We start from the raw sequence: 56,138 nt of genomic DNA on the forward strand, positions 1-56,138 counted from the left end.
AACGCCGCCGGCGACGGCCCCGCCTTGGCGACGACCTGACGCACGCGACGACTATGACCGTGCTCGCGCAGCCAGCGGCCGACCTGGTTGGCATTGACCCCGCAATCGCGCGCCAGGCGCGACACCGAAGCGCCTGGCTGCAGGCACAGCGCCACCAACTCGGACTTCGCCGTCTCGTCGTACACACTGCGCCCGTCGCGCTTGTGCCCGACCACCAGCCGGCGCTTGAGCTCTTCCAGATCTTCCGTCACTACGTTCCCACGTTCGTCTACGTGGGAACGTACGTTGTCAGCTCACGGCCCGCAGCTCAAGGACGCGGTTCATTGACCGCTTACGGTCAAGCGAAGGACCACCTCCGCAGCCCCCGCCTGCAACCTGACTGACCCCACGATTGGCTGGCCGCTATAGAGGGAGAACGTCCCGTGCTGCAGGAACTGTCGATTGAAGATGTCCTCACACAGCGCCACATGTAGGTCGCGCCGAAGCGCATAGTGCAAGGCGAGCCGCCGATAGGCAGCCTCCCCAAACTCCCCTCGAACGTACTTGATGGTCTTCACCAGGAACTGGCCGGTAAGCCACAAGTTCACCAAGAACCAAAGACCGTTGCTCGCTGCTGCGAATAAGAAGAAGCGGGTGTCGTGAATCAACCCGGGTTTCGCGGAGGCTCAACACTCTGAGAGGATTGAGCCATGAGCAAATCGAACAAGTTCTCACCCGAGGTGCGTGAGCGCGCGGTGAGGATAGTGCAGGAGCACCGAGGGGAGTACCCGTCGCTGTGGGCGGCCATCGAGTCCATCGCGCCCAAGATCGGCTGCGTGCCGCAGACGCTGAACGAATGGGTCAAGCGCGCAGAGGTCGACGCTGGCGGGACGGCGGTCTGGTTTGTCACTCCGATAGGGGTTCGCAATACGTCAGCATCCGCTACACAGAGAGACTGGCAGAAGCCGGCATCGAGCCGTCCGTGGGGAGCAAGGGTGACTCTTACGACAACGCCCTGGCCGAGACCATCAACGGGCTCTACAAGGCCGAGCTGATCCGTCGCCGGGCTCCGTGGAAGACCAAGGAGTCTGTGGATCAAGTGCGGGGCCTTGGTTGTCCGCTGACCGAAGGTTCTTTTGATCCGCTTGTAAAAGATATTGATGCATTCAACGAAAACGTCGATGCTGAATATCATCAGTTCATTGCCGAGGCGGCGAAGAATTCGCTAAGAAGGTATCGAGAGTTTCCTTCGCGACTGGTTTTCGAAGGTGGGGTTCAGGGCGAGATGAGCTCAAGTGGGGCAAAGTTCTCTCGGCTTTCGAAACTCTGTGTTGAACTATTGTGTGCCTCCGATGCTAATTTGAAAGAAGAATTTGAGTTAATTCTGGATATGGAGTAAAAATCGCGATCACTCGTAAATAACGGCGTGGACCATGATTAATGGAAACAAAGATGCCTGATGCCATCTTCAGTGTTGGAAACGAACAGCACTTCTCCATCGATTACGCCGGCTGCCTCAGAGAAAACTTGGTTCCGGTCCGCGTCTGGTTCAAGGGTCTGCCCATTGGCACATTGGAAGAGCCGACCTATATGCCCAGCTTCATCGCCAATCTCCGCCTCCTAATTCACCCACCTGCGGAGTCCAGAATTGGAGCGGCAAGGCTTGTCGCCTTCGGGGATACCTTCGACGATTTTCTGGTGGAAATCATCCGCGAAACGGATCATGTGCTGAACCTCAGAGTCGAACTACTGGACGCCCCTTTTCGCGCCCATCCAGCCTGGCGAAGTAGGCGGCATGTACGGGTCACCCTGGCCAAGCCGGTGTTGGTGTCGGTAGTCAACGAGATGACGGCCCGGGTGAACGCAGCGGTGGTCTGAGCGGTTCGTTAGTTGAAGCCCTCCGTAGGGGGAATGGTTTATTCATGAGGCATGAAATGCCCACTCGCGGCAAGGTTCCTCGGTCAGTTGACGCTCCAGCCTGATCATCGCCGTGCCAGTGAGTTCGTTCGGAGCACGCTCCGCCGCGGCGTAGCCGCAGCGCTCATACAGGCCGATAAGGGGCGTGTTCGTCGCGGATGTCCAGGTAGCGGAGCGCCTCAGCCCCAAGTCGCGAAACCAATCCTCGGCGCAGGAAAGCAGCAGTCTGGCGACGCCGTGCCGGCGCACCTCGGGAACCACGTAGGTGGTAGAGATCAAGCCCAGCTCGGCGTCGGCTGGGTCCGCCTCCACACGGAAGATGGTATGGCCCACCACCGCGCCACGATCGTTCTCCGCCACCACCACCCGGGCCCGGGTGGCTGCGGGATCCAGGTGCCACCGCACTCGATCGCGCAGCCAGTCCAGCGAGTACATGGCGGTCCCTTCCTTTTCGCCTTCCACCTCCACCAGCGTGGCCCTCATCCGTTGAGCAATCAGATCGATGGCGTGAGTGTCCACAGTGGCGATGTCCCGGAGGTGGAAGTGCGTTTCTGTCATGGGTGGTCTCGATTCGATGCTCAGCGTTCAATCATGCCCCTACAGCGGTTTCCTACGCTCAGCGCGATGCGAAGAACGAGTGAATGTCGAAGTTGACTTTCACCGACGGCGCGCGCTCAAGCTCCGCCACCTTGGCCAGCAGCTCGTCCGCGTAGTCCGGGCCGCCCTGCTGATCCATGTACTTGGTGACGTAGCTCGTCGACAGGAAGAACAGCGCGACTTCGCTCGGCTTGAGGTCGATGATGTTGGAGATCACGACACGTTCGGCACGGCGGAACACCTTGCTGGCCTCGATGCGTTCGAGCGTGTCGTCGTAGCGTGTGAGACGGGGGTCGCGATGCTCGGCCCACTTCAGCGCCAGTTCGCGTTCAAACAGGTCGCGCAGCGGGCCATAGGCGATCGGAAAGTCGTACTTGAAGGCGCAGAACACGCCGTCCGGCTTCAGCAGGGTTTCCATCTTGCGCAGCACCACGTCGCGGTCCATCCAGTAGAAGGCGGTCGCGCAGGTCACGAGGTCGAATTGCCGCGTCGAGGTGTACGCCTCGGCGGGGGACACCCCGAAAGTGATGCCGGGGTAGGTGGCCCGCGCCTTCTCGATCAGCGCGCCGCCGAAGTCTGAGCCTTCCACGTAGTCGAAGAAGGGCTGCAGGCGATAGGTGGAGACACCGTTGCCGCAACCGATGTCGAGGGCGGCCTCGTGGCCCGGAGCGCTTGCGACCAGGCGCTCGTACAAAGCATCCGGGTAGACGATCTTGCCGCGGACGGCTTGGTAGGCATCGGCGTGCTTGTCGAATTGCTTCATGTCAGATCTCCAGGAGTGACTGACTGTATTCGCCCTTGTGGACGAAGTTGGTCAATGCGTCGTTGTCCGGCGACGAATTGGCCAGAACCAGTCGCCTTTGGAATGGTCACCCTCGTTGCAGATCATCGCCCTGCTGATACTGGCTGCACCGCGCGGCTCTGGTTGGCTCTAAGCCGGCACGTGCGGCTCGATCCCGGCCGCGGCAGGCCTTGGATGCCCAGGAGAGACAAGGACCACTCGATGCCCTCAGCAGCGTTTTGCAGACACCGCGCCCGCAGCTGTGCACGCTACGTTGCTCGACGAGGGCCGCTACCTGGGCTTGGTGCGCACCATGTGGAAGCCGGTCCTTTGGCTGGCCCCTTCTACTTGATGACGTCCCCAGACCAAACCTGATCGGTGCGATGGCGACGGCAGAAGATGTCGAGGATAACGTACAGGTGGCGCAATGAACTATTCCGGCCAGAAGGAACAATCGACGAAGTTGCTCTGCGGAACAAAAAAAATCGATGAACCAATGTCCATCGACGTAGAAGCCCCTCGCATTAGGGGGTGACTCCGCTTAGCGGTTAGCGCCGCGAGCCTTGAGTAGGGGCAGGCCAAGGCTCGACTCCAAGGAGCTTCACCCCAAGGGGGCCGAGTTTGGCTCGCTTGTAATTCCTCCGTTCGAACTCGCGTGGGTCGCCAGGGAACGGGTCGCCCACAGGGTGTGCCTGGTCGCGCCAAATACGGAGGCGCTCCTGCCGCAGCCCTTCGTTCTCGAAATCGGCCGGGAACATCGAGATGTATTGCGCCATTCGCACCGAGTCCTTGGACCGGTTGGGGCGCACACCATGCGCCAAGAGGCTGTTGAAAATCAGAAGGTCGCCCGCATCGAGCTCGACGTTGATGATGTCGTGACCGGATACGTCCGGCTTGAAGGGATTGGAGTTGGCCGGCTGCTTGCTCCACCACTCGTCAATCTCGGCGAACACGCTCGGCACGCATTGGAACCCGCCAATCTCACCGCCCTGCTTCTTCAACGATAAGACCCCCTGCACCGAGACCGGCAGTGGGCGAACCGACGGGTCGACGTCAAAATGTATGAAGCCGTTGACCTTCCCTGAGTCACGTGCTGCCGCGTTCGGAGGGTTGAGGTTGGCACGGTCCAATGCTACCCACAGGTCTTCGCGGTCCCAGATGTCAACGAAGGCGTCGTACACCCGCTGCTCCTGCCGGGTATCCCACAGGCTCTGATGGTTGTAGACCTCCACCATGCCGGTGCCGTTCAGCTCCTTCATCGCAATCTCGCGGCGCTGTGGCTGGTACCAGGTCGACGGATTGTTAGGGTCCATCTCCTGGAACTCCCACAGCATGTTCACGACCGCCTCGAGCTTGGTCTGCGGCACTGAGTTTCGAACAACAACGTAGCCTTGAGTCACCCACTGGAGCCAGTCCGCGTCGCTCAGCACTCGCAAAGGCAACCGCTTCTGGATGTCTCGAAGTTGCGTGGTGCTGCCGCGCAGACCGGGATGGTCTCCGTGGCCGCCATAAACCGACGTGGGCGTCTTTTCGACGGGGCTGTCCATATGTCTCCTCTGGGGTTGCGCTTGTGAATGCCCCGCCAGCTTATGAAGACACCAACTGCAGCGTCTGGCCTTCACTGATACTATTGCCGCGCCAAGCAATTTCGACGACGCCACAATGCAACCGTTCTTCGAGACCGTCACTCCCGAGCCTGGTGCATCGTGGTCGTTTCTAGACCGCCGGCTTCCAAACCGGATTCCGTTCGAGTGGCACCACCACCCGGAGTTCGAGCTCACGCTCACGCTCAACAGTCGCGGCTTTCGACATGTCGGCGATGACATCTCGCCCTACGGGGAGAACGACCTGGTCCTGATGGGCCCTGGCATGGCTCATAGTTGGTGTTCGGAGGAGGCTATTGACCCGACGGAGCCGCATGTCGCTTTGGTTTGCTGGTTCACCCAGCGATGGGTTGAGTCTCTCGTCGCCGCATTTCCCGAGATGGAGTGCATCAAGGCTCTTCTCAGCAAGTCCATGCAGGGTGTGCAGTTCAGTGAACATGTCCGCAACCAGGTTGCCCCGGTCATCATCTCGATGCGCCAGGCCAGTCCACCACAACGGCTGTGCACGCTCATCTGGGTGCTCGACGTTCTTCGACAAGACTCCGAAGCCACGTGCCTTGCAAACGCCCATGAAGCATCCTCGCTCGACATCGTCGGGAGCGAACGCATGCAACGCGTGCTTAACTACTTGCATGCGAACTACACGAAGACGGTCCGCGTAGAGCAGCTTGCTGAAATGGCCTGTGTAAGCACCTCTGCTTTCCATCGAATGTTCCGTCGGCAAGCTCGCATGACCATGGTCAACTACGTCATGCGCCTTCGTGTTGGACGGGCATGCTCCTTGCTAATTAACTCGGCCGCACCGGTCTCTGTTATCGCAAGCGAGGTCGGCTACGGCAACCTGTCGCTGTTCAATCGTCAGTTCATCAGACTGAAGGGCATGTCGCCATCTGCCTTCAGGAAGTCCCACACGTCTTTGATGAGCGCCTGACCGGACGCTATGCGCCCTTGCGGACGAAGTTGATCAATGCGCCGTGTGCGGCGACGAAACGGTAGGTATGCGGTGCCCCTGCGGGCGACGAAGACGGTCGCCGGGCTTGCGAGCTGTCTCGTCTGGCCGAAGAAGAGAAGCACGGAATCGCACTTGTACCGTGCGAGCCGGCGTGACCATGGCAGACTGAGCCAGACCCGAGCAGATCGCAGCCCTCTGCGGCTGATTCCGTTGGACATCTGATGGTGGAGACCATGAACAACCTATTCATTTGTGGGGCCCTCGCCGCCGCCTTGCTCGGCTTGCCGAGCAGCAGTCGGTGCGCGGAGATCGTCCTTGAGCAATCGGCGGTTCAGTCGCTGCTGATCGAAGGACTGTTCAAGGAGGAGGGGCGGCTCTATCTGCAGAAGGGCGCTTGCTACGCCTACGTCGAGGACCCCAAGGTGTCGCTCCAGCGTGGCCGCGTGGTCATCCGCGTCCACTTGAGCAGTCGTCTGGGCGTGGTTTCGGGGCGAGACTGTCTAGGCGTGGGCTTGGCGAGTTGGGCCACAGTCTCAGCGGCTCCGGTCGCCCAAGGACACGTCGTGCGCTTGACTGAGATCCGAGTGGACGAGGTGGATGACGCCAACACACGGAGCCTCTTGAACCTGGGCCTTGCGCCGGCGTTGCCTGGTGCCGTGGAATTCGACGTCAAGAAGGCGGTCGAAGAGATGCTCAAGGGCTCAGGCCGACTTCAAGGGGAAGTGCAGGCGTTGAAGATTGACGCGGTGAGGGCCGGCGACAACAAGTTGTCTATCAACTTCGATTTCAAACTGGTGGGCAGATGATCAGGTGCCCGGAGGCGCGTGGTGCCAGTACCAGGATCCGTGCGCGGCATCATGTCCACCTGACCGCGAGCTGCGACACGGCGATCGCCGTGGGCAAGCGCTACGGAGTTCCGGTGCTGCTTCGCATCGACGCCGCGCGCATGCTCGCGGACGGCAACGTCTTCCGCTGCTCGGCGAACGGTGTGTGGCTGACTGAGGCCGCGCCGCCCCGCTATCTGGAGTTCGTGCGGTGAAGACTGTTCAACAGACGCCGTCACGCCGCGATCGGCTCGCTGGTGGTCTCGTCGGCCTGCTGATCGGGGATGCCCTCGGCGTGCCCTACGAATTTACGCCGCCCGCGGAGGTCCCGGACGCCCATGACATCGAGTTGGAGCCGCCCGCTGCATTCCAGCGCGCCCACACCGGGACACCCCCGGGTACTTGGTCGGACGACGGCGCGCAGGCGCTTTGCCTGCTCGCGAGCGTCCTCCGTCAAGATCGTCTGGACGTGGAGGATTTTGGGCGCCGCCTTGTCAACTGGAACGACCATGGGTACATGACGCCCGATGGGCGCGTCTTCGACGTCGGCATCCAGACCAGCCGGGCGCTGCAAGTCATCCGCAGGGGCGGGCTTGCCGTGACCGCAGGAGGGGCGTCAGAGAGAGACAACGGCAACGGCTCGCTCATGCGTGTCCTGCCGCTGGCGCTGTGGCACGCAGGCAGCGACGAGGAGTTGGTGAGGGACGCCTTCCTGCAGTCGCTACCCACCCACGGTCACGTGCGCTCGCAGGTCTGCTGCGCTATCTACGTGCTCTGGGCCCGTCGTCTGCTCGACGGCCAAGAGGTCGAGGCCGCGTGGCTGGATGCTGTGCGATCTACACGTGCGCTTGTGGCCGATTCGCCTGAGGCCGTCGCGCAGTTGGAGTTCCACATCCGGCCCGAAGGTGACGCGACCGGGCGCGGAACGGGCTATGTCGTCGACTCGTTGCGATCGGCACGCCAGGTGCAGTCGGCCGGCGATTACGAGGCCATCGTCCGCGCCGCCATCCAGCTTGGGAACGACACCGACACCACGGCGTGCATTGCCGGAGGCATTGCGGGAATCCGCTTTGGACTGGCCGGCATTCCGGCACGCTGGCGCGATGGTCTGCGAGGCCGCGATGTGGTGGAGCCTCTGCTGGACCAGTTGCTGTCGAGGCGCGAGCCCGGAGACCAATGACATGGAACGAACGAACTATTCCACGCCGCTGGCCTACGCTCGTTGGGGTGCCAGCAAAGCTCTGGCCGGAACGCGGCGGCACATCCTGGCGCTCATACCGCCAGTCCGGACAATGCCCGGGAAGTAATCACAGACCGCTACCACCTAAACGACACATTCACCATCCCCGCCCATCCCGAGCTTGAACTGGTGATCTTCTGATGCCCCGCCTCAAAACTGACCGCCAGCGCCTTGCGATTCCCCACCCCGATGGAGGCGCCCAGCACCTCCTCGTGGCCGCTGTGCTGGCCAATGACCGCCTGGGTGCCAATGACCGTGCCGTCCTTGCTCGCATTGACGGCAGGATTCGTTCCGAATCCTTTCAGTGCTGACGCGCGTACATACACCTGATGGGTCAGTGAGTCGCTCGTCCCCAGGTGCCGCAGTGTCAACCCCGCCTTCATCTGGCCGAACGTCGTGCGCTGCGTTTGCATCAGCACGCCCGCCGTGGTGACATTGTTATCCTTGAACATCACCGCACCGACCACCGAGGCGGACGGCTCCAGTGACAAGCCGCGGCTCAATTCAAACGGCACACCGCCTTCCAGGCTGGCGGTGGCGGCACTGGTGCGGAACCGGCCGCTACTGACACTCGGCTCCAGGCTGGTGGCGTCGTAGACCGCCCGCACCGTGGCCGCGCCGACACTGGCCGCGACATAAGCGCCGCCCCTGGTCCTGACGCTGACATGGCCGTTCACCGATGTCATGTTCGCGATGCCGTTCCCGCGAGCATAGGCATCATCCACATGCCCCTGCGTCACGCTGACGCCCGCGCGGGCCGCTCCGTTGCCAACCTGGCCGACATACCAGTCCCCGCCCAGGTTGAGCGCGGTGACGTTCTGCCGATATTGGCGGCCATTGCTCGTGTCGGTCTTGTCGTGGCTGGCCATGGGCGTCGCCCAGACATGCCGCGACGATTCGTCCGCCCGGCTCGCTGAGTTCGAGACGTTACCTGCGGTCCAATTGGAGGTTCGCAACAGCAGATTGCGCATGGCGTCCAGCGCCTCGCCAGCGGTCAGAACGGCTTCGGCAGGCAATACGGCTGCAGCGGTGGTCGGTGTGCTCGATAGATTCAGCGCCGCCGTTGACGGGCCCTCCGAAGCGCCCAGTTCCGAGGGCGACATCCCGTTGGTGTCCGTCACGGCCCAGTGATCCGCTCTGTTGGATCCAGTCTCGCCTGGCGTCACCAGGCCGCTCGCGCCCTGCAGCGTGACACGCGGTAGGTCGGTGAGAGCGATCGGCTCGATGGCTTCCGGGGTGATGCGTTCTGCCAGGGCGGGGTGGGCGGATGGCATGGTCAATACGCCGGACTTGCCACCCGTCTGCGGAACCACAGGTGTGGTCATGCCGTTGAGGTTGACGCCGCGAACATGGGCCCCTGGGCCGGTTGAGGTAAAGAGGCTGTTGCCCTGCTGCAGAGTGAAGACTGGCCGGCCTTCGGCATCCAGGCTCGGCGCAAAGACCCGGTCCGTCAGCCCGGCACGCGTGAGCGTGCTGGTGTAGGAGGCAGCGGAGGCATAGTGAACCGGCGCCGCCGTCGCCATCGCGGCGCAGACCGACAGTGAAATCGCCGACCGTCGCAGCTCGTGCGTCCGCAGGGCGCGCCGGGCCCGTGGGGCAGCGGGGCGCACTGGCATGGGCCGGGTTTTGCGCCCGGCGGGGGAGCGGCGGCTGCTCGTGGGTGTGGATTCGCGCGCCAACGGCATTGCGCGCCGCGCCGTCTCCTGCAGGAAGCGCGCATGCAGTTCGGCAGGGGCGCGTCCGTAGAAGAGCGTCTCGTTGAGGACTTGCTCGTAAGGGCCCGCCGATAGACAGCCGGGACGTGTCATGGCCTTGAAGCGGTCCTCGGGAATGGGGAGGGAGCGATAGAGCTGATGGCCGCCACGAACGGACAGCGCCGTCACGGTCAGCAGGCCGCCGTTCAGGCGCCGGATGACCCAGCGCACGCGGCGGGTCAGGGTGCCGCTCACCTGCTTGACGGCAGAGCGCAGGGCTACGTCGCGCGCGTCGCCTTCCAGTGCGCCGGTCAGTACCAGGCAGCGGGCCAGCGAAAACCGGATCAGCACCCAGCCGGACACGAGCTGGTCGCCTTGGCCCCGCCCCGTCACTTCCACCACCAGGCTGGCCGCCAGCACAGGCTGCGCGCCGTTCGGTGCCGCGAGCCGCGCCCGGCCTGGCGTGGTCGAATCTGCCTTTCTCGGGGAGCGCTTGCGGCTTCGTCGAGAGCTGGGCGCCGAATCGGTGTGGAGAGGGGCGGTTTCCATGGCTGCGCCGCGGGCGGTCGGGGGAGGTCGGGTCCGCGCGACGTCAGTCGTTCCCGGGAACTGCCCGGCTACGGATATCGGGCGCGATGATGCCTGAGGAGCAGGTGTTGCGGGCGGTTTTGGGCCGTTTCGATACAAGGAACACAATCTGTTTACGATTTAACCGCGTGCACGCCGTTCTCTTGCTCGTCCGTCGCGCGGGACGATGCTCATCGTCCTGACTTCATCCAGCAGACCGCTCGTTCCATGCCGATGTCGCCGCGTGGTCAGCGCCCGGCCGCTGCGCCGGTGAAGAAGTACGTTCGCAGCGACCTTGCGAAAAGTCAGTTCCGCGAAGGCATTGATCTCTATATTTATGGCAGTGCAGCGTTTCTTAGCCAAGGGCGCCGCATGCCGCACAGGGATGCACGAGGCGCGCAGACGCCGTTGCCCAAATGGGTCGATGGAACGTCTGAAACCGCATCCCGCCGCGCCGTTGCGTCGATTCGCCGCTTGGCTTCTAGTGGCCAATATCGTGGTTGATGGCGCCCTGCTCGGCGCCGTTTGGCAGAACCTTGTCCTGGCGCGAGCGTCCAATCAGCGTTTGGCCGAACAGGCCGCGCAAAACCTCGCCCATAGTCTCAGCCTCGACATCGACTCGGATCTCCAGATCGTGGATCGGGTGCTCCTGGCGGTCACAAGGGCGACGACAGAGGGATCAAATGACCCGCTTGGCCGCGCCCGCCTTGAGGCGGCAAGGCTGGAGCCGCTGCTCGGCGGGAACGCCTCACTTCACGTCTCTTTCACCACAGCGCGGGACGCCCCTGTCAGCGATGGCGACGATGTGAGGCCGTGTACGCTGGCGCATCGCGCCGTCGCTACGGGTGATGGTCTCACAGTGTCGGCGCCCGTTCAGTGTGGTGTCTCTGGCGACTGGTCGATTTCCATGGCGCGTCGCCTGACAGACGGTCAAGGCCGCCCGCTCGGCACCGTTATCGCCGTATTGCCGACCCTGCAGTTCCGAGCCGCGTTCAAGGCGCTTGACCTCGGCGCGCAAGGCGCCGTCTCCCTAAGAAGCGACGACATGCGCTTGATCGCCCGATATACGCCCGGTGAGCCGCCATCGCCGAAAGGCGTCGGATCGAATGCAGTATCGGAAACGCTGCGCCGCCAGTTGGCGCTGGCGCCAGGCCAGGGCAGCTATCGATCCACCACGGCGCTGGATGGCATCGAGCGCATCAATGCCTATCGACGTGTCAGCGCCTACCCACTGACGGTGATCGTCGGCGTCGGCGCGGAGGAAGTGCTGCTGACGTCGTCCGCCGAATTTCGTCGTGATCTGGCGGTGGCGGCACTGGTCATGTGGGCCATGGCCGGTCTATCCATCCACCTGTACCGCCGGCATCGCGCCGAGCGCCAGGCACGCGATGCCACGTTGCGAGTGGCGCGTGAGCAGGAGCTCCTGTTGCGCAACGAGTTGGTGGGTATGGCCAGGCTCCAGCACTGCCAAACCACATGGACCAACGAAGCGCTGGCGCTCATGTTTGGCTATGAATCGCAAGAGCTTTGGGACACGCCCATTCGGTTGCTGTATCTGGACGATTCATCCTATCGAGAAGTCTGCGACGCCGGTTACGCCGCGTTCCGCGCGGGCAAGTTGTTTCGCACTCAGTTGCAGATGCGGCGCAAGGACGGGCGCCCGGTCTGGGTAGACCTCAGCGGTACTTCCGTGGGTGAAGACGAGAGCCTGTGGATGCTGGCCGACATCGACGCACTCAAACAAAGCGAAGAAGAGGCGCTTCAGCTGTCTCGCCTGGACATGCTCACTGGCTTGCCAAACCGACGAGGGCTGGAAGCCTGGATCGCGGAATTCATGCCGCGACGCTCACCGTCGGACGTTATGGCCGTGGCCTACATGGATCTGGACGGATTCAAGCCCATCAACGATGCGCTTGGCCATGATGCTGGCGATGAGGTGCTTCGGATTGTGGGAGCGCGGCTATCCAGTGCCTTGCGCGAGGGGGACCTGGCGGTACGTCTGGGCGGGGACGAGTTTTCATTGACGCTGACGAGCGTTTCCGGCGAGCAAGAGGCGACGGCGGTCTTGCATCGACTGCGAGAGGTGATCAGCCGGCCGATGCGCCTGAGCGGAGGACAGTCTATACATGTCGACGTCAGTGTCGGACTGGCGATGGGGAGAATCGGCGATGCAATTTCGCAGCTGATGCATGCTGCGGACGAGGCGCTTTACGCCGCAAAGCGCGCAGGCAAAGGGCGAGTGGTGATAGGGGTGGCAGAGCCCGATAAGCTTCAGTAAGCTCCAACGAATCGGTGCCAACTGCAAGGTGTTGAATTGGGTCTTAGAGCGATTGGCGCCCGCCGGCCAGGATAGGCATTCCCCCAACCGGAGATCCTGCGTATGGCTACCCCACCCCCCGTCAAAGGTCCTGCGTCGTACTTTCCCTCCATCGAAAAAACATACGGCCACCCCATTGCCTACTGGATGCAACTGTTGCAGCAAGCTGGCTCCCTCAAGCACATGGAACTGGTGAACCTGCTCAAGACGGAGCATGGTTTGGGTCACGGCCACGCCAATGCGTTGGTGGCTTGGCACATAAGCCAGAAGCAGCCGTAAGCTCGTCCTACACGCGGGCGCGGCCGGGGCTGACGTTGGCAACAGGCTGCCAGCGCTAGCCTTGCTCCATGGGACTGCACCAACTCATCGGGCGCCTGGCTATGGCGCCGTTCGCCAAAGCCTTGCCCGCCATGGGCGATACGGAACGCGCTGCGCTCGAAGCCGGTACCGTTGGCTTTGAAGGGCAACTCTTTGCGGGCCAGCCGGATTTCGATGTATTGGCGGGACAAGGTCCCAACCGCCTGACCGAAGACGAGCGTCGCTTCCTCGACCAGGAGGTGAACACACTCGTCGGCATGCTGGACGACCACGCCATCGACGAAGCCGGCGACCTGCCGCCCGAGGTGTGGCAATACCTGCGCGAGAACCGCTTTTTCGGGATGATCATTCCCAAGGAATACGGCGGCCTGGGTTTCGGCCATTACGCGCATGCCGAGGTAGTGACCCGCATCGCCACCGTCAACACCGCTTGTGCAGTGACGGTCATGGTGCCCAACTCACTGGGCCCGGCCGAACTGCTCCTGCGTTATGGCACGCCGGCACAGCAGCAACATTACCTGCCTCGCCTGGCCGACGGCCGCGAGCTGCCCTGTTTCGGCCTGACTTCGCCCTACGCGGGGTCGGACGCAGCCTCCATCCCCGACCGAGGTGTTCTCACCGAACGCATCATCGATGGCCGGCCGGTGCGCGGCTTCAATGTGCGCTTCGACAAGCGCTACATCACGCTCGCCCCCGTGGCCAGCGTCGTGGGCCTGGCCTTCCAGGCAGTGGACCCCACACGGCCCGACGGCCAGCAGGAGCTCGGCATCACCTGCGCATTGCTGCCGGTGCCGACGCCCGGCATGGAAATCGGTCACCGTCACCGCCCCATGGACTCGGCCTTCATGAACGGGCCGATTCGCGGCAAGGACGTATTTGTGCCGATGGATTGGGTGATCGGCGGCGAGGAGCGGGTGGGTCAGGGCTGGCGCATGCTGATGGAGTGCCTGGCCGCTGGCCGCGCCATCTCGCTGCCGGCCCTGGGTGCCGCCATGCAGCAGACGGCGCTGTTCGTGGTCAACGGCTACGGGCAGGTACGTGAACAGTTTGGCTTGCCCATCGGGCGTTTCCACGCCATTGCAGGCATCACCGCGCAGATGGCCGCCAGGCTCTATGCCACCGATGCCGCCCGGCGCTACACCGCTGCGGTGCTTGATGAAGGCGAGCGTCCCAGCGTGGCCAGCGCCATCCTCAAGGTGCAGTTGACCGAAGCGGGTCGCCGAGCCGTCAACGATGGCATGGATGTCCTGGGGGGCAAGGGCATCATTGCCGGCCCGCGCAACCTGCTGGGTGTGGCTTATCGCCATGCTCCCATCGCCATCACGGTGGAAGGCGCAAATCTGCTGTCACGGGCGCTGATCATCTTCGGCCAGGGGGCGACACGTTGCCATCCTTTTGTGCTGGAAGAAATGGCGGCTGTACAGGCGCAGGATCCTGAGCGGCTGGGCCGCGCGCTCGTGGGGCACGTCGGCCACGTGATGCGCAACCTCTGGCGAAGCCTGGCGCACACGCCTTTGTTGGGGGAGCCACCTGCCGATCTGCGCGCCGAGGCCAAGCTGATCGCCTCGCTTTCCGCACGCTACGCGCTCACCGCTGATCTCGCCATGGGTTTACTGGGGGGGAAGCTCAAGCGCATGGAGTTGTTGTCGGCACGCTTGGGCGATGTGCTTGCCTGCCTGTACCTCGCTTCCGCCAGCGTGTGGCGCTATCAGGTGGAGAACGACCCGGCGGTGCTGCCGGTTGCACGCGCGGCCATCCGCCAGCAATTGCATGAGGCCGCCACGCTGCTGGGCGAGCTTTACGCCAATCTGCCATCGCGCCTCCTGCGCGGGATGGCATCGATGTTTCTGCACGGCACCCGGCATCTCGCCCCGCTGCGGGACCGGGAGGCCATTGCGTTGGCTGATGCCTTGCGCACACAGCCGGCCCTGATTCGCAAGCTATGCCCGGACGTCTCTCAGCCCAAGCGCGGCGGCTTGCTCGACCTGATGCGCGCCCTCGACGCAGCCCAAGCGCTGGGTGACGAAGTGGCTGAACTCAATAAGGCGCTGCGCCGCTCGGGCTCACTGGAGGCGGTGGCGCGTGGGTCTCGCCATCCTGACTTGGCCCTGGCCTACCTGCGCGCCGCCGAGCAGGTGATTCGAGTGGACGAGGACCAAGGCGGATCGCCCGCCAATAGCAGCCGAGTGGAGACAGGCCGCGCCTCGGAAGCTCGCAGGGCTGGTGCCCTTGCGGACGAAGCTCCCGAAATGGCGCTGATGAGCCGTTCCGTTTGAGTCGGTTCGGATTGTGTCTCAACGGCCAGTCGCTGGTCGATGAAAGCGAGCGGAACATCGACGCGCAGGTCTGTGCGTTGCCCTGACGTCTCAGCGCGCTGCGGTCGCAGCATTCGGCTCTGGACCGCAGGCACGCCTACAGGAGAACGCGGCAATGTTCGAAATGCAGATCAGCCCCTGGGAGCTGCTGGCGCGAGCGGCCCTCATTTATGGCGCTCTACTGGTGATGGTGCGCGTGTCCGGAAAACGGACGGTCGGCCAGTTCACCCCGTTTGACCTGCTGGTGGTGATGCTGCTGAGTGAGTCCGTGAGTAATGGACTGAGCGGCGGCGAGAACTCGGTCGTTGGTGCCTGGATCCTTGCGGCGGCCTTGATCGCGATGAACAGCACCCTTGCGTTTCTCGGTTCTCGAAGCAAGCGTTTCGAGCATTGGATCGAAGGATCGCCCGTACTCGTGGGACGAGATGGCCGCTGGTTCAACGATGTCTTGCGACGTCACCGGCTCAGCGGCGCGGATGTGGAGAAAGCGCTGCGGGAGTGCGATTGCTCGCTGGCGGACATGAAGATGGCGGTGTTGGAGAGTGATGGGAGCATCAGCATCGTCAAGAAAACTTGAGGCTTGTGGCCTCATGGGTCACCACGTCCACCGGAGGCGCCATACACCTGCCCGGTGGCGTAGCTGGATTCTGCAGACGCCAGCAGGACATACACCGCAGCCAGCTCCGCAGGTTGACCTGCTCTCCCCATGGGCGTCTCGGTACCAAATTTCTGCAACTTCTCCTGCGTCTGGCCGCCACACACCTGCAACGGCGTCCAGAACGGGCCGGGGGCAACCGCGTTGACGCGGATGCCTTGCTTGGCCAACTGTTTGGCCAGGCCCTTGGTGAAGATCAGGATCGCGCCTTTGGTAGAGGCATAGTCCAGCAGGTTTTCGCCGGGGTCATAGGCGTTGACGGACGCCGTGTTGATGATGGAGCTGCCCGCCGCAAGATGAGGAACGGCCGCCTTGCAGAGCCAGAACGGGGCATAGATATTGGTCTTGAATGTCCAGTCGAACTGCTCGGTGCTGATGTCCAGAATCGATTCATGGCTCTGTTGGCGGGCCGCGTTGTTCACCAGAATGTCCAGGCCGCCCAATTCCGTCACGGCGTTCGCCACCAGTTGCTCGCAGAAGGCTTCATCGCGCAAGTCACCCGGTAGGGCGACCGCCTTGCGTCCCGCAGAGCGGATCAGTTCGATCACTTCCTTCGCGTCCGGCTCCTCCGCCGGCAGGTAGTTGATGGCCACATCGGCGCCCTCTCGGGCAAACGCGATCGCGGCGGCGCGGCCAATCCCGCTGTCGCCCCCGGTAATCAATGCGCGGCGGCCAGTGAGGCGGCCGTGCCCCACATAACTGCTTTCCCCGTGATCGGGCCGCGGTGTCATCTCGCTGGCGAGGCCCGGCCAGGGCTGTGATTGCTTGGGAAAAGCGATCTTGCTCGTGGACGTCATCGAAATACTCCTGATGTTTGGGCCGAAAGCCTCGCCGCTGATCAGTGCTTGGCCTGCTCCTGCGCCAGCAATTCTTCCTTGCGCTGCGCGATGCGTTCGCCCAGTTCGGCCATATCCAAGCCTGACTTCTTCGCCTTGGGGAACATCTCGTTTTGCTCCTCCTTGACGTGGTGCTTGACCCACTCGCTCATGACCTTGACCTTGGCGTCATAGTCTTCGCCGCCAGGCTCGACGCCTTCAACGGCAGCGATCAGGTCCTTGATGCTTTGGTGCTCTACCCGCGCTTCGGGGACGAGCTCCTTGTCCTTCAGCGCTGCCTGAACTTCCGGATAGAAGATCTCTTCTTCCACCTGAGCGTGCACGGTCAGTTCCAGGCAGATCTGTGCGACCAGCTGCTTCTTCTTCGCCGTGGAGCGAGATTTCTCGAACTGGTCGAAGAGCTCACTGACCAGCTTGTGATCTGCGCGCAGCAAGGCGACGGCATCCGGCGTCTTGGTACGGGGGGCCGCTGCGCTGCGGGTGGCGGTTTTGCGGCTGGGTTGGGTTCTGGGCGTGGTGGACGGCATGGAAGTTCTCCTGGCGATGATGGCTGGGTTCGGCGAGCCACGTTGGTCCGCCTCAGCAACTGATCTGGCAAGCCCGATGCCCACTAGCGCGCGGTGGGGTCGATGAGGCTGATGCCCGATGCTGCGTCGAAGCGCCGGCGGAGATGCGTGGGCGCGTCGCTGGCGATGACCTCCAGCGTCGGGCGCACGTGCGCCTCCAGCAGATGCCCGCCAACGGTGGACCCATCCCGCCGGCCGAGCACGGCGTGCAGATGGACTTTGGGCGTATCGCCGTCCAGGGCGATGTCGCCGAGCAGCGAAAGCACCTGGACCTGCTCATCCACAGGGATTCGCAGGTACTCCTTGCGCTCCCAGTCGAAGTAGCCCACGACAGCGCTTTCAAATGCGCCGATGGCGCGCAGGCTGCATGCGGTCAGGGCGTTTTCCTGCGCAAAGCGCTGCAGCACCGTCATCACTTCGTCGCCGGTCTCGAACACCAGAACGAAAGTCCGTTCAGGCACGTCGGTCAATTTCCTGGCTTTCATCAGCCGCTCCCGCAGGTCTTGAAATGCACGCTGCAGAGCAAGCGGGACGCCCGAGAGAGATTCCCTAGTCTCGCTGCTTCGACACCCGCCGCACCTCGCCGTCGTACCGGCCCTTGCTTACGCTGTTCCGGTCCACACACCGTTGATATTCGGCCTGGTTGGGCTGCGAAAGACACTGGGTGCGAGACGCCGCCTGGAGGGGCTCGTAGAGCCCATCCGGCGTCACGCCACAGCCGGCCAAGCCAAGCACCAGACCGAAGGCGGCGATGCGCCGCATGGCGAAGTGATGATCGTACATGGGCGAACTGTAGCCTTGGAGGCCGTAGGCGCGAAGGCGGTGCCAAAGCATCGGCCAATTGGGGGTGCGCGTTTGCGGCCTCCTCAGCCACGATGGCCGGCTACAACGACCGCATGGAGTCTGCGATGAGTTTCGCCACCAGCCTCGCCCGTGGCGCGGGTGCACTTCTTCTGGGTTTGCTGGCCCACACCCTCACCCTGGCCGCTGCCGATGTCTCGCAGGTCCCGCCGCCGGGCATCTATCGCTTCAGAGTCGGGCAGCTGGATGTGACGGCGCTGTCGGACGGCACGCATCCGTTTCCGGTCGACACGGTCATGGTCGGCGCAAGCGGGCCGGAAATCGGAGACGCCCTGGAGCACGATTTCCTCGACCGACCGCCGGCGGGTTCCATCAATGCCTTCCTCATCAACACAGGGAAGAGGCTGATTCTTGTGGATGCAGGCGCAGGCGCGCTGTACGGCGATTGTTGCGGGCAGGTGGTGCAGCAAATTAGGGCTGCGGGCTACTTGCCGGAGCAGGTGGACCTGGTGCTCCTCACCCATCTGCACAAGGACCACGTAGGCGGTATCACCAGCGGCGGGCGGGCGGTTTTCCCCAACGCGGTGGTGAGGGCCTCAAAGACTGATGTGGACTATTGGACTTCAGCCGCCGCCAAGGCAAAGGCGCCGGAGTTCCTGTCGACGTTCTTCGATGCGGCAGCCGCTTCGCTGGCGCCCTACAAGGCGGCGGGACGGCTGCAACCGATCTCCGGGCCCGGCCCCATCGAAGATGGAGTGGAGGTGCTGGCCTCGCCGGGGCACACCCCCGGCCACCTGAGCTTTGCATTCACCAGCCGGGGGCAGACGCTTGTGGTGGTCGGCGACTTGGTCCACGTGGCGGCTCTGCAGCTCCCGCATCCAGAGGTCACGGTGACGTACGACTCGGACGGTGCCGAAGCGCGCAAGACACGGGTCGGCCTGCTTCAATCGGCCGCAGAGAGGTGCTACCTCGTGGCGGCGGCCCACATCTCCTTCCCGGGCGTGGGCCACGTCCGCAAGGCCGGTAATGCCTTTGAATGGGTGCCGCTGAACTATGAAGCGGCGCCGACACGGGTGAAAGGTGCCACGCTCGAAAAGTCCCCTTGAGTCGAAGGGACCTGCTGCACAACGCCTCGCAGCCGATGGCCTCGCTTTCCCAAGAACTTCTGCATAGCTCCTCGCGGCCGATTTGACCCCGCTTCGGGCGGTCCGCAGCGTTGCAAATCCTCGCCATAGCGCCCGCTATGGCTGTGGTTTGCGCCTTGCGTCCCATCCGAATCAGAGTCACCTCGGCTCGCGGGAGTTATGCAGACGTTCCCTAGCGCTTTCTCACAAACGCTGCATAGTCACCCGTTTCGAACGCGCGCTGGAACTGTTCGGCCACGGCTTGCGCCTTGGCGCGTTGAGGCGAGCCCTCGGGCCAACGCTCCAGCACTTCGGAGGCATAGCTGCCGTCACAGACGCTGCTGTACAGGCAACTGGTCATCAAACGAAGATCCTCCGACTGGTTCTGCTGATCGGTGCTCGCGTTGAAGGCTGCCAGCGTCATTGCACGGGCCAGGAGGTCCCGGTTCTCCGGCGTATTCAGCTCATCGTCCCGAAACCGGTATCGGCTTCGAAGAACCACCGCAGCACTTTGAAGCTGTCCTTGCTCGGCCAGCGCCTTCAAGCTGGTGGCCAGGTCTTTGCTCGGATCCAGAAGCAATTGCATGGCTTCCTGATACGCCTTTGCTGAGCTGTCATCAGACTTCGGTTGATCGCTCTCCAGATCATCGGCAAAGGGGCGGCATCGGGCTTCAATCTTCTGGGCGCTCATCGCCTGAAGCGACTCAGCGTGCCCCTCTCGGCCCACATTCCTGGCCCGTTGGGAGGCCCGCAGCGACGCATAGGCCGGATCGGTGTATCGCTGCAGTGCCTGGAGCGCCTCTCGGCACTGGTACGTGACCTGCTCCGCCATGGCATAGGCGCCCGGGCCGCCCTGCTGCCGCATCTGGGTGACGAAGGCCAGCGGGTTTGGCGAGGTCATGCCTATCGCCAACGGATTCCGTTGCGCCGGCGGCGTCTTTTGCGAATCGTCCTTCGGCGTGAGCTCGGGCCTTCCCAGCTGCACGGTGGGCCCGTCATGGGCTTGGGCGGCGGCGCCGTCTGCCGACCTGCGCGTTCCATCAGCCGCATCGTCAGAGGAGCGCTTGAGAACAAATGCCCCTCCCGCCATCAAGACGAAGGCCGCCAGAATTACCACCGTCCACTTGCTGACGGGAATGGGGAATCTCATTGGAAGGTGTTCTCAGAAGTGTTGTTGATGGACGGGGCTCAAAAGGGCGACGGTACCTTCCTGGCTGAGCCAGGTCGATCCGGGTCGATCCGGGTCGATCCAGGGGACGCCAAATCTTGTAACGCGCCCCGCTGGCGATCTCCCCCTCGACCAGCTAGCATCCTGACCCGTATCTTTTGCGATGAAACATCCTCGCGCCCCATGATTGCTGGTCCGGACGTTCAGGTCTATGTGTTTGACGGCTTCACGCTTGACGTGAGCCGTCGCTCGCTGTCGCTTGGACCCAACGAAGTGACCCTGGGCAGCCGGGCACTGGACCTGCTCATCGCGCTGGTGGAACAGGCGGGGGACGTGCTGAGCCGGGAGCACCTGGTGGCGCGTGTCTGGCCACGCACCATCGTGGAGGACTCCAGCTTGCGTGTGCATGTGGCCGCGCTGCGCAAGGCGCTGGGGGAGAGGGACAGCGGACGCGGCTATATCGCCAATGTGCCGGGCCGCGGCTACAGCTTCGTCGCCCCTGTGGTGCGCCAACGCCGCAGCCAGCCAACCCCGGCTACGGCGTCGCCAGTTGCCACCGTGCCGTCCCGGCCGCTGCTGCCTCGCCTCATCGGCCGTGAACCGACCCTGATCACCCTCTCGACGATGCTGCAGCGCTGCCCCATCGTGAGCCTGGTCGGCCCGGGCGGCATGGGCAAGACCAGCGTGGCCCAGCAGGCGCTGGCCCGTTTTGCTCCGGGCTTCGCCAGCGGTGGCAGCTGGATCGACCTGTCGCAGGTCGCCATCGGCGGGGTTTTCCCCCACGTGGCCGTGGCGCTGGGTCAGCCTGGCGCGAGCCTGCCCACGCTGGCCGCTGCCTTGCGGCAGACCGAGCAACTGATCATCCTGGACAACTGCGAGCATGTGCTGGAAGAGGCCGCCACGCTGGCCGAAGCCATCACCGGCCAGGCGCCCCAGGTGCGCCTGATCTGCACCAGCCGCGAGCCGTTGAACGCGACCGGCGAGCATGTGCTGCGCCTGGAACCGCTCGCCACCGTGCCCGCCCAGGCGCAGACACTGGCGGAGGCATTGCAGTTCTCCGCCCTGGCCCTGTTTGTGGAACGCGCCCGTGCAGCGGCGGATACGGTGGTGTTCGACGATGCCGACCTGCCAGACCTCCGTGAACTGTGCCGCCAGCTCGACGGCGTCCCGCTGGCCCTGGAACTGGCGGCCTGGCGCATACCGGCCGTCGGCCTGAAGGGCCTGCTGGCACGGCCGGAGGATTGGCTGCTGCTGCTGAACCGCGGCCGCCGAGGCGCCCAGCCACGTCACCAATCCCTGCGCGCCACGATGGACTGGAGTTACGGGCTGCTCGACGACGCGGAGCGCCAGGTGCTGTGCGGCCTGGCCGTGTTTGACGCGCGCTTCTCGCTGACCAGCGCGGCCGCCGTGGCGGCACGGCCGCCTGGGCCCGCCAGCGTCGAAGAAATCGTGCTGCGCCTGGTGGACAAATCCCTGCTGCAGCCCTGCTTGCACGGGCTGGGCACCGACGATGGCCCTTGCTACCAACTGCCGCACGCCGTACGTCTGTACGCGCTGGAACGCTTGGCCGAGTCGCCGGAGGCTGGCGCTGTCCACGCCCGCCATGCGCTGGATCTGCAACGCCTGGCCGTCCGCACCGGCGCGGCAACGGCGAACGCAGCCTGAATGCAGGACGCGGCGGCGATGTGAATCGTCGTGAATCCTGGGTGCGCAATGCCTGTGACGCTGACGCCATGGCTTATGGTCCGGCGCTCCAAGGAACAGGAAGCAGATTTTGGCCGCCATTCACGACTCGCCCGGCATCGCATCGCAGTTGGACCGATTGCCACTGACACGGATGCATGTCGGCCTGGTGCTGGTCTGTACCCTGGCAATGGCTGCGGCCATCAGCGAGATGTCGCTCAGCGGGGCCTTGTCGGCCATCTTCTCCAGCGGGGCCAACAAGGCCTCTGCGGGCGAGTTGTCCGCGCTGCTGTCCTCGGTCTACGTGGGGGCGGTCATTGGCGCGCCGCTGTTCGGCTGGCTGGCCGACCGGATCGGCCGCAGGCGGGTGTTGATCGGTGTGCTGCTGTGGACCACCGTCACCTCGTTCGCCGCAAGCTTTGCGCACAACATACTGGAACTCACGGTCTGCCGCGGCCTGTCGGGCCTGGCGTTGGGCGTGCTGCCGCCGCTGGTGATTGCTCTCCTGGCCGACGTACTGCCTCCGAAACACCGCGGCGAGATGACGTTCTGGTGCATTGCGTTGTCCACCGTAGGCCCCTTGTGCACGCTGATGTTCCTGCACGGCATGAGCACCTCCTCCTGGCATGGCGGTGAAGCTTGGCGGCTGACCTTCGGCGTGCTGGGGCTGCTGTGTCTGCTGACGGCCGGGGCCACCGCGCTGCTGCCCGAGTCCCCACGGTTCCTGGAAGTACGAGGGCGTTTGGCGCAAGCCGCGCTTGCCTTGAGCCGCTTCGAGCATTCGAGGGCGGTGTCCTGGCCAGGGGCATCATCAACCGCCGCGTCTACCGCCATCACCGCATCCGACCCCGCACAAGCCGCCGGCCCGCAACGCCAGGTCTACGCCTTGTTCGCGCTCAGCCCCTGGGCGACTGCTTCGTTCCCCATCCTGTCCGGTGCGGTGCTGACGCAGCGCGGCTTTGCGCTCAACGACGCCTTGATGGTGGTGGGTGTCTCCATGGCCGGCCCAATGGCAGGCAACATCATCAGTTCCATGAGCCTGGATCGCATCGACCGGCGGTACGGCCTGGCCGGCTGCTCCGTGGTGATGCTGCTGGCGGGTGCCGTGTTCGTGTCGTCCACCGTGGGCTGGCAGGTCCTGGCCGCCGCCGCCGTGTTTGGCATGGTGACGTCCATCTACCTCGCGACGCTGAACCTCTACGCCGCCGAACTCTTCCCGACCCAAGGCCGAGGCCGCCGGCTGTCCAGTGCCTGGGCGCTGAACCGTGTCGGTGCGGCAGTAGCGCCGCTGTTGCTGGTGCCGTTGCTGCGCAACCAGGGCGCTGAAGCCATGTTCGCTGTGATCGCGTGCACCGTGGTGGCGGCCATTGCCGTGACCTGCCTCTCCCCGCGTGGCCGGCAGCGGCAGGCAGTGGCCTGAGTGCGTGCATTCAACTCGCGTCCAGCAACTGACGGGCCACGCGCAGATCCTGCGTGCCGAAACCTTCGCTGAACCGGTCGTAGACCGCGCTTAGCTGGTGCAGGCCCGGCTTGGGGTCACCCCATTGCCGCGACAGCCGCGCCACGCTGATCGCCGTCCGCAACTCCCATCCCAAAGCCCCCTGCGTGCGAGCCAGGCTCAGCGACTGCGCCAGCAACGCCGTGGCCACGGGCCGGGCTTCCGGACCGTTGTCGGTAGCCACATGCTCGGCCCTCAGGCGAATGACTTCGGGCGCACACCAGCCGACCGCACCCGTCTGTGCGCGCAACAGGGTGTCGTCACAGAGGCTGTCCGGCTGGAAGGTGGCGAGATGGTCGCGGTACTTGGTCTGCTCCTCATTGGGCAGGGTTTTCAGCGCCTCGGTGTGGGCGGGCAGGTCGGCGCCGCCGGCATCCAGCACCACTTCGATGAGACGTGCCCAGGCCATGTAGTACTGGAATTCGTAGCGGGTGGAATGTTCCAGCAGCTGTGCCGCCCACGCGGCGCAGGCATCCTTGCGCCCGGACCACAAGGCCACGGGAATGGCGCCGATGGCCAGCGTCTGGCAGATGGAGGGGGGCGCGTCCTGCTCTGCAAAAGCCAGGCATTCCTCCACGGTGCGCCAGGCCAGGCCAGGGCGCCCTTCCATCCAGTGCAGGCGTGCCAGCAGGATGCGCATCGACACTTCCAGGCTGACCGGCGACGGCGTGTAGGACAGCGGAATGCGCCTGTCCGCCTGCGCCAGCACGCTGGTGGCCAGCTTGCGGGCGGCCGCGTGCTCGCCCAGAAAATGCAATGACTGCGCGCGCGTGCGCCGCGCCGTCACGTCCACCACCCAATCCATGTCGGACAGCTGCCGAATGTCGTTCGACCGTTTCAGAGACTCCCGGTAGTTGCCCAGCTGAAAACTGTTGGCCCACAGCGCGACGCGTGCCCCGAGCAGGGTCGCCGCCGAAGCATCGAAGGTATTGATCGTCAGCGCCTTGGTCAGCGTGGCGATGTGATTGGGGTCATCGCTCAGTGCCTTCAACTGGCCAAAGGCCGGGAAGGTGTGGATGCGCACGGCCAGATCGGGCCGGGGTGGATCCAGCAGCGAGACCTCCCGCAGGGCACGGCGTGCAAAGGCATCGAAGCCGGCGAACAGACCGGTCTGTTCGGCCAGTTGCAGCACGGCCACTGTCAGCTCGGTTCCCAGCAACACATCGCCGCTGTCTGAGAACGCCCAACCCAGCGCGTGGCGCACATCCTCGATCCAGACACCGTAGGTGCGGCGCCACTCGGCCTTGCCCATCGAGTTCCACTGCTGTTCGGCCACCGCCAGCAAGCGGATCAGCACGTCCGCGTGGCGGGTGCGCGCCGCACGGTATTCCGTCGCATCGGCCTGGGCCAACTGTTCGCCCGCATAAGCCCGCGTCAGGTCGGGCATGCGGTAGACCGTCTGGTCGCCGATCTGCAGCGTCATCAGCAGCGATTTGTCGGTCAGGCTCAGGACATCGTCCATCGCCTGGGCGCGAGGCCCGCCGGCCGCCGCCACGGCCGTCTCCAGATCGAAACTGCCGCGCAGGCAGGACAACGCACGGAAAGCGCGCTGCTCATCGCCCTGCAGCAGCCGGTAGCTCCAGTCGAGCACGGCCTCCAGCGAGCTGTGCCGGTTCGACGTGCCGTCAGCCGCCAGGCTCAACAATTCCGGCTCCAGCCGCGCGGCCACCCGCTCCAGGCCCAGCTGGCTGGCATGCGACGCCACCAGCGTGATGCCCAGCGGGCTCCCGTCCAGGCGGGCACAAAGGGCGGTCGCCTGGGCCAGATTCTCCGGTGTGGCCGCGAAGGCCGGGTCTCGCGACTGGGCAACGTTGAAGAACAGCTGCACCGCCGGATAGGTCATCGCCAGCCATGGGGGCAGGGCGGCTGCCGAGGGTGGCGAGGTCAGCGGTGCCAGACGGTGCACCCATTCGTCCCGGGCTCGCAGGGGCTCGCGGCTGGTCGCCAGGATCAGCACTTCGGGGACCGAGGCCAGCAGGTCCTCCACCAGCGTGGCGGCTGCCTCGATGACCGTCTCGCAGCTGTCCAGCACCAGCAGCATCTGCTGGCCCGCCAGCCGCTGGCGCAGCGCCGCGGGCGACACGCCGCGCGAACCGTCCATGCCCAGCACCAGGCCCAGCTCGGCCTCCAGCGTCGCGCCGCTGCCCAGCCGGGCCAGGTCCAGCAGATAGACGCCGCCCGTGAGGGTGTCGGACAAGCGGCGAGCCACCGCCACCGCCAAGGTGGTCTTGCCCAGGCCGCCCGCGCCCACGATGGACAGCAGCCGCTGCTCGGCCAACTGGGCCGCGAGCTTCCTGGCCACTTCGTCGCGACCGACAAAATGGCGCGGCAACTCCGGCAGTGCGGTGTGCGCCAGGGTGCGAGGCTCTCCGCGCATGACGTCGCGCTCCACGTCGCGCCCCAAGTCGTGCCCCAAGTCGTGCCCTACGTCGCCGTGCGGGTCGCGATCCCAATCGCGCCTCCCGTCGGGCATCAAGCCCTGGTCACCAGGCATCGGGCTCGGCCCCGCGCTTGTCCCCGCGCTCGGCCCCGCGCTGTCGGCGGCCCGGGGCGGTGGAGCCACTTCACCGATGTCACCCGGCTGGCGCGGCCGACCTGGTGGGCTGAGCGGCTTGGTCATGAACAGTCCTTCAACATCATCCGTGCCGTCACCAAGTCGGGGATCTCGCTGCCATCGTCGAGCTTCGACAGAAGTTGGCCCACAGTGGCCAATGCGGATGCGGATGCGGATGCGGATGCGGATGCGGATACAGATGCGGGTGCGGGCGCGGATGCGGTCACGAGCTCCCCATCCCTGGCCAAGGCTGCCAGGGCCAGCGCAATGCGCAGCATCCAGAATTTGGCGCCCTGTTGTTCGGCGAGCTTCATGGCCTGGTCCAGTCGCATCAGGGCCGCGCCTGGCTCAGGTGCCTGGCGCAGCTCGTCAAGCGCCACCAGCCGCATGACCTCGGGTGCACACCACCCCACAGCCCCTTGCTCGACGCGCGCCTGCGTATATGCCGGTGGGCAGGTCGAGCGCAAGGTGGCCATCATGTCGCCCAGCGGCGGGCAGCGCGCCATGGCCAGGTCCACCGGGCAGCCCGGGGAGATGGCGTCGCCAGCCACTACGCAACGGAAGGCCTGCGCATGGGCCAGCCAGTAGGCCAGGCTCTTGCGTTCGGAGAGCTCCCGGAGTTCGTGGGTCCATGAGTCCGCCAGCGCCCGGTCGCCGCGCCAGATCGCCATCGGGATGGCCGCCGTGCCCAGCACCTGGCAGCGCGCGAAGACATGGGCGTCCTTGCTGCCGTCGAGGGCCTGCGTCAGCATCTGCCAGGCGGTGACGAAGTTGCCTCGCAGCCAGTGGATGCGCGCCAGCTGGATGCGCATGGAGACACCAAAAGGCACCTCGCTGAGGAACTGGCGGCCCACGCGAGCGCCGTTGAAGCCGATGACCCGCCAGGCCAGGTGTTCCGCCGCGTTGTGGTCCCCCATCGAATGCAGACACAGTGCGCAGACGCGGTCCGAGATCGCGATCGCCAGCGGTTCGAACCGACCTTTGGCGAGGCTGCGGATCTCTTCGCACGACGCCAGCGACATCTGGTAATTGCCTTGGCCGTAAGCGCTGGTGCTCATGCCGAAAAGCGCTTCGATCCGTTCGTCGTCGGAGCCCAGAGTCTGCAGCAACTGGCGCGTACGCGAGAAGACATCGGCGTATTGCTGGCTGCCCTGGGGCACGTAGCCCAGCATGAAATTGGCGGCCACCCGCAGCGGCAGTTCCAACTGCGCCTTGTCCGATCCGGCGCGGTCGACCTTGCTCAAGGCCGTTTCCAGGTGGTGCAGGTATTCGTCCACCAGGCCAACATCGCAGTAGGTGCGCTTGGCGGCGGCGGTGAGCCGCAGGCCCAGCGCGAGGTCGTGTTCCTCGATCAAGGTCCATTCGATCGCGGCCCGTACATCCGGGATGGTGGAGCCCAATGCCGGTGACCAGTGATATTGCGACATGGCCGCCTCTGCATCGCGCGCGCGCAGCAGGCCTTCGGTGACGAGCGTGGCATGGCGGCGATGGACCTCGGCCGCATCCGCGCTGTCGGCGAGTTTCTTCTCCGCATACAGGCGTGTGATGTAGAGCAGGCGATGCAGCCGCAGGTCTCCGTCGGTGGCTTCCAGCACGATCAGCGACTTGGCACACAGGCTCAGCACGCCTTCAATGACCTGACGCCGGGTCAGTTCGTCGCCGGAGGCGACCGCTACCGCGCCGTCCAGGTCAAAGGCTCCACGGAATACGGAGAGCCGCTGCAGCACCTGTTGCTCGCTGTCGCTGAGCAGGTCGTAGCTCCAGTCCATCACCGCGAGCAGTGTCCGGTGGCGGGAGAGTGCGGTGCGTCGCCCCCGGGTCAGCAGCTCAAAGGCGCTTTCCAGGCGCTGCAGCAGCCCCTGCACGCCAAGGCTGTCCACGCGTGCTGCGGCCAGCTCGATGGCCAAGGGAATGCCGTCCAGGAAGCCGCAGAGCTGACGGACCGCCGGCGCGTGGGTCTCCGTCATCGTGAAGGCGGCGCAGGTGGCCTGGGCACGCTCCACAAAGAGCTGGATCGCCGGGTAGGCAAGCAGATCGTCCGTGTCCAGCGACTCATCTGGCGCAGGCAGGGCCAGTGGCGGGAGCTTGAATACCCATTCCGCCTCCACCTCCAGCGGTTCGCGGCTGGTCGCCAGGAAGTTCACCCCCGGGCATACGCGCATCAGCCGGTCGACCACCCTGGCCACGGCGTCGATGACTTGCTCGCAGTTGTCCAGCACAAACAGCAGATGCCGGCTTCGCAGCGCGGCTTCCAGCATGGCGTGTGGATCACCCGCCGACACGACGGCGCCGACCGCCTGCCCCAACTCGGCGGCCACCAGGGTCGGATCTGACAAGCCGGACAGGTCCACCAGGTGGACACCATCCGCATACTGCGGCCGCAGGCCGTCGGCCACCGAGAGGGCCACCGTCGTCTTGCCCATGCCTCCGGCGCCGACCACGGAGACGAGACGTTCCCGCGCCAACAGCCCGCCGATCTGGGCCATGACGTGCTCCCGGCCTATGGGGCGGGTCAGCCGGCTGGTGAGGCTGGCTGCAATGGATGCAGACGCGGGGACGTGGGAAGGCCCGGAGGGGGAGGGGAACGGCGCGTCCGCCGTGCTCGGCGGGAAGGGCGCGAACGACGTCAAGGGCGCAAGGGGAGCAAGTGGCGGGTGCGGTGGCTCCGGCCAGGCCCGCGAATGCGGCCCGCCTGCACGGGGCGGTGCCGCATGGACCTCCGCCACAAAGGCATAACCTCGCCCCGGCACATTGGTGATGTAGCGGACGCCCGCAATGCCATCGCCCAGTGCCTTGCGCAGCGCCGACATGTGCACGCGCAGGCTGGTTTCCTCCACCACCGTGCGTGGCCAAACGCGGGCCACCAGTTCTTCACGGCTGTACAGCCGGCCGGGCTGCTCCAGCAATACTTCAAGAAGTTGCAGGGCCCGGCTGCCCACCCGCAGCGGCTGGTGCCCGTTGCTGATTTCCCGCCGCACCGGGTCGAACAGGAAGGGGCCGAACTGAAGCGCCGACGACACAGCGTGGGTGGGCGTCCCCAGGACCAGGCTAGAGGTCATACCGCAGGTTCGCCATGACGGTCCGCGGCGCGTTGTAGTAGGCCGCATCGATGCCCAGTGCCGGGATGCGGCTGCGGGCCAGCGCATAGGCGCGGTCGGTGGCGTTGCGTACCCGCAGTGAGGCCTGCCACCGGGAGCCGTCCGGCGCGTAGGTCAATGCGAAGTTGAGATAGGTCTGTCGCGGTGCACGCAGCGCAGCGGTGTTGGCAGCATCGATGAACTGCTGGTCGATGTACTGCAGCCAGGCGTCGGCCGTCACCAGCCCACCCGCCATGCTGCGGCGGCCCTTCAGTCCAAGCGCGACGCTCCAGCGGGGGGCGTAGGGCAGTGTGTGGCCGGTGAAGTCGCCGGCTGCGGCGCCACTGGGATTGAGGAAGCTGCGGAAGTTCGCGCGCAGCCACTCCACGGCACTGGTGATGCTCACGTCGGCCGTCAGGCCCTTCTCGGCCTCCAGGTCCACGCCATACGTGCGGGCGCTGGCGGCGTTCAGGAACACGGTGTCCGTCACCAACACGCCGTTGACGGTGGTGCCGCTCAGCGAGGCGAGGTAGTCCTTGTAGTCGTTGTAGAACGCAGCCGCATTGACGGTCAGCCGTTCCGGCGCGGTGCGCAGCTTGACGCCCGTTTCATAGGTGGTGACCTTCTCCGGGCGTGCCGCCACACCGGCGGAGATCAGTGACTCCGCCGCGCGATTGAAGCCCGCGAACTTCTCGCCGCGCGCCACGCTGGCATACAGGAAGGTCGTCGGCGAGGCGTTGAAATCCACGCCCACCCGCGGCAGCAGGCCGTGCTCGCTGGTGTGCAGCTGAGGGGCGTCGTAGACCTGCTGCGTGGGTACGAACTGGGCATTCGTTCGCCAGAAGGCGTTGGCGGCGTCTTGCCGGGTGTTGTAGCCGCGCAGGCCCAGCGTGGCCGAGAGCCGGTCGGTCAGGCGCAGGTGGCCCTGTGCATAAAGGCCCAGGTCCCGCGTCTCCTGATGGGTCAGGGCCTGGGTGTAGCCGGGTGCCGGCGCCGCTAGCGGGAAGGCCGTGACGTAGCGGTTGAAGTCGAAGCGGTCTCGCAGCAGCATGGCGCCGGCGACCAGGTCCAGGTCGGTGCCACGCCACACCATTTGCAATTCCTGGGAGAAGGTGCGTTGCCGCACCTGCTGCGAAATTTCGTAGCGCTCCACCTCCAGGCCGCTCCAGTCCGCCACCGTGGGGTCATCGGTGTAGCCCCGGTAGGCGGTGATGGAACGCAGCTTCATGCCGGCGCCCACGTCCCACTCGGCGGTGGCCGAGGCCCCGCCGGCCTTGCGCTTGAAGGCACCCGCATCGGACGCGTTGTAGGAAACCCGCGGTGCGGCGTTTTCGTGGTTGAGCGGATAGTTGGTGGTGTTGGTGTCGGAGCGGTCCAGCAAGCCATCCACCGCGAAGGTGATGTGTGCCGACGAGCCGGCGCGCACCTTCACCTTGGCGCGGAACTGCGTGGCATCCAGCTTGTTGATGTCTTCGTGCCGGGTGGCGTTGTAGCCAAAGCCGTCGTTGGCCCGGCGGGAGACGGCGAGCGAAGCGCTCAGGTCCGGGCTCAACTGCCCCGCAAACAGCCCGCGTGCCTCGCGCTGCCCGAGGTTGCCCAGGCCGGCACTGACCCAGGAGCCGGTGATCTGGTCGGGGTCAGCGGAGACGATCTTGACCGCCCCCGCCGTGGCGTTCTGGCCGTACAGCGTACCCTGAGGGCCGCGAAGCACCTCGTAGCGCACGACATCGGGCAGGTCCCACAGCGCGGTGGCGTAGCCGCGCAGCAATGGCACGTCGTCGACGTAGATGCCGACCGCCTGGGCCATGGCCGGCTGAGACACCCCCACGCCGCGCAGGCCCACGGTCTGCGGCATGTTGCTGTAGCCGTTGGGCACAGCCATGCCGGCGACGATGCCGACCAGGTCGTTGAGCTGGAACAGGCCCTTTTTCTCGATGTCTTCCTGCGAGACCACGGCCACCGACACCGGCGCCTTGTCGGCCGGGCCCGGGATCCGTTCAGCGGTGACGATCACTGGCGGCAGTGTGTTGTCTGCCTCGGCCCGGACGGCCAGCGGGCTGGCGGCCAGCGCCACGGGCACCAGCACAAGAACGGTGCGATGCTCCCGACGAACCCCGCGGGCCTTGCCCCCCGACACCAACATGCGAACCTTTCTCCACGCTACAAAACGTGCGCGGACGAATCATCGATGGGACGCAGCCCGCTGGGCGTGAATCGGCGTGAATCTTCGAGAAAGCGCAGGCAAAGCGCCAGGCAGGTCGCGAATTCCCCGCCTCAGGCCATCGCCCAGCGCCTGCGATGGCGCGGCGGCGCCAGGTTCTCCACCCAGGCATCCAGCAGGCCGCGACGGTTGGCAATGTCTGCCGCGGCCGTACGTGTCGGCGCGTCGAGCTTGCCCAGCAGTGATTTGACGTGGGTCTTGACTGTGCCAGCGGCGATGTTGAGCTCGGCAGCAATGGCCTTGTTGCACAAGCCGGTGGCCATCAGGCGCAGCACATCGATCTCCCTCGGCGTGGGCAGGTCCTGCGCCACCGTATCTGCCAGCCGCTGCACCACCCGACCCTCCAGGTAACGTTGGCCGCGCGCCAGGGCCAGCACGGCGTCCACCAGGTGCTCCGGCTGGCAGGCCTGGGTCAGGTAGCCCTTCACGCCGCACTCCAGGGCACTGCGGATGCTCAGTTCACCGTCCGAGTGGGACAGCACCAGGACCTCCGGCGTGGGCCCATTCCGGCGCAGCCGCCCGTCGCGCCCTTGCATCGCGGTGGCGATGCCGAATGACAGGTCGGTGATGACCACCTGGAACGGCGGCGACTCATACCCATACAGACCGAGGTCGCCAGGGCGCTGCTCGACGACGTCGAAGCGGCTGTCCACCCCCAGGGTGGCGGCGATACCCCGGCGGACCAGTGGTTCGGCATGGCACACAAGCACACGCGTTGCGGTGGGCATCAGCATGGTGTTCTCTCCTGGGGCAGGGGCATGGACGGCAAGGACGTGGGGCAGCAAGGACGTAGGTCGGCAGGGATGTCTGGCGGCAGGGCCATCTTGGACGCTGGCGGTTGGCTGCGCCAGTGAAGCGGCGTGAAGCCGCGTGAACCTGCCTGCATGAGGAATCGCGGTAATTCACTCGCGTTGCACGCCGGCATCCATCAAGCTCCAGTCCGTTCCCCTTTTCCGTTTTCCAACGACCTCAACCCGGAGACGTCATGTCCAAGTCCACTTCGCACCTGCTCGGTGCCGTGCTGCTGAGCGCCGCAGCGCTGATGGCTGCGCCGATTGCATCGGCCGAGCCGAAACCCTATCCCGCCAGCTTCAAGCTGCAGGACATCGCCACCAACGGCACGACGCTGCATGTGCGTGTTGGCGGCACCGGTCCCGCCGTGGTGCTCATTCACGGTTTTGGCGATACCGGCGACATGTGGACGCCACTGGCCATCGAGCTGGCCAAGGACCACCGCGTGGTGGTGCCCGACCTGCGCGGGATGGGCCTTTCGGCCAAGCCTGAAGACGGCTTCGAGAAGAAGAACCAGGCCAAGGACATCCGTGGTGTTCTGGAAAAACTGGGCATCGACCAGGCGGACATCGTGGGGCACGACATCGGCGTCATGGTCGCTTACGCGTATGCCGCGGCCTATCCGACAAAGACCACCAAGCTCGTCGTGATGGATGCACCGCCCCCCGGTATCCCGCCGTGGGATGAAGTGGTGCGCAACCCGCTGCTCTGGCACTTCGACTTCTATGGCAAGGACGCCCTGCGCCTGGTGCAAGGGCGTGAGCGCATCTTCCTGGACCGCTTCTACAACGACTTCGGCGGCGACCCGTCCAAGATCGACGAAGGCACGCGCAACCATTACGCCAGGCTCTATGCCCGGCCGGGCGCCATGAAGGGCGCGCTGTCCCAATTCCATGCCTTCCGGCAGGACGCCAAGGACAACCTGGAATCGATGAAGACCAAGCTCACCATGCCGGTGCTGGCCATTGGTGGCGAGAAGTCCTTCGGCCCGCTTGAAGCGGTGGCCATGCGCAACGCAGCAACGAACGTGACCGAACTGGTCATCCCACGCTCGGGCCACTGGCTGATGGAAGAGGAGCCTGAGGCCACCACCAAGGGCATCAAGGACTTCCTGGCCGCCAAGTAAGCGATCGAGTCAGCGATCGATTCAGCGATCAAGTCCGCCATCAGGTCAGCCGTCCGGTCAGCCGCCATAAGGGAGACCCCTATGCATGATCCATCCACTCCACCGAGACCGCGTCCGTCATGGGCCGTCTATGCGCTGACGATAGGCGCCTTCGGCATCGGTACGACGGAATTCGTCATCATGGGGCTGCTGCTCCAACTGGCGGCCGACCTGCATGTGACGGTGCCCACCGCAGGCCTGCTGATCTCCGGCTACGCGCTGGGCGTCTTCGTGGGCGCACCGCTGCTGACCGCGCTGCTCGGCAGCGTGCCACGCAAGACGGCACTGCTGGCGCTGATGGTTATCTTCACCCTCGGTAACCTGGCGTGCGCGCTGGCACCCAACTACACGGTGCTGATGATCGCCCGTGTCATGACGTCTCTGGCGCACGGCACCTTCTTTGGTGTGGGTGCGGTGGTCGCCACCAGCGTGGTGCCGGCCGACCGCAAGGCCGCCGCGTTATCCACCATGTTCACCGGGCTCACGGTGGCGACGTTGCTGGGGGTGCCGGCGGGCTCCTGGCTGGGTCTGCACTTCGGATGGCGCTCGACCTTCTGGGCGGTGTGTGTGATTGGATTGATCGCCATGGCCGTCATTGCGTTGTTCGTGTCGGCACGCGAAGCCGGCTGTGGCAGCCGTGTGTCGCTGCGTGAGGAACTGGGGGTGCTGCGTCTTGTCCATGTGTTGCTCGGCCTCACTGCGACCGTGTTCGGATTCGCCGGAGTGTTTGCCGTGTTCACCTATGTGCAGCCCCTGCTGACCCAGGTCTCGGGCTTCGACGAAGCCAGCGTGTCCGTGATCCTGCTCGTGTTCGGCGTGGGCATGATCCTCGGCAACCTCGTTGGCGGGCGGCTGACTGACCGTGCCCCGGTCCGGATGTTGCTCGGTTCCCTGGTTGGCCTGGCGGTGGTGCTGCTGCTCATGGGTTTCGCCATGGGGCACCGCGTGTCGGCCGTGCTGTTTGTTGGTCTGCTCGGCGCTGGCGCCTTCGCCACCGTAGCGCCCTTGCAGCTTCGTGTGCTGAACCAGGCACACGGCACCGGCCAGAGCATGGCGTCCAGTCTCAACATCGCCGCCTTCAATCTGGGCAATGCATTGGGCGCCTGGCTGGGCGGCGTGGTGATTGATCACGGCCCCGGCCTGGCGCGTCTGCCCTGGGCGGCGGCCGTCACCACGCTGTGCGGACTGGCCGTGGCAGCCTGCAGCGTCTGGCTTGAGCGCCGGGCCCATCCGTCGATGACGCCTGCGCAAAGCGCCATGGCGTCGTAGCGCGATTCGTACCACCTGAAAGCGAAATTCCATGTTCAAGCTGATGAAGCGTCTCGACGCACCCGACACCCTCCCACCTCAGCGGTCATCGACCGGAAGCGGCCGGTACCGCAGGGCGCTGCAACTCTTGCTGTTGTCGCTGGGGCTGCATGCGGCGCCGGGGCTATGCGCGCCGGTGCAGTCTGCGGGAAAGCTGACCTTTGTAGACGCGAACACCATGGTCGTGGCCGACTGGCGCGGCGGTCAACTGCACGCCCTCACGCTGCCCGCAGTGGCGCCCGGCGCACCGGGTGCCTTCAATCTGAAGGACGTGTCGGCCGCCATTGCGCGCACGCTGCACACGAGCCCCGAGAAGCTGCGCTTCCAGGACATGGCGGTCCGGCCAGGTAGCGAGGTGGCCTACATCGCGCTGTCGGTCGAAGGGAGGACCGCCGGCGCGGCCCCGATCCCAGCGCTGGTCTCCGTCAACGCCGCCGGCCAGGTGGGCGTGGTGAACCTGGGCCAGGCCGCCCGAAAATCGGTGGCCATCGGCAACCTGCCATCCCCGGACAAGCATCTCTGGCGCGAAACACCGGCGGCCAGCTTCACCGTCACCGACATGAAGTACCACGACGGCAAGCTCTATGTCGCCGGGTTGTCCAACGCCAGCTTCGCGTCCACGCTGCGTGTGTTTGACTTCCCCTTCCAGGGCCAGGCGGCCGTCAGCAGCATCGAGATGTACCACCCGGTGCACAACCAGGTCGAGACCCGGGCACCCATCCGCAAGATGGTGATTACAGAGCTGAACGGCGAGCCGACCCTGGTGGCCGCATTCACTTGTTCTCCGCTGGTCACGATTCCGCTCAAGGACTTGAAGGACGGCGCTCACCTCGCGGCCAAGACGGTCGCCGAGTTCGGCTGGGGCAGTGCCCCGGTGGGCATGGTGATGTTCGATGCCGGCCAGGGGCCCATGGTGCTCCTGACCCACTCCCACAAGTCTGCCGACCTGATGTCCGTCACCGACATCGCGGGTGCATCGACGCAGCCAGGACTGTCTACACCGATCAAGTGGCCGTCCGAGCCCACCTTGGGACTGAAGTCCACCTACATCCCCATCCACGTTGCGCAGATTGACAACCAGGATGCCAACTTCCTCGTGGCGCTTCGCCGCAATGAAGCCAGCGGGGCCATGGAGTTGGTCTCGTTGCGCAAGGGCCTGTTCCTGCGCCTGAGCGACTTCGTCAACGAGTACGACTTCGCCGATTTCAAGTACGAGCCCAATGACCACTGGCGCGACGTGCATCGCATGCTGCGCACCGACGAAGGCTACGCCGACCTGGCGCCTGCGAAGCCATGATGAGCGCCCTGCGGCTGGTGATGGTGATGGCCCTGGCGGGGCTGCCAACAGCATGGGCCGCGTCGGTCGATATTCATCCGGCAGGGCCGACGGTCCCGGAGAACCTGCTCAGGATCGAGCTGCGCTTTTCGCAACCTCAACACCTGCCCTTCGACACGCGGCGCCTGACGCTGCTCGATGAAAGCGGCGTGGAGATCCGGAACGCCGTGCTGGACCTGGCCCTGCCAAGCCCGGACGGCCGTCGCATCACCGTGCTGATGGATCCGGGGCGTGTGAAACGCGGCGTCGGCCCCAACCTGGACGCGGGACGGGCTTTGACGCCGGGGCGGAGGGTCAGCCTGCGGGTGGCTGACGCGGGCCTGCGCGGGCCGGCTGTCGTCAAGCAATGGGAAGTGTCGGCGGCCAACGAGCGCCCGCTCGACGTTGCGGCCTGGACGCTGCACGCACCACGAGCCCACAGCCAGGGCACATTGGTCTTGAACCTGCACGCGCCGATCAGTTCGACGGCCGAGGCCTTGATCGCCGTGGTGGATGGTGACGGCCGTCGCATCCCCGGGAGGGGGATATTGGCAGGGGATGATGCGGTCTGGCGCTTCACGCCTTCGCAGCCGTGGAAATCGGCGCCGTATGCGGTTGTCACGCATCCCGACCTGGAAGATGCCGCGGGCAACAGGGCTTGTGCCGCCTTCGAGCAGATGCGCGGTAGCGTGGTGGCCTGCGACACCGGCGTCCGGATGAACTTCTCACCGGCGGGCGCGAGCCGACCTCCCGGTGGCCCGCGCCCATAAAGAGGGACTGCGCTTGCAGTCCCTCTGGGTTCGTCAGAACGCGCTCTTCACCACGCCGCCGTCCACACGCAGCGCGGCACCGGTCGTGGCTGACGCGAGCGGGCTCACCACATAGGCCACCAGCGAGGCCACCTCCTGCGGGGTGCCGAAGCGCTTGATCAACGAGGTCGGACGCACGTGGTCGAAGAACTCGGCCTCAACCTGCTCGAAGCTCTTGTCGCTGGCCTTCGCCAGGCCGTCCACGAAGTCGCCCACGCCGCGCGACTTGGTGGGGCCGGGCAGGACGCTGTTGACCGTGATGCCGGTGCCGGCGACGGATTCCGCCAAACCACGCGACACAGCGAGCTGTGCGGTCTTGGTCATGCCGTAATGGATCATCTCGGTCGGGATCTGTACCGCGCTTTCGCTGGAGATGAAGATGATGCGTCCCCAGTTGGCGCGCTTCATCTCGGGCAACACCAGCCGTGCCAGGCGGACGCCGCTCAGCACGTTGACGTCGAAGAACCGCAACCAGTCCTCGTCCGGGATCTCTTCGAACGGCTTGGCCTCGAAGATGCCGAGGTTGTTGACGAGGATGTTGATGCCGGGGTGGCGCCGCACCACTTCATCCGCCGCCTCGGCGGTGCTCAGGTCTGCTGCAAAGCCGAGCACGGTGCCCTGGGTCTCGGCGCGGATGCTGGCGACCGCTTCATCAACGGCGGCTTGTGTCCGGCCGTTGACGATGACGCTGGCGCCTTCCTGCGCCAGCGTACGTGCGATGGCATAGCCGATGCCAGCGGTGCTGCCGCTCACCAGGGCCAATTTGCCTTTGAGTTGAAGATCCATGTTGATGCTCCTTGATAGCTAGGACGAAAACCGTTCACTGTCACAAGAATCCCGGTCTGAAGCCTCTCCCAATTGATGGATTTTGGTCGCGGCTCGCGACGGGCGGGACTTTCTCGTTCTACTGACCATCCAGCCTGGCCTTGGCGCCTGGCAGCCAGCGCTCCAGCACAAGCAGGGCGCCTATGGACAGACCTGCCGCTGCGGCCCAGAGCGCATCGCTTCGCGATATGTCGAGGGCTCTGAGGGTCTCGATCATCAGGGGATGGAGCAGATAGATGCCAAGGGCCAGGCGCCTTCCCCAATCCGCCATCCGTTCCGCTGATGGCGACGATGGAAGGGCGAAGCCAGCGCCCATGGCGGCAACGCCGCAGAGCATCGCTCCCACCGGCATCTGGAGTTCAGTGGGCGCCCCAGCGCGTCGATAGAGCAGGTAGGCCTGCACCAGCCCCAGCAGCAGGCCGACCATGAGCAGGTGTGGCCATCTTCGTGAAAGTACATGGCTGGGAATGCTGGCCAGCTTGACGCCCAACCAGACCAAGCCGATGCCTCCCACGAAGCGGGAGACATACATCACCTCCCAGCTCACCCGTCTCAGCAGGGTCAGGGAATCCACCGCGCTGCAGACCATCAGCATGGCGGCGATCAACAGCCATGCCCACCGGGAGGCGAGCCACGCTGGAAGGAGGTAGACGACCAGCAGCGCGGCCAGCGCCGAGTGCAGGAACCACAAGGGGCCCCAGACACCCCGCGTGATGGTGGCGGAGGAGACGATGCGCTCCACGGCAGGCCCCAGCCCCACCATCAGCACCAGGGCCCCGGCGTAAATGACGTTCCAGACCACGACCAGCCGCCATACCCGCTGCAGGGCCGCACCGGCCGGCTGGCGCCATGAGGGCCTGATCCCGACGAAGTAGCCCATCACCACGAAGAAGAAGGGAACCACCCAGCGGCCGGCGGCCCTGCTGGTGGCCATCAACCAGTGAGGCCATTCCGGGAACGCACCGACATGTAGACCGACAACGAGCACGGCTCCCAGAATGCGGAGCGCATCGATGCCTGGTTGGCGAGCCGATCTGCTGACGTTCATACCGGTCCTGTCGTCGCGGTGATTGCGGCGCTGCGCGGATTCTCTGCGCGCGGCGATGGATCACCAACTTTTTCATCCGACCCCAAAGTACTAGTGCTACTGGCGGATTGAAGCTTTTCAAGCGCAGACCGAGACTGGCTTCGCTGCCAACAGAAGACGCTCTGATTCCAACGGAGCACCCACCTGTTGGCAACGACCTCCCACTCTCATTCAGGAATTCGCCATGTCCACTGTCATTCGCTCCGATCTGCTGCTGTCAACATCCGCCTTCAGCCATGTCATCGACGTTCCCATCGAACAGGTCGACATCGCCCAATGGCTGTTTGCGTTGCCCGACGCCGAATACCAGCGCTGCGCGCCGCCCGACCATATCGCCGCCGGCGCCACCTGGACCGATGATGGCCGGCGCATGTCCATCAACGTGGAGATGATCGGCACGGGTCTGGTGGTGCAGCATTACGTCGCCGAGGTGGCTGAGAAGACGTATTGCAAGATGGTGTCAACCTCCGACGTCTTCACGCCGCATGGTCGCACCAAGGTTCAGGTCATCTGGGAACTGAGCGCCAAGGCGGTGGATGGACAGCGCACTGAATACACCAACAAGGTCACCTCCCACCCCACGGAAGACTTCCTTGCCTTCCTGGAGAAGAACAGCATCAGCTTCGAACAGGCCGCGCGCGACCGTGATGCAGCCTCCGGCGATCACAACAGCCGCGAGACGCCGCTGTTCGCCGAAAGCATTGCGCGGTTGGCGCGGGGCCAGAAGAACATCTGAGCGGGCCTCACTGGGGCTGCGGGGCCAGCACGCCCCGGCGGGCTTGTTGCGACTGGGCCAGCACCAGCACAAAGCCCACCGCTGCCAGCGCAGCCCCGGCGATGGAGACGCTGGCATAACCCAGCCCGGCCTGCAGCACCACACCGCCCAGTGCAGCGCCCAGCGCATTGCCCAGATTGAAGGCGCCGATGTTCACGGAGGAGGCGAGGCCCGGCGCACCCGTGGCGCTGCGCATCACCCGCATCTGCACGGGCGGGACCACACCAAAGGCGGCAATTCCCCACACCAGCAAAGCCACGGCGGTGCCGATCTTCGACGCGGACAGCCACGGGAACGCGATCATCACCACCGCCAGCAGCAGCAGGAAGCCCATCAATGCGCCGTCCACCGACTTGTCGGCCAGCTTGCCGCCGAGCGTGTTGCCGATGGTGAAACCCACGCCGATCAGCACCAGCATCCCGGTGATGAAACCCGGCGAGGCCTGTGTAAGCGTCTCCAGCGACGGGTTGATATAGGTGTAGAGCGTGAACATCGCGGCGGCCCCCAACACCGTGGTGCTCAAGGCCATCAACACGGTGGGGCGGGTGAGCACCCGCAGTTCCGCACGAACGTTCGGGGCCGTGCCGGCACTGCCAGCGGGAAGCGCCAACCGCAGCGAGGTCATCGCCACCAGCCCCAGCACGGCAATGGCCGCAAAGGACTCACGCCATCCGATGGCCTGCCCCAGCCAAGTCGCGGCGGGCACCCCGCCCACGTTGGCGATCGTCAGCCCCATGAACATCGCTGCCACCGCACTGGCCTGCTTCTCTCGCGGCACCAGGCTGGCGGCCACCAGCGAACCCAGACCGAAGAACGCACCGTGGTTGAAGCTGGTGAGCACCCGGGCCATCAGCAGGCTGGCGTAGTTGGGCGCGAGCGCAGAAGCCAGGTTGCCCAGGGTGAAGATGGCCATCAGCACGATCAGGGCCTGACGGCGCGGCCAGCGCGACAGCAGCAGGGTCATGATGGGCGCGCCCACCATCACCCCGGTGGCGTAGGCGGACACCAGCATGCCGGCGGTGGGGATGGACACGCCGACCCCCTGTGCGATGGTGGGCAGCATGCCCATCGGGCCGAATTCGGTGGTGCCGATGCCAAAGGCGCCAACCGCGAGCGCCAGCAGCGGCCAGGTGGCGCTTTTCTGGGGAGTGGAGAGATCGGTGTTCATGGGGTATTTGCTGCCAATCTGGGCCGGAGCCCGGGCCGGCCCCCGGAATTCCGGGAGCCTCTGGGGTCGCATTGTCTGGCTTCATCTTTTGCAGATAAAGCGCTATAACCGACAAATACCTTTGCTCAAATTGGAAAAATGAAATTCACGCTGGAGGAGCTGGAAGTCTTTCTGGCTGTGGTGGACACCGGCTCCCTGACCGCTGCGGCGCTCCGGCTGGCGCAACCCGTGTCGTCCATCAGCCGCAGCCTTCGCCGGCTGGAAGAGGCGCTGCAGACCACGCTGCTGAGACGCACCACGCGGCGGCTGGACCTGACGGACGAGGGCTGCAGCTTCCTGAAGGACGCGCGCCAGATCATGGTGTCCGTCCAGGCGGCCGAGGAGCGGCTGCTGGTGCGCAAAGGGCAGCCGTCGGGGCCCCTCAGGGTGGATGCTGCCACCCCGTTCCTGCTGCACGTCCTGGCACCGCTGATGGAGGGGTATCGGAAGCGTTTTCCGCTGGTGGAGCTGGAGCTGAGCAGCAACGAGGGCTATGTGGACCTGCTGGAGCGGCGCATCGACCTGGCCATCCGCATTGGTCTGTTGAAGGATTCCACGCTGCACAGCCGGCTGTTGTGCCATTGCCGCCTGCGGCTGCTCGCCAGCCCGGCCTATATCGAACGCCATGGGCTGCCCCGCAACGTGGCGGCGTTGGCGCAGCATGTGCTGCTCGGGTTCAGCCAACCCGAGAGCCTGAACGCCTGGCCGGTGCGCCATGGGGACGCCCCGTCTTTCCAGATCCGGCCGGACATGGCGGCCAGCAGTGGCGAGGTTCTGCGGCAGTTGGCCCTGAACGGGCAGGGCATTGTCAGCCTGGCGGATTTCATGACGGAGGGCGACCGCGCCAGTGGTGCCCTGGTGGAGGTGCTGGCGGAGCACAACTCGGGGGCCACCCAGCCCATCCATGCCGTCTATTACGCCCACTCGGCGGTGTCGATGCGGGTGTCGTCATTTGTGGAGCACCTGCGAGAAGTGTCGGCCACCTGGCGTTGGGCCGTGAAGCCGTCTCGGCGTGGGCGTGCCAGTGGAGCTGACGGCGCCTGAGCCACGGCCGATCGGCTACGATCCGCGCCAATCAGGGAGAGAACAATGAGCAATCAACGCGCCCGAATCGCCGGGCTGGATGGCGTGCGCGCGCTTTGCGTGCTGCTGGTATTCACGGAGCACTTTGTCTTTGGCGGCCATAACCTTGGCGGCCTCGGCGTAAAGGTGTTCTTCGCGTTGAGTGGATTCCTGATCGTTGGCATTCTCCACGGCCAACGCGCCAAGGTGGAGGCCGGTGCCAGCACCGCAGCCCGGGAGCTGCGCAGTTTCTGGGTCAGCCGCTCACTGCGCATCTTCCCCATCTACTACCTGGTGCTGACCCTGCTGTTGGCGAAGTTCCTCCTCAAGGGCGTGCCACTGCACACCGATGGGCTGCGCTACTACTTCGTGTTTCTGGGCAACGTCTACATCCAGTACAAGTCCCATGCCTGGAGCAACATTTCCCATCTCTGGAGCATCTCGGTGGAGCAGCATTTCTACCTGCTGGCATCGCCCCTGCTGCTCTGGACCTCTGCTGCGCGGCATCACCTGATCACCCTGGCCTTGCTGGCGGTCTCGGTCGCCGCCGCGGTGGTGGACTTCGCGAACTATGAGAATGTCCCGCAGCCCTACCTGCCGGATCTGCCGTTTTTCGCCTTCATGGCGTGCGGCGCACTGCTGGCACTGGCGCGTGCCGCAGGCAAGCAGGTGCTGACGCCTGCGCTGTTGGCGGCCGTCTTCCTGGTGGGGGCGGTGTTGTTTGCTGATGCTTCGGCCGGCGCCTTCACCATCACGTCGGCGGGCGCATTGCGCGGATTGCGGGAACTGGGCGCTCTGATGATCTGCTTTGCCGTGTTGGCCTACATCCCTGCGGCCCAGGAGGGGCAGATTGTTCGGGCACTTGAGTTCGCACCGCTGCGTTATCTGGGCACCATCAGTTACGGTTTCTACGTCTATCACTACTTCTTCCCCAACTTCCTCCAATACGCAGACCGTCTGACGTGGCTGCCGTATGCCAGCGTCTTCCTCGTCGCCGCACAGTTCCTGGCCACCTGCGTTGTCGCCGCCCTCTCGTGGGAAGTGCTGGAGCGCCGCCTGCTGAGCTTCAAGAAGCGCCGGCAGCCCGGCGCGGGTGGGGCTGCCGTGGGCGCAGTGCCGGGTTGAGCGCGCTGGGCAGGCCTTTGCTCAGGGGGGTGGGAATCCCGCTTGCCCGTCAAGGTGATCGGGAATCTCCCGTGACAGACGGCCTCGCCCTACATGCTGAACTCCGCCACTCCCACCGTGCTTTTGGTCGATGACGTCCCTGAGACCTTGGAGACGTTGTCCGCCGTCCTCAGTGCTGACGGGTTTCAGGTAAAGACCGCCGGCTCCGCGCAAGAGGCGCTGGAGCTGATTTCCCGGGAGCAGCCGGGGGCCCTGGTGTCCGACCTGGACATGCCGGGCATGAACGGTTACGAACTGGCCCGCCAAGTGCGCTCCCTGTATCCGGACGAAGTGCTGCTGATCGCCTTGTCGGGCACGCTGCCTTCTGGAAAGAACGCGCTCACCAACTGCTTCGGGTTTGATCATCTGCTGGGCAAGCCCGTGCCGGTGAGTGTGCTGGAAGGTTTGCTGCGCCTGGAAAACGCCTGAGCCATCCCCTGGGCGTCGCCATATCGCCTGCAATCGCCGCGGTTTGTGCCTTGCGCCCCGGCCCGAATCGGGGCCACCTCGGCTCGCGGGAGTGATGCAGAGGTGCCCTAGCTTCCGCAGGTGGCCCGCCACTGCGGCATTGCGTACACCGTCCATGGTCGCAGTCCCATGCGGGGGACACGTTTGTCGCTTCCAGTGGCGACGTGCTGTGCTATCCAAATGAAGCCGCCTCGGCAGGATTCAGGGCTTCACCACTGACCACTCGGGTGGTCTGGAGGACGTCATGAATCGACTCACTCACCGTCCGATTTTCGGAGCTCGCATCCGCCGCGTGCTGTTGGGCAGCTCCTTGATGCTGTGCCTGGGCGCGGCTCAGGCAGAGAGCATCCTGTTCGTAGGCAACAGCTTCACCTACGCCTTTGGCTCACCGGTCCAGACCTGGAACGCGAACACCGTCACCGACCTCAACCACGAAGGCATTGGCGGAATCCCGGCATTGTTCAAGTCCTTCACCGTCCAGGCCGGCCTGAACTACGACGTGAGCCTGGAGACCGCTGGCGGCACGGGCCTGGACTATCACTACAACAACAAGCTGGGCGTGATCAACAAGGCCTGGGACAAGGTGGTGCTGCAGAGCTACAGCACTCTGGACGCCAGCAACCCGGGCAACCCGGCCAAGCTCATCCAGTACGCGGGCCTGCTGGCGGATGCCTTCAAGGCGAAGAACAGCAACGTCGACGTCCAGCTGATGGCCACCTGGTCGCGGGCGGACCAGACCTATCCCAGCACCGGCGCCTGGTACGGGCAGTCCATCTACCAGATGGCCAACGATGTGTATGCCGGCTACCAACTGGCGGATGCGGCGTCCATCAACATCAATGGCGTGATCCCGGTCGGCCTGACCTGGAACCGCGCCATGGCGCAGGGGTTTGCTGACACCAATCCCTACAACGGCATCGACCCAGGCAAGGTGAAGCTCTGGGCCAGCGACAACTACCACGCCAGCGCTTACGGCAGTTATCTGGAGGCACTGACCATCTTTGGCCAGATCACCGGCCTGGACCCGCGCAGCCTTGGCGTGAACGAGACTGCCGCCGCACAACTGGGCATCACGACAGCCCAGGTGGCGTTTATGCAGCAGTTGGCCTTTGAGCAACTGGCCGTTGCGGCTGCAGTGCCGGAGCCCTCCACCTACGCGATGCTGCTGGCGGGCGGCGGATTGCTGGTAATGTGGCGTCGCCGAACCCGGCGATCCTGATCAGCCGTATCAAGAGGAAATCCATGAACATGCAAGAGACAACGCCTCCGTCCAACGTCACCGAGCCCCGCACCTCCTATCTGGAAGAGAAGGCCTTCAAGGCCCGTACGCTGCTGATCTTCGGTGCCATCACGGACGTGACGGCTGCCGACGTGACGCGACGTCTCATTGCGCTGGACGCGGAAAGTGCCCAACCCATTGATGTGATCGTGAGTTCACCGGGGGGCCATCTGGAGTCCGGAGATGCCATTCACGACATCGTCCGTTTCATCGCTGCGCCGGTGAACATGATCGGCACCGGATGGGTGGGCAGCGCGGCCACCCATCTGTATCTCTCCGTGCCGCTGGAGCGGCGTTATTGCCTGCCCAATACCCGCTTCCTCATTCATCAGCCCAGCGGCGGCGCGGGTGGCCAGGCCACCGACATCGCCATTCAGGCGCGGGAGGTGGTGAAGGCGCGCGAGCGCATCGCACGCACCATCTCGCGCCAGACGGGCAAGTCGCTGGAGACCGTGCTGGCCGACATCGAGCGTGACCGTTGGCTGTCGGCGGAAGAGGCGGTGGAGTACGGGCTGGTGGCGCGGATCATTGAGCGCAAGACGGAGCTCAGGGGCGGCTGACGGCATACGCTGGCCGGGGCGAACGGGCCGCAGGGGGGCGCACAAGCGGCTGTTTGCATCTGCCCTTGCCCTGCGTCATCTGGCTTCATTCTGATCGTGGCTACCATTTGCTCGAACACGAGATGGCAGCCCAAGAGATGAAACCGCTGACGCCTGAGAACATCGAATCCGAACTGAGTTACGCCTACCTTCATGTCGTGGCATCTCAGACGGGAGCCAGTTGCGTGGTGGGTGGACGCCACGATGACTGTGCTGGCATTGATGCGAAAGTCACTGCGTGGGGACCATTCCAAGGCGGTGGATACCGGGTTGAAGTCGATCTCAACGTCCAACTCAAGGCGACCACGCGGCCCCCCCTCGAGATCAGCGGCTGCCTGGCCTACAGCCTGCGGGGCATCGGTCGCTACGACGATCTTCGATGTGAGGCGGTTTCAACGCCCAGGATCCTCGTGGTTCTCTACCTGCCGGAATGCGCGCAGGAGTGGGTCTCCCACACCGACGAAGCACTCTCCCTCCACAAGCGCGCCTATTGGGTGAGCCTGAGGGGAGCGAAGGCGTCGGACAACAAGACAGCCAGGACGGTCTATATCCCCAGGGGCCAGCGCTTTGATGCTGACGGTTTGTCCTCGCTTTTCTGTGCAATCTCCAGGAATGACATCCCGAGATACAGGGAGCTTGACGCGTGAAACCGAGTTGGAACATCTCGCCGGCTGACCTCAAGGCGTTGCTGAAGGCGCATGGGTGGATGCTGCTTCAAGAGCCGATGAAGGACCGGCTCTACATCTTCGAGCACCTGCAGTTTCCCCGCCGGCAGCTCACGTTTCCCATGGATCAAGAGGCTCCGGATTTCGAGGAATCCATCAGAACGGTCATTGAAAAGCTGGCCGAGCTTGGCGGTGAATCGGTGGAAGGTGTGATTTCAAGGATTCGATCCCTCGGCGACGATGTCCTCCGCCTGAGAATATTTTCCACCAGTGATGACAGCTCGCTGCCGCTGGGATTCGCCGCAGCACTGGTGCAGAACACAGAGAAGCTTCTGCGTGCATCAGCCTGTACCGTTCTGAAGCCCCGAACCCACCATCCGCGTTTGTTCCTTGCCGAGGCGGCACAATTCATTGAAAAGGCCAGGTTCGCGCAGACCGAACAAGGCAGCTTCATCCTTCGCGTCGCCTGTCCCATTCATGGAATGGAGCGGCAACGGCTGACGGAGGCGGGAGGCGACCAGGCACCCTTCGCGCGCCAAGTGATGCTATCTGTGCATGTAGCGATTGAGACCCTCATCAACGCCATCGAGTCAGAAGCGCTGGACCCACTGATGGACCAGCTCAAGTCCTCAGATCAACCGGTGCTGTCCGCCAATCTGTGTGAAGCCCTTTTCGGCATGCATGACGAGCGGATGGGCAACTCGCTGGATGTCGGTTTCGACTGGTCAGCCTTACGCCCGGCGCCTGCGCACGCATCGCGACCGCTTCGCATCCAGAGATCGCATTTTTCCCGGATCGAAGAGGTCTGCAGAGCGCTGCGCGCGTCGGACCCGCATCGAGAGGCTGCGTTCATCGGCAGCGTTGAACGACTTGACGGTGAAATGGGTCAAGACGGCCGACGGTCCGGGGACGTGCTGCTCGCGATTCTTCTTCCTGAAGAGGGTGAAACCGTGAGGGTTCGTGCAATGTTGAATGCTGACAGCTATGAAAAGGCGCACCGCGCCCACATGCGAAGCGGCGCCTACGTTCAGGTGACAGGACAGCTTCTGTCCGGAAGACAACCGCGTCAATTGGTGGCGGTCTCCGGGTTCGAACTTCTGGGATCAAGCGATTGAAGAGACGCCTTCCCCTCCACCACAAACGTCCCGATCGTCACCCTATCCCCCTGCCCGCTGAGCCGGACCACCAGATCCCGGTCCTGCTGTCCGGCGCTACCGTACCCGGTGGAGAGCTTCACCATCAGCGTGGTGGCAGGCGCCACCACCTGTTGGCGATGCCCGTAGAACCGGGCCTGCACGGTGTAGGTTCCTGGCTTGGCGTCGCGCAGTGAGAAGACCTCTGGACCAAAACCGGCGGTGAAGTCGCGAGACATGTGGCCGCCTTGCCGGGTCAGCGGCCGGCCGAAGTAACACGGCTCTCCGTTGGGGTCGGTCACCCACAGATCGATGTCGGTGTTGTCCGCATCCCAGGTCAGGGCCACCCGCAGATCCAGCGGCAAGGCCCGGCGCAGTCGGGGGTCCACGCGCGTGAGGTCCAGCGGCTTGCCCGCCGCTGCAGACCTTGCGGCGATGGCGTTCAGCTCGGTCAGCGCGATCAACTCCACATCCGGAAACCGCGGGTCCCAGCGCCGGTTGACCACCTCCCACAGCAGGTCCACCGCCGCTTGCGGATCACCTGCCTGCGCATGAGCCAAAGCCAGGTCCCGCAGAGACTGTGGCTCGTCCGGCGCCAGTCGCCGCACCTGCCCCAGCAGCGGCAATGCATCCTGCACCTGGCCGATCAGCAGCAGGCGGTAGGCCAGGATGCGCAGCAGGTGGCGGTTCTCCAGATCCATTTCCGCCAGGTTGGACAGCACCCGCACCGCCAGGTCCTTCTCCCCACGCTCGCTGAGCAGGTCCGCCACGTCCAGGAAGAAAGCGGAACTGTTGAGGTAGCCCCGCTTCTCATCCAGGTAGATGGCGTAGAGCTGCTCCGGTTTTGCCTCGCGCAGGCGCCGCACGTACGGCTCGTTGGGCTGCCAGGCTCGCAAGGAAATGGTGGCATTGGGCGCTGCCTGTGCGGATCCCGGGGTTGGGGCGGCTGGCGCAGCGGGGGCTGCTGCCATACGGGCCTCCGCCGGCGCAGGCATGACCGGGGCAGGCGCCGGAGCGGCCATGGCGACGGGCGGTTGCACCTCCCGGCTGCGTGAAGGTGGCGACAGGCGCTGTTCTTCTTCCGTGCGTCGGCGGTCCATCGCGGCGTCCGGGCGAGCCACCCCACTTCCCTGCACCGACGCCTGGCCTTCCTCCGGCTGCGGCGAATCCTTGGGATAGGTCGTCTCCCACCATGTCACCAGCTTGCTGAACCGGCTCACCACGCTGTTGAGGGAACGCTCACGCTCGGCGGCATCGTTGGTGCTCTTCTGCTGGCGGCTGCGCTGCCAGGCCGGCATCAGGTCCGCTGGGGGCTCAATGTCGTGGCGCACATAGTCAGCCAGAGTGTCCAGCACGATCAGCGAGGTCTCACGCGTGGCCATGCGGAAATGGATGCCCAGATCGTGGATCTCGCGGCGGTGCAGCGCCTCGTTGGCTTCCAGGCGTGCCAGGCGCATCTCAGCCCATCGGTGGGCCGCCACCCCGACGGGCGGCATCTTGTTGCCCCCTTCCACCCGGGGCGTGTCCACATCAAATTCACGGGTGGTGGTGCGCCCGTTGGGCCCGCTCAGCGTCAGACGCACGGTGGCCTTGGGCGCATTCAGCACCCCCGCAACGGCCAGGCGGCCGGCCTCCGGATAGAGTGACGCCGTTTCCAGATCCGTGGCTTCGTTGGACCGGACCGCCATCAGACGCGGGCGCTCATGGGTGAGCAAGCCCAGGGCCTGCGCCGTGGGAACAGACAGCAGGTCGGCCACGCCGCCGCCCGAGACTTCCGCCGGTGATCGCAGCGTGCGAACCGCCGCACCAGCCGATGCCGTGAAGGCGAAGGTGGGCGTCTTCCCGAACGCCAGCGCACCCGTGCCCCAGTTGCCGATACCGTCAGTGAACAGCAGGGTCAGATCGCTGCCGGAGGGTGGGACCAACGCTTCCATTCGAGTGGCTCCGTCATAGGCCACCCCTTCCAGCGCCTGGCGCAAGGCGGTCCAGTCGCCCCCTCGCACGCGGAAGCGCTGCACAGGTTCGGCCACATGGCGGACCAGCACCAACTGCACCTCCACATCGCGCAGGTGCCGGAAATAGGCTTCCAGCAACGCCAGTTCGCGGCCGTGGTCGCGTGCTGCACCGGACCCCGACGCATCCCACAGCAGGCCCAGCTTGCGTGGCGCCTGGCGCGGCCAGGCGGCTTCCTGGATGGGAAGCTCCGCGACAAAATAACGACGGTCCCGGAAGTGCTCCGTGCTGGTCAGCGCCTTGTTCGAGGCCGCGGGAAGCGTCACACGCAGTTCATTCGCGCCGCTGTAATCGCTGCGGCCCAGATCCAACCGGCTGCCGCCGTCCATGGGGCGGGCCTCCAGGCGATCTGCACCCAGGCTGGCGTCGAGGGCGTTGGGGGGCAACTGGGCGGCCCGGACGGAAACATCCAGCCTCGCCACCGGCCGGCCGAACCGCAGCGGCAGCCGCCACACCGGGGGGCGCCCCGGTGCGATGGACTCGCGGATCTCCAGCACCACGCGTCGCGTACCTGCCGCCGGCAGCGGATAAACCTGCAGCTTGTGGAAGTTGCCTTGCGTGGCCTCCAGCAGGGCAGGGTCCACGCGCTGGCGCGTAACGTCTTCAAAGACTTGCCGCCCCTTGGCTTTTTCGACGGGCACCGCGTCGCGCAGTTCGCCATTGATCTCCAGCGCAAAGCCGGTCACGACCTGGGTGGCGGACAGCGGGAACTGCAACTCGCCCGACAGCACCGCATTGTTGGGATTGAACAGCGTCAGCTCCACCCGCGTGGCCACGGACAGGCCCACGATCTCCGCCTGCACGACCGCAGCCTGGATGCGCACCGGCTCGCGAGCCTGCTCCGCCACGATGCGGATGGGTGGCACAAGACGCTCAACGGGCGGGCGCGGTGGTGGGGTTGGAGACAGGGCCAGGGCGGGCGCGGCCAGCCCCACGGCGGAGCAGGCGAGAAGCGCCTGAAGTGCCTGACGCCACCAGCGTGTCAGCATGAACCGGACGGACTGCAGATGAAGAGTGGCCATGTTCAAAGGCGCGAGGCGCCAGAAGGCGTTGTGTCGCCACCCACATGGCCGTACGTTGGACGGAACCGCCACGGATGGTGCCTGCACGGAGTGTCCTGTGAATCCGGTCCGGATGAATTCCATGCATCACGTCCGGTCGATCTACCGGCGCGCGCGAGAATCCAACCCTCCCATGAATCAGAAATCCCTTCACCACGCCATGCCAGTGCCGTGTCACACGCAGGCGCAGGCCCTCCCCGTTGGCGATGGGCTGGCCGAGGATGGGCCGAGCTTCAACGCCGCAGAGCGCGCCGCCGTTTACCGGGCGATTGCACTTCGAAGGGACATGCGTCACTTCGCGCCCTCGCCACCGTTGCCGGACGATCAGTTGCAACGGCTCCTGCAGGCCGCCCATGCGGCGCCATCCGTCGGCTTGATGCAGCCGTGGCGTTTCATGCGCCTGAGTTCGCCCGAATGGCGTGCACGGCTTCAGCCCTTGGTAGAGGCAGAGCGGCAGCGCACCGCCGTGGCCCTGGGCGAGCGGGACACGGAATTCCTCCAGCTCAAGGTGGACGGCATCCGGGATTGCGCCGAGCTGCTGGCCGTGGTGCTGGCGCCGGATGACGGAACGGTCTTTGGCCGCTTGAGCCAGCCGCGCCAGATGGCGTGGTGCTCCGCCGCCTGTGCCGTCCAGAACCTCTGGCTGGCGGCGCGAGCCGAGAACCTCGGCATGGGCTGGGTATCGATGTTCGACCCTGCGGCGCTGGCATCAGCCCTGTCATTGCCGGCGGGCGCGGAGCCCTTGGGCTTGTTGTGCCTCGGGCCGGTGCCGGCGTTTTATGACCGGCCCATGCTGGAAACCACCGGCTGGCGGCAGGGCCGGCCACTTGGCGACATGTTGATGGCGTCGCCGCCGCTGCCGTCCCTGTCCCCGCCTCCGTCCCCGGTTTAGGACGGAGTGGCTTGCAGCAGACTCACCACCGTTCCGATGATCAGCAACGCGGGCGCCCGCACTTCGCGCCCGCGGCCTTCCCCGCGGCTATCGCCCCGTACGACGCCGGGCAGCCCCGACAGCGACGTCACAAAGACCTCCTGGGCTGGACAGGTGGCATAACGGACGATCGCCACCGGGGTGTCGCCGGAGAGGCCCGCCGCCTGCAGCTGGGTCGAAATCGTCTCCACCCCGGTCACGCCCATGTAGATCACCACGGTCTGGCGCGGTTGCGCCAGGGCCGTCCAGTTCAAGGCCAACTGGTCGTGCTGAAGATGCCCCGTGACAAAGACGCAGCTGTGGGCATGGTCCCGATGCGTGAGGGGAAAGCCGAGCCAGGCCGCCGCACCCACCGCAGCCGTGATGCCGGGAACGACCTGCACAGGAATGCCGGCACTGAGCAGCGCTTCCATCTCTTCCCCGCCGCGCCCGAAGATGAAGGGATCCCCGCCCTTCAGCCGCACCACGCGCAGCCCGGCGCGGGCCTTCTCCGCCATCAGCGCGCAGATGTCCGCCTGCGCCCAGCTGTGCCGGCCGCCGGCCTTGCCCACGCTGAGGCAGGCCACGCCCTCAGGCACGTGAGCCAGCACCTCGGGGCTCACCAGCAGGTCGTGCAGCACCACATCGGCCTGCTGCAGGCAGTGCCAGGCGCGCAGCGTCAGCAAGTCGGCCGCACCCGGGCCGGCACCCACCAGCGCCACGCTACCGGGCGTCAACGAAACCGTGGAGGTGAATCCGGCCGTCAATCGGTGTCCCCTGCCTGATGGAACACCAGCTCCTCCACCCGGCGACCCTCGCAGAGGTGCTCCTGGATGATACGGTCCATGTTCTCGGGCGTGACGTTGTAGTACCAGGTGCCGTCCGGCTGCACGCAGACGATGGGGCCGCCTTTGCAGGCCGCAAAGCAGCTGGCCCGCGTGCGCTTCACACGCAGCGGGCCGGCATTGAGGCCGGCTGCCTTGAACTTGTCGCCCAGGCTGTCGAACAGCGCCTGAGAGGCGCCATCACTGGTGCAACGCTCGCCTGTGCACACGAGGATGTGGCGGCGGTATTCACCGATCTTGGGTTTGACGACGTCCTGGTCACTCATGCCACGTCCTCCTCGGGCGAGGTTTCGGCCTCTACCGCTTCATCCGGCGCGGCCAGCACCGACGCGATGTAGTCCTGCGGCAGGCGATGGCGAAGGGCCAGGGTGGCCACATCCGCACCTTCGGCATGCTCCAGCTTCACCAGCTCCAGCCAGCCGAGCAGGCCGGTGGACAAGGAACGGCCGGGACGCTCGCCTTCGCGGGTGCTGCCACCATCGGCCATGTCGTACTTGTTGGCGTAGCCGCGCGGCGTGACCATCAGGCCGTGCCGCACGAAGGTGTTGCTGTTGCCGATCAGCACGGTGCTGAGCATCCCGATGTCCGCATCCGCCATGCTGTCCAGCGTGGTGAAGACGATCTTCTGGCGGCGGCGATAGCCGCTCTTGACGATGGCCACCGGCGTGTCCGCGCGTCGGTGGCGCAGGAAAAGGCGCTGCGCTTCGACGATCTGCCGTGTGCGCCGGCCGCTCTTGGGGTTGTAGAGCGCCACCACGAAGTCCGCCATGGCCACTGCGTCCAGCCGGCGTGCAATGGTGGGCCAGGGCGTCAGCAGGTCCGACAGCGAGATGGCGCAGAAGTCGTGCGTGAGGGGCGCACCCACCAGCGCGGCGCAGCTGTTCAGGGCGGACGCGCCGGGAATGATCTCCACCTGCACCGGGTCTTCCGGCGTCCAGCCGGCCTGGAACAGCACCTCATAGGTGGGCCCGGCCATGCCGTAAACGCCGGCATCGCCGGAGGAGATGAGGGCCACCTTCTTGCCCTGCCGGGCGGCCTCCAGCGCGCTGACCGCGCGGTCCAGCTCTTCCGTCATCGACTTGCGGATGACTTCCTTGCCTTCCACCAGGTCGGCCACCAGCTTGATGTAGGTGACATAGCCGATCACCACATCGGCCTCTTCGATGGCCGAGCGGGCGCGTTGCGTCATGTGCTCCACGTTGCCGGGGCCGATGCCGACCAGCATGATTTTTCCGTGGGGAGTGGGGGTCATGGTGTCTTCCTTGCAATCGATACGGTGGCATGGCGGCCATCAAGGCCACGGTGCCGGAATTTCTCGACGATCAATGCCGTCATGGGGGTGTTCGGGCCGGCCGCCAGCAGGCAGGCCGCTTCACTCACGGAAGGCGTGCCGGTGTAGTGACGTACCGTCTCGGACGGGTTGGGCACGGGCACGGCGGCCAAAACCTCGGGGGCGAAGAACTGCAGCGTCCATCCCTGTTCGGCCGCCAGCGCCAGGAGGCCGGCCTCGTCCGACTTGATCGTGATGCTGCCTGCCGCCACGACCTGATCCATCCGCAGCCCGGCCTGCTGCAAGGCCGCGGTCACGGCCTCTCGAAGTGTGGCCAGCGAGGTGCCCCGGTCGCAGCCCAGGCCCAGGGTGATGGCCGCCGAGGCCGCCGAGTTCCTCATGCGTGGGTTCCAGGCGCATCCGCCACGCTGTCCTGCGGCGGGCGATAGACCACCAGGCGCTCATGCAGCGCCTCCCACTGCGACGGCGGAACCGGCGTGTGGGTGACCCACAGCACGGCCGCAAAGCGCGCCAGGTCGACGGCATCGAAACGGTCGAAGCGATGGATGTTGGCCGGCAGGGGCGTGGGCCGTGTCCACCATTGCGGGCTTCCGGCCTCCTGCACAAACGCGATGGGCTCGCCATTGACCACATGCGCGGAGACGCGGGTGATGTTGATCTTGGGCGCTTCCACACGCCAGCCCAGGTGGCGCCCCAGGATGTCCACGGGGATGGTCTTGCCCACGTCGGAGGCGGTGGTCAGCACCGGCACCGCGCCCATCAGGGCGGCGACCCGTTCGCTCCACTCGTTGGCGCCGCCCACGTGGCCGGAGAGCACGGGAATGACGTATTGGCCTGCATCGTCCACCACGATGACGCCGGGGTCCACATCCTTGTCCTTCAGGTGCGGCGCAATCAGGCGGACCACCGCCCCCAGCGAGACGAAGAACACCAGCTGGTCCTGATGGCTGAACAGCGGCCCGATCTGGTCCCGCAGCGCGCCCTCGTAGGCATGCACGCTGTTGGGCAGGCCAGCAAAGGCCTCGGCAAACTTGGCCGATGTGCAGACCGCCGCCTGGGGCAGCGACGCCGCCAGCCTGGCGGCCTGGGCGGCCCCATGCTTGGTGATGGCCACCAGGCAGATGCGGGGCTCGGCAGCCGCGGGCGTGGCCGAGGGCGAGGGGGCGGACGAGGGGGATTCAATAGCGGTCATGGGGTTTCCACAGGATCAGGAAGCGGGCTGCTCTTCTTCAGGCAGCCCTTGATGCGTTCACCGCGGATGCGGTGGGGGTTCTTGACCACCAGCAGCGAGAGGTAGCTGACCTTCTCGCCACGCAGCGCCAGCAGGTCGGTGCCGGAGACACGCCGCTCATCCGGCGCGCCCACGCGCTCGATGAAGTGGGCCCCGGGCAGCAGTTCGCGGCGCTCCAGCCAGTCGATCAGGTCACCGATCAGCGGCTTGATCTTCATGAGCACCAGTGTGTCAAAGTCGGGCAGCAGGCGGTCCACGGCGCTCACGCCATAGGCCGCCGGCACGATGGCCACGGTGTCGTCCTGCTCGGCGAAGGGAATGTCCACGCTGGCGCAGGCGGCGGTGAAGGCGTTGACGCCAGCAATCACCTGCACGGGGATGTCCCCATCAAGCGCCCGTACCGTGCGCGCCAGGTGGCCGAAGGTGGCGTAGGTGCTGGCATCGCCCTCCACCAGGAACATCACGTCCTGGCCGGCCTGCAGCCACGGGAGCACGGTGTCGGCGGCCTTGAGCCACGCACGGGCGAGCTTCTCGCCGTCATGCGTCATGGGGAACAGCAACTGGGTGTGGATGGCGGGCGGTGGCAACTCGGCGCGCCGGACGATGTCAAAGGCGAAGCTCGGGGTCTTGCCGCTGCGGGCGGGATAGACCCACACCGTGTCGGTGCGCTGCAGGGCCGCCCAGGCCGCGCGGGTGATCAGCCCGGGATCACCCGGGCCCAGGGAGACGCCCCACAGGGTGCCTGGCGCGGTGGGGCGGGCGTCAGTCATCCGTGGCCTCCTTGGTGGCTGCTGCGGGTTCACCGCGCCAGGCACACACGATCCATACCGGGTTCTCGGCCACCATGCGGTTCATGTGCAGGATCGGCTTGCTGCGGGCCGCCTGGATCTGCAGCACATCCCAGGCCACGCCTTCGCCCGCCAGGGCCTGCAGCGCGGCGGTGGCGGTGGCGAGGTTTTCCAGCGTCACGAAGTTCATGACCAGGCGCCCCTGCGGCCGCAGCCGGCCGAGGATCTTGCCGATGAGCACCGACAGCTCGCCGCCGGACCCGCCCACAAACACGGCATCCGGTGCCAGCCAGTCCTCCAGCCCTTCCGGTGCCTTGCCGTGGGCCAGGCTGTAATTGCTCACGCCGAAGGCTTCATGGTTGCGGCGGGCGATCGCCACGTCGGCCTCGTTCTTCTCGATGGCAAACACATGGCCCTGGGGGCAGAGGCGGGCGGCCTCCAGCCCCACCGACCCGGAGCCCGCGCCGATGTCCCACACGATGCTGTCCGCACGCAGTTGCAGGCGTGCCAGGCTGACCGCACGGACCTCCTGCTTGGTGATCAACCCCTTGTCCGGCTGACGCTGGTGGTAGGCCGTGTCGGCCAGCCCGAAGCGCACTGGCCGGGCCGGTGGCAGGTGGCGCCACAGCAGGACAACGTTGAGATCCGCGAAGGTCATGCCGGCAGCCTCGGTGGGCGACAACTGGGGTAGCACACGTTCTTCCGGCTGCAGCAGCCGCTCCGCCACGGCCATGTGGAAGTCGTCCCCCAGCCCTTCGGCCAGCAGCAGGCGTGCGATGCGGTCCGGGCTGTTGACCGGGCTGGTCAGCACCAGCAGGCGGTCATTCACGCGCAGGGCCTGGGCCAGCGGATAGAGGCCATGCGAGGGCAGGCTGCCGCGGGCCCACTCACCCGCATCCTTGCCGTGGGCAGAGACGATGCGGGCGTCCTGCCAGGCCAGTCCGATGCGTGCGCAGGCCAGTTGCAGCGTGGAGAGATTGGGATGGATCTCCAGTGCGTCGATGCACAGGTGCTGCGCCAGGTAGGGGGCGATGCCGTGGCACAGCGGGTCGCCCGTG

General features: G+C 65.4%; 51 protein-coding genes and 1 pseudogene (1 of these 52 running past the window's edge). 26 read left to right on the forward strand and 26 right to left on the reverse strand.

Annotation, left to right across the window (positions count from 1 at the left end; all coding sequences use genetic code 11):
• Window positions 1-251 (reverse strand): transposase (locus BMY53_RS22875; RefSeq protein WP_143074197.1); only part of this gene is annotated, 251 nt, incomplete at its 3' end.
• Window positions 252-320: 69 nt separating this feature from the next.
• Entirely contained in the window at window positions 321-647 is a 327-nt protein-coding gene (locus BMY53_RS22880) for a hypothetical protein (protein ID WP_092949061.1), read from the reverse strand.
• Window positions 648-868: 221 nt separating this feature from the next.
• Between BMY53_RS22880 and BMY53_RS26555 the strand changes: the two are divergent.
• A pseudogene (locus BMY53_RS26555) lies at window positions 869-1,075 on the forward strand (IS3 family transposase); the annotation flags it as partial.
• A gap of 356 nt (window positions 1,076-1,431) precedes the next feature.
• Window positions 1,432-1,857: a hypothetical protein gene (locus tag BMY53_RS22890; protein WP_092949063.1), complete on the forward strand. Its 426-nt coding sequence runs from the start codon at window positions 1,432-1,434 to the stop codon at window positions 1,855-1,857.
• 42 nt (window positions 1,858-1,899) lie between these two features.
• Here the strand turns inward: BMY53_RS22890 and BMY53_RS22895 are convergent, their stop codons facing one another.
• From BMY53_RS22895 to BMY53_RS22905, 3 genes are all read right to left on the reverse strand, one after another.
• Window positions 1,900-2,454, reverse strand: coding sequence for a GNAT family N-acetyltransferase (locus BMY53_RS22895; protein ID WP_092949065.1), 555 nt, complete (start codon window positions 2,452-2,454; stop codon window positions 1,900-1,902).
• A gap of 58 nt (window positions 2,455-2,512) precedes the next feature.
• Window positions 2,513-3,256, reverse strand: a complete 744-nt coding sequence (locus BMY53_RS22900) for a class I SAM-dependent methyltransferase (protein ID WP_092949067.1) — start codon at window positions 3,254-3,256, stop codon at window positions 2,513-2,515.
• A 566-nt stretch (window positions 3,257-3,822) separates the two neighbouring features.
• Window positions 3,823-4,821 carry a phytanoyl-CoA dioxygenase family protein gene (locus tag BMY53_RS22905; protein WP_143074198.1) on the reverse strand — a complete coding sequence of 333 codons (999 nt, stop codon included), beginning with the start codon at window positions 4,819-4,821 and terminating at the stop codon, window positions 3,823-3,825.
• A gap of 115 nt (window positions 4,822-4,936) precedes the next feature.
• Here BMY53_RS22905 and BMY53_RS22910 point away from each other — a divergent pair, with 115 nt between their 5' ends.
• The 4 genes from BMY53_RS22910 to BMY53_RS22925 all read left to right on the forward strand — a co-directional run bounded on the left by BMY53_RS22910 (window position 4,937) and on the right by BMY53_RS22925 (window position 7,834).
• Window positions 4,937-5,809, forward strand: coding sequence for a helix-turn-helix domain-containing protein (locus tag BMY53_RS22910; RefSeq protein WP_092949069.1), 873 nt, complete (start codon window positions 4,937-4,939; stop codon window positions 5,807-5,809).
• 254 nt (window positions 5,810-6,063) lie between these two features.
• Window positions 6,064-6,636, forward strand: coding sequence for a hypothetical protein (locus tag BMY53_RS22915; protein ID WP_143074199.1), 573 nt, complete (start codon window positions 6,064-6,066; stop codon window positions 6,634-6,636).
• Complete coding sequence (locus BMY53_RS22920) at window positions 6,633-6,869, forward strand: RNA 2'-phosphotransferase (RefSeq protein WP_092949073.1); 237 nt, start codon at window positions 6,633-6,635, stop codon at window positions 6,867-6,869. Before BMY53_RS22915 ends, BMY53_RS22920 begins: the two co-directional genes overlap by 4 nt.
• Window positions 6,866-7,834 carry an ADP-ribosylglycohydrolase family protein gene (locus BMY53_RS22925; RefSeq protein WP_092949075.1) on the forward strand — a complete coding sequence of 323 codons (969 nt, stop codon included), beginning with the start codon at window positions 6,866-6,868 and terminating at the stop codon, window positions 7,832-7,834. Before BMY53_RS22920 ends, BMY53_RS22925 begins: the two co-directional genes overlap by 4 nt.
• A 137-nt stretch (window positions 7,835-7,971) precedes the next feature.
• Here BMY53_RS22925 and BMY53_RS22930 read toward each other — a convergent pair whose 3' ends face one another.
• On the reverse strand, window positions 7,972-10,137 hold the full coding sequence (locus tag BMY53_RS22930) for an autotransporter outer membrane beta-barrel domain-containing protein (RefSeq protein WP_092949077.1): 2,166 nt from the start codon (window positions 10,135-10,137) through the stop codon (window positions 7,972-7,974).
• A gap of 442 nt (window positions 10,138-10,579) precedes the next feature.
• Here BMY53_RS22930 and BMY53_RS22935 point away from each other — a divergent pair, with 442 nt between their 5' ends.
• From BMY53_RS22935 to BMY53_RS22950, 4 genes are all read left to right on the forward strand, one after another.
• Window positions 10,580-12,433, forward strand: coding sequence for a diguanylate cyclase domain-containing protein (locus BMY53_RS22935; RefSeq protein WP_177201007.1), 1,854 nt, complete (start codon window positions 10,580-10,582; stop codon window positions 12,431-12,433).
• Window positions 12,434-12,535: 102 nt separating this feature from the next.
• Complete coding sequence (locus tag BMY53_RS22940) at window positions 12,536-12,751, forward strand: DUF4287 domain-containing protein (protein ID WP_092949081.1); 216 nt, start codon at window positions 12,536-12,538, stop codon at window positions 12,749-12,751.
• Between the two features lie 68 nt (window positions 12,752-12,819).
• Window positions 12,820-15,066, forward strand: a complete 2,247-nt coding sequence (locus tag BMY53_RS22945) for an acyl-CoA dehydrogenase (protein ID WP_092949083.1) — start codon at window positions 12,820-12,822, stop codon at window positions 15,064-15,066.
• A gap of 154 nt (window positions 15,067-15,220) precedes the next feature.
• Window positions 15,221-15,682: a DUF421 domain-containing protein gene (locus BMY53_RS22950; protein ID WP_092949085.1), complete on the forward strand. Its 462-nt coding sequence runs from the start codon at window positions 15,221-15,223 to the stop codon at window positions 15,680-15,682.
• An 11-nt stretch (window positions 15,683-15,693) separates the two neighbouring features.
• Here BMY53_RS22950 and BMY53_RS22955 read toward each other — a convergent pair whose 3' ends face one another.
• From BMY53_RS22955 to BMY53_RS22970, 4 genes are all read right to left on the reverse strand, one after another.
• Window positions 15,694-16,557 (reverse strand): SDR family oxidoreductase, encoded by an 864-nt coding sequence (locus tag BMY53_RS22955; protein ID WP_092949087.1) that lies wholly within the window; start codon window positions 16,555-16,557, stop codon window positions 15,694-15,696.
• A 41-nt stretch (window positions 16,558-16,598) separates the two neighbouring features.
• Entirely contained in the window at window positions 16,599-17,123 is a 525-nt protein-coding gene (locus BMY53_RS22960) for a hemerythrin domain-containing protein (protein WP_092949089.1), read from the reverse strand.
• Window positions 17,124-17,206: 83 nt separating this feature from the next.
• Entirely contained in the window at window positions 17,207-17,647 is a 441-nt protein-coding gene (locus tag BMY53_RS22965; RefSeq protein WP_092949091.1) for a PPC domain-containing DNA-binding protein, read from the reverse strand.
• A 64-nt stretch (window positions 17,648-17,711) separates the two neighbouring features.
• Window positions 17,712-17,945: a hypothetical protein gene (locus BMY53_RS22970; protein ID WP_143074200.1), complete on the reverse strand. Its 234-nt coding sequence runs from the start codon at window positions 17,943-17,945 to the stop codon at window positions 17,712-17,714.
• 125 nt (window positions 17,946-18,070) lie between these two features.
• Between BMY53_RS22970 and BMY53_RS22975 the strand changes: the two genes are divergently transcribed.
• Window positions 18,071-19,069 (forward strand): MBL fold metallo-hydrolase, encoded by a 999-nt coding sequence (locus BMY53_RS22975; RefSeq protein WP_255370344.1) that lies wholly within the window; start codon window positions 18,071-18,073, stop codon window positions 19,067-19,069.
• Window positions 19,070-19,280: 211 nt separating this feature from the next.
• On the opposite strand, the gene BMY53_RS22980 is transcribed toward BMY53_RS22975, so the two are convergent.
• Complete coding sequence (locus BMY53_RS22980) at window positions 19,281-19,988, reverse strand: hypothetical protein (protein ID WP_092949095.1); 708 nt, start codon at window positions 19,986-19,988, stop codon at window positions 19,281-19,283.
• Window positions 19,989-20,438: 450 nt separating this feature from the next.
• On the opposite strand from BMY53_RS22980, the gene BMY53_RS22985 reads away from it, so the two are divergent.
• Together BMY53_RS22985 and BMY53_RS22990 are read left to right on the forward strand one after the other, a co-directional pair.
• Window positions 20,439-21,920, forward strand: coding sequence for an ATP-binding protein (locus tag BMY53_RS22985; RefSeq protein ID WP_177201008.1), 1,482 nt, complete (start codon window positions 20,439-20,441; stop codon window positions 21,918-21,920).
• 109 nt (window positions 21,921-22,029) lie between these two features.
• Window positions 22,030-23,358 (forward strand): MFS transporter, encoded by a 1,329-nt coding sequence (locus BMY53_RS22990; RefSeq protein ID WP_092949099.1) that lies wholly within the window; start codon window positions 22,030-22,032, stop codon window positions 23,356-23,358.
• 10 nt (window positions 23,359-23,368) lie between these two features.
• On the opposite strand, the gene BMY53_RS22995 is transcribed toward BMY53_RS22990, so the two are convergent.
• From BMY53_RS22995 to BMY53_RS23010, 4 genes are all read right to left on the reverse strand, one after another.
• Complete coding sequence (locus BMY53_RS22995) at window positions 23,369-25,813, reverse strand: ATP-binding protein (RefSeq protein ID WP_092949101.1); 2,445 nt, start codon at window positions 25,811-25,813, stop codon at window positions 23,369-23,371.
• 239 nt (window positions 25,814-26,052) lie between these two features.
• Window positions 26,053-29,049 (reverse strand): ATP-binding protein, encoded by a 2,997-nt coding sequence (locus BMY53_RS26560; RefSeq protein ID WP_177201009.1) that lies wholly within the window; start codon window positions 29,047-29,049, stop codon window positions 26,053-26,055.
• On the reverse strand, window positions 29,039-31,210 hold the full coding sequence (locus BMY53_RS23005; protein WP_092949105.1) for a TonB-dependent receptor: 2,172 nt from the start codon (window positions 31,208-31,210) through the stop codon (window positions 29,039-29,041). The genes BMY53_RS26560 and BMY53_RS23005 overlap by 11 nt, the downstream gene beginning before the upstream one ends.
• 131 nt (window positions 31,211-31,341) lie before the next feature.
• Window positions 31,342-32,022, reverse strand: coding sequence for a LuxR C-terminal-related transcriptional regulator (locus tag BMY53_RS23010; protein WP_092949107.1), 681 nt, complete (start codon window positions 32,020-32,022; stop codon window positions 31,342-31,344).
• Window positions 32,023-32,273: 251 nt separating this feature from the next.
• On the opposite strand from BMY53_RS23010, the gene BMY53_RS23015 reads away from it, so the two are divergent.
• The 4 genes from BMY53_RS23015 to BMY53_RS23030 all read left to right on the forward strand — a co-directional run bounded on the left by BMY53_RS23015 (window position 32,274) and on the right by BMY53_RS23030 (window position 36,638).
• Complete coding sequence (locus BMY53_RS23015; protein ID WP_092949109.1) at window positions 32,274-33,206, forward strand: alpha/beta fold hydrolase; 933 nt, start codon at window positions 32,274-32,276, stop codon at window positions 33,204-33,206.
• A gap of 81 nt (window positions 33,207-33,287) precedes the next feature.
• The gene (locus tag BMY53_RS23020) at window positions 33,288-34,514 is read left to right on the forward strand and encodes an MFS transporter (protein WP_092949111.1); all 1,227 of its coding nucleotides are present in this window, start codon (window positions 33,288-33,290) and stop codon (window positions 34,512-34,514) included.
• Window positions 34,515-34,545: 31 nt separating this feature from the next.
• Window positions 34,546-35,850 (forward strand): hypothetical protein, encoded by a 1,305-nt coding sequence (locus tag BMY53_RS23025; protein ID WP_255370345.1) that lies wholly within the window; start codon window positions 34,546-34,548, stop codon window positions 35,848-35,850.
• Window positions 35,847-36,638 (forward strand): hypothetical protein, encoded by a 792-nt coding sequence (locus tag BMY53_RS23030; RefSeq protein ID WP_143074201.1) that lies wholly within the window; start codon window positions 35,847-35,849, stop codon window positions 36,636-36,638. The genes BMY53_RS23025 and BMY53_RS23030 overlap by 4 nt, the downstream gene beginning before the upstream one ends.
• Before the next feature lie 33 nt (window positions 36,639-36,671).
• On the opposite strand, the gene BMY53_RS23035 is transcribed toward BMY53_RS23030, so the two are convergent.
• Together BMY53_RS23035 and BMY53_RS23040 are read right to left on the reverse strand one after the other, a co-directional pair.
• On the reverse strand, window positions 36,672-37,463 hold the full coding sequence (locus BMY53_RS23035; protein WP_092949115.1) for an SDR family NAD(P)-dependent oxidoreductase: 792 nt from the start codon (window positions 37,461-37,463) through the stop codon (window positions 36,672-36,674).
• Window positions 37,464-37,581: 118 nt separating this feature from the next.
• Complete coding sequence (locus tag BMY53_RS23040) at window positions 37,582-38,550, reverse strand: acyltransferase family protein (protein ID WP_092949117.1); 969 nt, start codon at window positions 38,548-38,550, stop codon at window positions 37,582-37,584.
• A gap of 223 nt (window positions 38,551-38,773) precedes the next feature.
• On the opposite strand from BMY53_RS23040, the gene BMY53_RS23045 reads away from it, so the two are divergent.
• The gene (locus BMY53_RS23045; RefSeq protein ID WP_092949119.1) at window positions 38,774-39,325 is read left to right on the forward strand and encodes a hypothetical protein; all 552 of its coding nucleotides are present in this window, start codon (window positions 38,774-38,776) and stop codon (window positions 39,323-39,325) included.
• A 7-nt stretch (window positions 39,326-39,332) separates the two neighbouring features.
• On the opposite strand, the gene BMY53_RS23050 is transcribed toward BMY53_RS23045, so the two are convergent.
• Complete coding sequence (locus BMY53_RS23050) at window positions 39,333-40,532, reverse strand: MFS transporter (protein ID WP_092949121.1); 1,200 nt, start codon at window positions 40,530-40,532, stop codon at window positions 39,333-39,335.
• Between the two features lie 138 nt (window positions 40,533-40,670).
• Here BMY53_RS23050 and BMY53_RS23055 point away from each other — a divergent pair, with 138 nt between their 5' ends.
• The 7 genes from BMY53_RS23055 (at window position 40,671) to BMY53_RS23085 (ending at window position 46,923) form a co-directional block, all read left to right on the forward strand.
• Complete coding sequence (locus BMY53_RS23055) at window positions 40,671-41,615, forward strand: LysR family transcriptional regulator (protein ID WP_092949123.1); 945 nt, start codon at window positions 40,671-40,673, stop codon at window positions 41,613-41,615.
• A 45-nt stretch (window positions 41,616-41,660) separates the two neighbouring features.
• On the forward strand, window positions 41,661-42,758 hold the full coding sequence (locus BMY53_RS23060) for an acyltransferase family protein (protein WP_092949125.1): 1,098 nt from the start codon (window positions 41,661-41,663) through the stop codon (window positions 42,756-42,758).
• Window positions 42,759-42,851: 93 nt separating this feature from the next.
• Window positions 42,852-43,226 carry a response regulator gene (locus tag BMY53_RS23065; protein WP_092949127.1) on the forward strand — a complete coding sequence of 125 codons (375 nt, stop codon included), beginning with the start codon at window positions 42,852-42,854 and terminating at the stop codon, window positions 43,224-43,226.
• Window positions 43,227-43,509: 283 nt separating this feature from the next.
• Window positions 43,510-44,484: a PEP-CTERM sorting domain-containing protein gene (locus BMY53_RS26565; protein ID WP_092949129.1), complete on the forward strand. Its 975-nt coding sequence runs from the start codon at window positions 43,510-43,512 to the stop codon at window positions 44,482-44,484.
• Between the two features lie 23 nt (window positions 44,485-44,507).
• The gene (locus BMY53_RS23075; RefSeq protein WP_092949131.1) at window positions 44,508-45,104 is read left to right on the forward strand and encodes an ATP-dependent Clp protease proteolytic subunit; all 597 of its coding nucleotides are present in this window, start codon (window positions 44,508-44,510) and stop codon (window positions 45,102-45,104) included.
• Window positions 45,105-45,226: 122 nt separating this feature from the next.
• Entirely contained in the window at window positions 45,227-45,790 is a 564-nt protein-coding gene (locus tag BMY53_RS23080) for a DUF4365 domain-containing protein (RefSeq protein ID WP_143074202.1), read from the forward strand.
• A complete protein-coding gene (locus tag BMY53_RS23085; protein ID WP_092949135.1) occupies window positions 45,787-46,923 on the forward strand; it encodes a hypothetical protein in 1,137 nt (378 codons plus the stop codon). Before BMY53_RS23080 ends, BMY53_RS23085 begins: the two co-directional genes overlap by 4 nt.
• Here BMY53_RS23085 and BMY53_RS23090 read toward each other — a convergent pair.
• Window positions 46,875-49,976 carry a VIT domain-containing protein gene (locus BMY53_RS23090; RefSeq protein ID WP_177201011.1) on the reverse strand — a complete coding sequence of 1,034 codons (3,102 nt, stop codon included), beginning with the start codon at window positions 49,974-49,976 and terminating at the stop codon, window positions 46,875-46,877. The two genes, BMY53_RS23085 and BMY53_RS23090, sit on opposite strands and share 49 nt — an antisense overlap.
• A gap of 172 nt (window positions 49,977-50,148) precedes the next feature.
• On the opposite strand from BMY53_RS23090, the gene bluB reads away from it, so the two are divergent.
• Window positions 50,149-50,907, forward strand: coding sequence for a 5,6-dimethylbenzimidazole synthase (bluB, locus tag BMY53_RS23095; protein ID WP_255370346.1), 759 nt, complete (start codon window positions 50,149-50,151; stop codon window positions 50,905-50,907).
• Here bluB and cobA read toward each other — a convergent pair.
• The 7 genes in view from cobA to cbiE are tightly spaced (each overlapping or abutting the next) and all read right to left on the reverse strand, a layout consistent with a single transcriptional unit that may run on beyond the window.
• Window positions 50,904-51,692: a uroporphyrinogen-III C-methyltransferase gene (cobA, locus tag BMY53_RS23100; RefSeq protein WP_177201012.1), complete on the reverse strand. Its 789-nt coding sequence runs from the start codon at window positions 51,690-51,692 to the stop codon at window positions 50,904-50,906. The two genes, bluB and cobA, sit on opposite strands and share 4 nt — an antisense overlap.
• Window positions 51,689-52,036 (reverse strand): (2Fe-2S) ferredoxin domain-containing protein, encoded by a 348-nt coding sequence (locus BMY53_RS23105; RefSeq protein ID WP_092949141.1) that lies wholly within the window; start codon window positions 52,034-52,036, stop codon window positions 51,689-51,691. Before BMY53_RS23105 ends, cobA begins: the two co-directional genes overlap by 4 nt.
• Entirely contained in the window at window positions 52,033-53,022 is a 990-nt protein-coding gene (cobJ, locus tag BMY53_RS23110; protein ID WP_092949143.1) for a precorrin-3B C(17)-methyltransferase, read from the reverse strand. Before cobJ ends, BMY53_RS23105 begins: the two co-directional genes overlap by 4 nt.
• Window positions 53,019-53,441 (reverse strand): cobalamin biosynthesis protein, encoded by a 423-nt coding sequence (locus tag BMY53_RS23115; RefSeq protein ID WP_092949145.1) that lies wholly within the window; start codon window positions 53,439-53,441, stop codon window positions 53,019-53,021. Before BMY53_RS23115 ends, cobJ begins: the two co-directional genes overlap by 4 nt.
• The gene (locus BMY53_RS23120; RefSeq protein ID WP_092949147.1) at window positions 53,438-54,253 is read right to left on the reverse strand and encodes a cobalamin biosynthesis central domain-containing protein; all 816 of its coding nucleotides are present in this window, start codon (window positions 54,251-54,253) and stop codon (window positions 53,438-53,440) included. Before BMY53_RS23120 ends, BMY53_RS23115 begins: the two co-directional genes overlap by 4 nt.
• Entirely contained in the window at window positions 54,250-55,062 is an 813-nt protein-coding gene (gene cobI / locus BMY53_RS23125) for a precorrin-2 C(20)-methyltransferase (protein ID WP_092949149.1), read from the reverse strand. The genes BMY53_RS23120 and cobI overlap by 4 nt, the downstream gene beginning before the upstream one ends.
• Window positions 55,055-56,138 carry the 3' portion of a precorrin-6y C5,15-methyltransferase (decarboxylating) subunit CbiE gene (gene cbiE / locus BMY53_RS23130; protein WP_255370347.1) on the reverse strand. Its footprint extends 245 nt past the window's final position, so only the last 1,084 of its 1,329 coding nucleotides appear in the window; the start codon falls outside the window, past its right edge; the stop codon is at window positions 55,055-55,057. Before cbiE ends, cobI begins: the two co-directional genes overlap by 8 nt.

The organism is Roseateles sp. YR242 (assembly GCF_900109745.1).
In the GTDB taxonomy this organism is placed as follows: domain Bacteria; phylum Pseudomonadota; class Gammaproteobacteria; order Burkholderiales; family Burkholderiaceae_C; genus Roseateles.

Bases quoted from the DNA above. Each gene is read 5' to 3' on its own strand.
- BMY53_RS22910 (WP_092949069.1), top strand. From the start codon at position 4,937: ATGCAACCGTTCTTCGAGACCGTCACTCCCGAGCCTGGTGCATCGTGG.
- BMY53_RS23105 (WP_092949141.1), bottom strand. From the start codon at position 52,036: ATGAGTGACCAGGACGTCGTCAAACCCAAGATCGGTGAATACCGCCGC.
- BMY53_RS22935 (WP_177201007.1), top strand. From the start codon at position 10,580: ATGGAACGTCTGAAACCGCATCCCGCCGCGCCGTTGCGTCGATTCGCC.
- BMY53_RS22960 (WP_092949089.1), bottom strand. From the start codon at position 17,123: ATGCCGTCCACCACGCCCAGAACCCAACCCAGCCGCAAAACCGCCACC.
- BMY53_RS22955 (WP_092949087.1), bottom strand. From the start codon at position 16,557: ATGACGTCCACGAGCAAGATCGCTTTTCCCAAGCAATCACAGCCCTGG.
- BMY53_RS23035 (WP_092949115.1), bottom strand. From the start codon at position 37,463: ATGGATCTTCAACTCAAAGGCAAATTGGCCCTGGTGAGCGGCAGCACC.
- BMY53_RS22940 (WP_092949081.1), top strand. From the start codon at position 12,536: ATGGCTACCCCACCCCCCGTCAAAGGTCCTGCGTCGTACTTTCCCTCC.
- BMY53_RS22930 (WP_092949077.1), bottom strand. From the start codon at position 10,137: ATGGAAACCGCCCCTCTCCACACCGATTCGGCGCCCAGCTCTCGACGA.
- BMY53_RS23030 (WP_143074201.1), top strand. From the start codon at position 35,847: ATGATGAGCGCCCTGCGGCTGGTGATGGTGATGGCCCTGGCGGGGCTG.
- bluB (WP_255370346.1), top strand. From the start codon at position 50,149: ATGAATCAGAAATCCCTTCACCACGCCATGCCAGTGCCGTGTCACACG.
- BMY53_RS23055 (WP_092949123.1), top strand. From the start codon at position 40,671: ATGAAATTCACGCTGGAGGAGCTGGAAGTCTTTCTGGCTGTGGTGGAC.
- BMY53_RS23120 (WP_092949147.1), bottom strand. From the start codon at position 54,253: ATGACCGCTATTGAATCCCCCTCGTCCGCCCCCTCGCCCTCGGCCACG.
- BMY53_RS22900 (WP_092949067.1), bottom strand. From the start codon at position 3,256: ATGAAGCAATTCGACAAGCACGCCGATGCCTACCAAGCCGTCCGCGGC.
- BMY53_RS22920 (WP_092949073.1), top strand. From the start codon at position 6,633: ATGATCAGGTGCCCGGAGGCGCGTGGTGCCAGTACCAGGATCCGTGCG.
- BMY53_RS22975 (WP_255370344.1), top strand. From the start codon at position 18,071: ATGAGTTTCGCCACCAGCCTCGCCCGTGGCGCGGGTGCACTTCTTCTG.
- BMY53_RS23020 (WP_092949111.1), top strand. From the start codon at position 33,288: ATGCATGATCCATCCACTCCACCGAGACCGCGTCCGTCATGGGCCGTC.
- BMY53_RS22970 (WP_143074200.1), bottom strand. From the start codon at position 17,945: ATGTACGATCATCACTTCGCCATGCGGCGCATCGCCGCCTTCGGTCTG.
- BMY53_RS22985 (WP_177201008.1), top strand. From the start codon at position 20,439: ATGATTGCTGGTCCGGACGTTCAGGTCTATGTGTTTGACGGCTTCACG.
- BMY53_RS22950 (WP_092949085.1), top strand. From the start codon at position 15,221: ATGTTCGAAATGCAGATCAGCCCCTGGGAGCTGCTGGCGCGAGCGGCC.
- BMY53_RS23060 (WP_092949125.1), top strand. From the start codon at position 41,661: ATGAGCAATCAACGCGCCCGAATCGCCGGGCTGGATGGCGTGCGCGCG.
- BMY53_RS23005 (WP_092949105.1), bottom strand. From the start codon at position 31,210: ATGTTGGTGTCGGGGGGCAAGGCCCGCGGGGTTCGTCGGGAGCATCGC.
- BMY53_RS23080 (WP_143074202.1), top strand. From the start codon at position 45,227: ATGGCAGCCCAAGAGATGAAACCGCTGACGCCTGAGAACATCGAATCC.
- BMY53_RS23010 (WP_092949107.1), bottom strand. From the start codon at position 32,022: ATGCTGATGCCCACCGCAACGCGTGTGCTTGTGTGCCATGCCGAACCA.
- BMY53_RS23065 (WP_092949127.1), top strand. From the start codon at position 42,852: ATGCTGAACTCCGCCACTCCCACCGTGCTTTTGGTCGATGACGTCCCT.
- BMY53_RS26565 (WP_092949129.1), top strand. From the start codon at position 43,510: ATGAATCGACTCACTCACCGTCCGATTTTCGGAGCTCGCATCCGCCGC.
- BMY53_RS22890 (WP_092949063.1), top strand. From the start codon at position 1,432: ATGCCTGATGCCATCTTCAGTGTTGGAAACGAACAGCACTTCTCCATC.
- BMY53_RS22965 (WP_092949091.1), bottom strand. From the start codon at position 17,647: ATGAAAGCCAGGAAATTGACCGACGTGCCTGAACGGACTTTCGTTCTG.
- BMY53_RS23015 (WP_092949109.1), top strand. From the start codon at position 32,274: ATGTCCAAGTCCACTTCGCACCTGCTCGGTGCCGTGCTGCTGAGCGCC.
- cobI (WP_092949149.1), bottom strand. From the start codon at position 55,062: ATGACTGACGCCCGCCCCACCGCGCCAGGCACCCTGTGGGGCGTCTCC.
- BMY53_RS22945 (WP_092949083.1), top strand. From the start codon at position 12,820: ATGGGACTGCACCAACTCATCGGGCGCCTGGCTATGGCGCCGTTCGCC.
- BMY53_RS23025 (WP_255370345.1), top strand. From the start codon at position 34,546: ATGTTCAAGCTGATGAAGCGTCTCGACGCACCCGACACCCTCCCACCT.
- BMY53_RS23075 (WP_092949131.1), top strand. From the start codon at position 44,508: ATGAACATGCAAGAGACAACGCCTCCGTCCAACGTCACCGAGCCCCGC.
- BMY53_RS23045 (WP_092949119.1), top strand. From the start codon at position 38,774: ATGTCCACTGTCATTCGCTCCGATCTGCTGCTGTCAACATCCGCCTTC.
- BMY53_RS23050 (WP_092949121.1), bottom strand. From the start codon at position 40,532: ATGAACACCGATCTCTCCACTCCCCAGAAAAGCGCCACCTGGCCGCTG.
- BMY53_RS22915 (WP_143074199.1), top strand. From the start codon at position 6,064: ATGAACAACCTATTCATTTGTGGGGCCCTCGCCGCCGCCTTGCTCGGC.
- BMY53_RS22895 (WP_092949065.1), bottom strand. From the start codon at position 2,454: ATGACAGAAACGCACTTCCACCTCCGGGACATCGCCACTGTGGACACT.
- cobJ (WP_092949143.1), bottom strand. From the start codon at position 53,022: ATGACCCCCACTCCCCACGGAAAAATCATGCTGGTCGGCATCGGCCCC.
- BMY53_RS22980 (WP_092949095.1), bottom strand. From the start codon at position 19,988: ATGACCTCGCCAAACCCGCTGGCCTTCGTCACCCAGATGCGGCAGCAG.
- BMY53_RS23040 (WP_092949117.1), bottom strand. From the start codon at position 38,550: ATGAACGTCAGCAGATCGGCTCGCCAACCAGGCATCGATGCGCTCCGC.
- BMY53_RS23090 (WP_177201011.1), bottom strand. From the start codon at position 49,976: ATGGCCACTCTTCATCTGCAGTCCGTCCGGTTCATGCTGACACGCTGG.
- BMY53_RS22905 (WP_143074198.1), bottom strand. From the start codon at position 4,821: ATGGACAGCCCCGTCGAAAAGACGCCCACGTCGGTTTATGGCGGCCAC.
- BMY53_RS26560 (WP_177201009.1), bottom strand. From the start codon at position 29,049: ATGACCTCTAGCCTGGTCCTGGGGACGCCCACCCACGCTGTGTCGTCG.
- BMY53_RS23115 (WP_092949145.1), bottom strand. From the start codon at position 53,441: ATGAGGAACTCGGCGGCCTCGGCGGCCATCACCCTGGGCCTGGGCTGC.
- BMY53_RS22995 (WP_092949101.1), bottom strand. From the start codon at position 25,813: ATGCGCGGAGAGCCTCGCACCCTGGCGCACACCGCACTGCCGGAGTTG.